Annotated in this window: 58 protein-coding genes, 4 tRNA genes and 1 rRNA gene; 7 read left to right on the forward strand and 56 right to left on the reverse strand. The window is 57.6% G+C overall.

All coding sequences use genetic code 11. The features are described from left to right. Positions 1 to 241: 241 nt before the first annotated feature. From ACIPQ1_RS24985 to ACIPQ1_RS25000, 4 genes are read left to right on the forward strand one after another with little or no spacing between them, the layout of a single operon-like run. Positions 242 to 1,168: a DUF72 domain-containing protein gene (locus tag ACIPQ1_RS24985; protein ID WP_411385772.1), complete on the forward strand. Its 927-nt coding sequence runs from the start codon at positions 242 to 244 to the stop codon at positions 1,166 to 1,168. After that, a complete protein-coding gene (locus tag ACIPQ1_RS24990) occupies positions 1,165 to 1,977 on the forward strand; it encodes an endonuclease/exonuclease/phosphatase family protein (protein ID WP_250962627.1) in 813 nt (270 codons plus the stop codon). The genes ACIPQ1_RS24985 and ACIPQ1_RS24990 overlap by 4 nt, the downstream gene beginning before the upstream one ends. Further along, positions 1,974 to 3,272: a cardiolipin synthase ClsB gene (gene clsB / locus ACIPQ1_RS24995; protein ID WP_186707707.1), complete on the forward strand. Its 1,299-nt coding sequence runs from the start codon at positions 1,974 to 1,976 to the stop codon at positions 3,270 to 3,272. Before ACIPQ1_RS24990 ends, clsB begins: the two co-directional genes overlap by 4 nt. Beyond that, entirely contained in the window at positions 3,259 to 4,266 is a 1,008-nt protein-coding gene (locus ACIPQ1_RS25000; RefSeq protein WP_207966116.1) for a lysylphosphatidylglycerol synthase domain-containing protein, read from the forward strand. Before clsB ends, ACIPQ1_RS25000 begins: the two co-directional genes overlap by 14 nt. Before the next feature lie 136 nt (positions 4,267 to 4,402). Here the strand turns inward: ACIPQ1_RS25000 and ACIPQ1_RS25005 are convergent, their stop codons facing one another. The 3 genes from ACIPQ1_RS25005 to ACIPQ1_RS25015 form a co-directional block, all read right to left on the reverse strand. After that, positions 4,403 to 5,161, reverse strand: coding sequence for an alpha/beta hydrolase family protein (locus ACIPQ1_RS25005; protein ID WP_250962630.1), 759 nt, complete (start codon positions 5,159 to 5,161; stop codon positions 4,403 to 4,405). Then, the gene (locus ACIPQ1_RS25010; protein WP_250962631.1) at positions 5,151 to 6,254 is read right to left on the reverse strand and encodes a DUF3182 family protein; all 1,104 of its coding nucleotides are present in this window, start codon (positions 6,252 to 6,254) and stop codon (positions 5,151 to 5,153) included. Before ACIPQ1_RS25010 ends, ACIPQ1_RS25005 begins: the two co-directional genes overlap by 11 nt. Before the next feature lie 335 nt (positions 6,255 to 6,589). Beyond that, positions 6,590 to 7,585, reverse strand: coding sequence for a GlxA family transcriptional regulator (locus ACIPQ1_RS25015; protein WP_446534975.1), 996 nt, complete (start codon positions 7,583 to 7,585; stop codon positions 6,590 to 6,592). A gap of 98 nt (positions 7,586 to 7,683) precedes the next feature. On the opposite strand from ACIPQ1_RS25015, the gene ACIPQ1_RS25020 reads away from it, so the two are divergent. Both ACIPQ1_RS25020 and ACIPQ1_RS25025 read left to right on the forward strand, forming a co-directional pair. Beyond that, the gene (locus ACIPQ1_RS25020; RefSeq protein WP_446534976.1) at positions 7,684 to 8,241 is read left to right on the forward strand and encodes a cysteine hydrolase family protein; all 558 of its coding nucleotides are present in this window, start codon (positions 7,684 to 7,686) and stop codon (positions 8,239 to 8,241) included. Positions 8,242 to 8,331: 90 nt separating this feature from the next. After that, entirely contained in the window at positions 8,332 to 8,949 is a 618-nt protein-coding gene (locus ACIPQ1_RS25025; protein WP_446534977.1) for a hypothetical protein, read from the forward strand. Between the two features lie 109 nt (positions 8,950 to 9,058). Here the strand turns inward: ACIPQ1_RS25025 and ACIPQ1_RS25030 are convergent, their stop codons facing one another. Together ACIPQ1_RS25030 and ACIPQ1_RS25035 are read right to left on the reverse strand one after the other, a co-directional pair. After that, positions 9,059 to 9,580, reverse strand: coding sequence for a single-stranded DNA-binding protein (locus ACIPQ1_RS25030; protein ID WP_003206078.1), 522 nt, complete (start codon positions 9,578 to 9,580; stop codon positions 9,059 to 9,061). A 9-nt stretch (positions 9,581 to 9,589) separates the two neighbouring features. Then, on the reverse strand, positions 9,590 to 10,987 hold the full coding sequence (locus ACIPQ1_RS25035) for an MFS transporter (protein WP_186707728.1): 1,398 nt from the start codon (positions 10,985 to 10,987) through the stop codon (positions 9,590 to 9,592). Positions 10,988 to 11,166: 179 nt separating this feature from the next. On the opposite strand from ACIPQ1_RS25035, the gene uvrA reads away from it, so the two are divergent. After that, a complete protein-coding gene (uvrA, locus tag ACIPQ1_RS25040) occupies positions 11,167 to 14,001 on the forward strand; it encodes an excinuclease ABC subunit UvrA (RefSeq protein WP_186729629.1) in 2,835 nt (944 codons plus the stop codon). 96 nt (positions 14,002 to 14,097) lie between these two features. Here the strand turns inward: uvrA and bfr are convergent, their stop codons facing one another. From bfr to rrf, 51 genes are all read right to left on the reverse strand, one after another. Beyond that, positions 14,098 to 14,562 (reverse strand): bacterioferritin, encoded by a 465-nt coding sequence (gene bfr / locus ACIPQ1_RS25045; protein WP_250962636.1) that lies wholly within the window; start codon positions 14,560 to 14,562, stop codon positions 14,098 to 14,100. A 158-nt stretch (positions 14,563 to 14,720) separates the two neighbouring features. After that, positions 14,721 to 16,169, reverse strand: a complete 1,449-nt coding sequence (locus ACIPQ1_RS25050) for a catalase (RefSeq protein ID WP_446534978.1) — start codon at positions 16,167 to 16,169, stop codon at positions 14,721 to 14,723. 223 nt (positions 16,170 to 16,392) lie between these two features. Then, on the reverse strand, positions 16,393 to 16,779 hold the full coding sequence (gene rplQ, locus ACIPQ1_RS25055; RefSeq protein ID WP_003186009.1) for a 50S ribosomal protein L17: 387 nt from the start codon (positions 16,777 to 16,779) through the stop codon (positions 16,393 to 16,395). Between the two features lie 42 nt (positions 16,780 to 16,821). Next, positions 16,822 to 17,823 carry a DNA-directed RNA polymerase subunit alpha gene (locus ACIPQ1_RS25060; protein ID WP_003186012.1) on the reverse strand — a complete coding sequence of 334 codons (1,002 nt, stop codon included), beginning with the start codon at positions 17,821 to 17,823 and terminating at the stop codon, positions 16,822 to 16,824. Positions 17,824 to 17,845: 22 nt separating this feature from the next. After that, the gene (rpsD, locus tag ACIPQ1_RS25065) at positions 17,846 to 18,466 is read right to left on the reverse strand and encodes a 30S ribosomal protein S4 (RefSeq protein WP_003176404.1); all 621 of its coding nucleotides are present in this window, start codon (positions 18,464 to 18,466) and stop codon (positions 17,846 to 17,848) included. An 18-nt stretch (positions 18,467 to 18,484) separates the two neighbouring features. Beyond that, positions 18,485 to 18,874 carry a 30S ribosomal protein S11 gene (gene rpsK, locus ACIPQ1_RS25070; RefSeq protein ID WP_002555466.1) on the reverse strand — a complete coding sequence of 130 codons (390 nt, stop codon included), beginning with the start codon at positions 18,872 to 18,874 and terminating at the stop codon, positions 18,485 to 18,487. 30 nt (positions 18,875 to 18,904) lie between these two features. Further along, positions 18,905 to 19,261: a 30S ribosomal protein S13 gene (rpsM, locus tag ACIPQ1_RS25075; RefSeq protein ID WP_003194635.1), complete on the reverse strand. Its 357-nt coding sequence runs from the start codon at positions 19,259 to 19,261 to the stop codon at positions 18,905 to 18,907. A 130-nt stretch (positions 19,262 to 19,391) separates the two neighbouring features. Next, positions 19,392 to 19,508 (reverse strand): 50S ribosomal protein L36, encoded by a 117-nt coding sequence (rpmJ, locus tag ACIPQ1_RS25080; protein WP_002555468.1) that lies wholly within the window; start codon positions 19,506 to 19,508, stop codon positions 19,392 to 19,394. A gap of 30 nt (positions 19,509 to 19,538) precedes the next feature. Continuing rightward, complete coding sequence (gene secY, locus ACIPQ1_RS25085) at positions 19,539 to 20,867, reverse strand: preprotein translocase subunit SecY (RefSeq protein ID WP_018612224.1); 1,329 nt, start codon at positions 20,865 to 20,867, stop codon at positions 19,539 to 19,541. Continuing rightward, positions 20,868 to 21,305, reverse strand: a complete 438-nt coding sequence (rplO, locus tag ACIPQ1_RS25090) for a 50S ribosomal protein L15 (protein WP_003186032.1) — start codon at positions 21,303 to 21,305, stop codon at positions 20,868 to 20,870. It abuts the gene before it with no gap. A 3-nt stretch (positions 21,306 to 21,308) separates the two neighbouring features. After that, entirely contained in the window at positions 21,309 to 21,485 is a 177-nt protein-coding gene (gene rpmD, locus ACIPQ1_RS25095) for a 50S ribosomal protein L30 (protein WP_003186033.1), read from the reverse strand. A 2-nt stretch (positions 21,486 to 21,487) separates the two neighbouring features. Further along, on the reverse strand, positions 21,488 to 21,988 hold the full coding sequence (gene rpsE, locus ACIPQ1_RS25100; RefSeq protein WP_003186035.1) for a 30S ribosomal protein S5: 501 nt from the start codon (positions 21,986 to 21,988) through the stop codon (positions 21,488 to 21,490). A gap of 3 nt (positions 21,989 to 21,991) precedes the next feature. Continuing rightward, a complete protein-coding gene (rplR, locus tag ACIPQ1_RS25105) occupies positions 21,992 to 22,342 on the reverse strand; it encodes a 50S ribosomal protein L18 (protein ID WP_003186037.1) in 351 nt (116 codons plus the stop codon). Positions 22,343 to 22,352: 10 nt separating this feature from the next. Then, on the reverse strand, positions 22,353 to 22,886 hold the full coding sequence (gene rplF / locus ACIPQ1_RS25110; RefSeq protein ID WP_003186039.1) for a 50S ribosomal protein L6: 534 nt from the start codon (positions 22,884 to 22,886) through the stop codon (positions 22,353 to 22,355). Between the two features lie 12 nt (positions 22,887 to 22,898). After that, positions 22,899 to 23,291 carry a 30S ribosomal protein S8 gene (gene rpsH, locus ACIPQ1_RS25115; protein WP_003186040.1) on the reverse strand — a complete coding sequence of 131 codons (393 nt, stop codon included), beginning with the start codon at positions 23,289 to 23,291 and terminating at the stop codon, positions 22,899 to 22,901. A 210-nt stretch (positions 23,292 to 23,501) separates the two neighbouring features. After that, positions 23,502 to 23,807, reverse strand: coding sequence for a 30S ribosomal protein S14 (rpsN, locus tag ACIPQ1_RS25120; RefSeq protein WP_003186042.1), 306 nt, complete (start codon positions 23,805 to 23,807; stop codon positions 23,502 to 23,504). 13 nt (positions 23,808 to 23,820) lie between these two features. Further along, positions 23,821 to 24,360, reverse strand: coding sequence for a 50S ribosomal protein L5 (rplE, locus tag ACIPQ1_RS25125; RefSeq protein ID WP_003186044.1), 540 nt, complete (start codon positions 24,358 to 24,360; stop codon positions 23,821 to 23,823). Between the two features lie 22 nt (positions 24,361 to 24,382). After that, the gene (gene rplX / locus ACIPQ1_RS25130; protein ID WP_186546713.1) at positions 24,383 to 24,697 is read right to left on the reverse strand and encodes a 50S ribosomal protein L24; all 315 of its coding nucleotides are present in this window, start codon (positions 24,695 to 24,697) and stop codon (positions 24,383 to 24,385) included. A gap of 11 nt (positions 24,698 to 24,708) precedes the next feature. Continuing rightward, the gene (gene rplN, locus ACIPQ1_RS25135; protein ID WP_002555479.1) at positions 24,709 to 25,077 is read right to left on the reverse strand and encodes a 50S ribosomal protein L14; all 369 of its coding nucleotides are present in this window, start codon (positions 25,075 to 25,077) and stop codon (positions 24,709 to 24,711) included. 23 nt (positions 25,078 to 25,100) lie between these two features. Then, on the reverse strand, positions 25,101 to 25,367 hold the full coding sequence (rpsQ, locus tag ACIPQ1_RS25140; protein WP_003176419.1) for a 30S ribosomal protein S17: 267 nt from the start codon (positions 25,365 to 25,367) through the stop codon (positions 25,101 to 25,103). A 2-nt stretch (positions 25,368 to 25,369) separates the two neighbouring features. Next, positions 25,370 to 25,561 (reverse strand): 50S ribosomal protein L29, encoded by a 192-nt coding sequence (gene rpmC, locus ACIPQ1_RS25145; RefSeq protein WP_002555481.1) that lies wholly within the window; start codon positions 25,559 to 25,561, stop codon positions 25,370 to 25,372. After that, positions 25,561 to 25,974, reverse strand: a complete 414-nt coding sequence (gene rplP / locus ACIPQ1_RS25150; RefSeq protein WP_003186052.1) for a 50S ribosomal protein L16 — start codon at positions 25,972 to 25,974, stop codon at positions 25,561 to 25,563. The genes rpmC and rplP overlap by 1 nt, the downstream gene beginning before the upstream one ends. A 12-nt stretch (positions 25,975 to 25,986) precedes the next feature. Next, positions 25,987 to 26,673, reverse strand: coding sequence for a 30S ribosomal protein S3 (gene rpsC / locus ACIPQ1_RS25155; RefSeq protein WP_003176422.1), 687 nt, complete (start codon positions 26,671 to 26,673; stop codon positions 25,987 to 25,989). A 13-nt stretch (positions 26,674 to 26,686) separates the two neighbouring features. Beyond that, positions 26,687 to 27,019: a 50S ribosomal protein L22 gene (gene rplV / locus ACIPQ1_RS25160; protein WP_003103908.1), complete on the reverse strand. Its 333-nt coding sequence runs from the start codon at positions 27,017 to 27,019 to the stop codon at positions 26,687 to 26,689. Between the two features lie 11 nt (positions 27,020 to 27,030). After that, positions 27,031 to 27,306: a 30S ribosomal protein S19 gene (rpsS, locus tag ACIPQ1_RS25165; protein WP_002555486.1), complete on the reverse strand. Its 276-nt coding sequence runs from the start codon at positions 27,304 to 27,306 to the stop codon at positions 27,031 to 27,033. 16 nt (positions 27,307 to 27,322) lie between these two features. Beyond that, on the reverse strand, positions 27,323 to 28,147 hold the full coding sequence (gene rplB, locus ACIPQ1_RS25170; protein ID WP_003186055.1) for a 50S ribosomal protein L2: 825 nt from the start codon (positions 28,145 to 28,147) through the stop codon (positions 27,323 to 27,325). 14 nt (positions 28,148 to 28,161) lie between these two features. After that, a complete protein-coding gene (rplW, locus tag ACIPQ1_RS25175) occupies positions 28,162 to 28,461 on the reverse strand; it encodes a 50S ribosomal protein L23 (RefSeq protein WP_002555488.1) in 300 nt (99 codons plus the stop codon). Next, the gene (gene rplD, locus ACIPQ1_RS25180; protein ID WP_003186057.1) at positions 28,458 to 29,060 is read right to left on the reverse strand and encodes a 50S ribosomal protein L4; all 603 of its coding nucleotides are present in this window, start codon (positions 29,058 to 29,060) and stop codon (positions 28,458 to 28,460) included. The genes rplW and rplD overlap by 4 nt, the downstream gene beginning before the upstream one ends. A 12-nt stretch (positions 29,061 to 29,072) precedes the next feature. Next, the gene (gene rplC / locus ACIPQ1_RS25185; protein ID WP_003186059.1) at positions 29,073 to 29,708 is read right to left on the reverse strand and encodes a 50S ribosomal protein L3; all 636 of its coding nucleotides are present in this window, start codon (positions 29,706 to 29,708) and stop codon (positions 29,073 to 29,075) included. 80 nt (positions 29,709 to 29,788) lie between these two features. After that, positions 29,789 to 30,100: a 30S ribosomal protein S10 gene (gene rpsJ, locus ACIPQ1_RS25190; protein ID WP_003186070.1), complete on the reverse strand. Its 312-nt coding sequence runs from the start codon at positions 30,098 to 30,100 to the stop codon at positions 29,789 to 29,791. Positions 30,101 to 30,256: 156 nt separating this feature from the next. Beyond that, a complete protein-coding gene (gene tuf, locus ACIPQ1_RS25195; RefSeq protein ID WP_003186071.1) occupies positions 30,257 to 31,450 on the reverse strand; it encodes an elongation factor Tu in 1,194 nt (397 codons plus the stop codon). A 30-nt stretch (positions 31,451 to 31,480) separates the two neighbouring features. Then, the gene (fusA, locus tag ACIPQ1_RS25200; protein WP_053125865.1) at positions 31,481 to 33,586 is read right to left on the reverse strand and encodes an elongation factor G; all 2,106 of its coding nucleotides are present in this window, start codon (positions 33,584 to 33,586) and stop codon (positions 31,481 to 31,483) included. 30 nt (positions 33,587 to 33,616) lie between these two features. Beyond that, a complete protein-coding gene (rpsG, locus tag ACIPQ1_RS25205; protein ID WP_003186074.1) occupies positions 33,617 to 34,087 on the reverse strand; it encodes a 30S ribosomal protein S7 in 471 nt (156 codons plus the stop codon). Between the two features lie 102 nt (positions 34,088 to 34,189). Then, entirely contained in the window at positions 34,190 to 34,561 is a 372-nt protein-coding gene (gene rpsL / locus ACIPQ1_RS25210; protein ID WP_003186084.1) for a 30S ribosomal protein S12, read from the reverse strand. Between the two features lie 216 nt (positions 34,562 to 34,777). Further along, the gene (gene rpoC / locus ACIPQ1_RS25215; RefSeq protein ID WP_047230482.1) at positions 34,778 to 38,977 is read right to left on the reverse strand and encodes a DNA-directed RNA polymerase subunit beta'; all 4,200 of its coding nucleotides are present in this window, start codon (positions 38,975 to 38,977) and stop codon (positions 34,778 to 34,780) included. Positions 38,978 to 39,041: 64 nt separating this feature from the next. Then, a complete protein-coding gene (gene rpoB, locus ACIPQ1_RS25220) occupies positions 39,042 to 43,115 on the reverse strand; it encodes a DNA-directed RNA polymerase subunit beta (protein WP_053125867.1) in 4,074 nt (1,357 codons plus the stop codon). A 220-nt stretch (positions 43,116 to 43,335) separates the two neighbouring features. Further along, the gene (gene rplL / locus ACIPQ1_RS25225; RefSeq protein ID WP_025215758.1) at positions 43,336 to 43,701 is read right to left on the reverse strand and encodes a 50S ribosomal protein L7/L12; all 366 of its coding nucleotides are present in this window, start codon (positions 43,699 to 43,701) and stop codon (positions 43,336 to 43,338) included. 78 nt (positions 43,702 to 43,779) lie between these two features. Then, positions 43,780 to 44,280: a 50S ribosomal protein L10 gene (gene rplJ / locus ACIPQ1_RS25230; protein WP_047230484.1), complete on the reverse strand. Its 501-nt coding sequence runs from the start codon at positions 44,278 to 44,280 to the stop codon at positions 43,780 to 43,782. Between the two features lie 198 nt (positions 44,281 to 44,478). Next, on the reverse strand, positions 44,479 to 45,174 hold the full coding sequence (gene rplA, locus ACIPQ1_RS25235; protein ID WP_003186095.1) for a 50S ribosomal protein L1: 696 nt from the start codon (positions 45,172 to 45,174) through the stop codon (positions 44,479 to 44,481). After that, on the reverse strand, positions 45,174 to 45,605 hold the full coding sequence (rplK, locus tag ACIPQ1_RS25240) for a 50S ribosomal protein L11 (RefSeq protein ID WP_003176435.1): 432 nt from the start codon (positions 45,603 to 45,605) through the stop codon (positions 45,174 to 45,176). Before rplK ends, rplA begins: the two co-directional genes overlap by 1 nt. A 117-nt stretch (positions 45,606 to 45,722) precedes the next feature. Then, complete coding sequence (gene nusG, locus ACIPQ1_RS25245) at positions 45,723 to 46,256, reverse strand: transcription termination/antitermination protein NusG (protein WP_003186097.1); 534 nt, start codon at positions 46,254 to 46,256, stop codon at positions 45,723 to 45,725. Positions 46,257 to 46,265: 9 nt separating this feature from the next. Continuing rightward, entirely contained in the window at positions 46,266 to 46,634 is a 369-nt protein-coding gene (gene secE, locus ACIPQ1_RS25250; protein ID WP_003206102.1) for a preprotein translocase subunit SecE, read from the reverse strand. 45 nt (positions 46,635 to 46,679) lie between these two features. Then, a tRNA-Trp gene (locus ACIPQ1_RS25255) sits at positions 46,680 to 46,755 on the reverse strand. Between the two features lie 53 nt (positions 46,756 to 46,808). After that, on the reverse strand, positions 46,809 to 48,002 hold the full coding sequence (tuf, locus tag ACIPQ1_RS25260) for an elongation factor Tu (protein WP_003186103.1): 1,194 nt from the start codon (positions 48,000 to 48,002) through the stop codon (positions 46,809 to 46,811). Positions 48,003 to 48,086: 84 nt separating this feature from the next. Next, positions 48,087 to 48,162: transfer RNA gene (locus tag ACIPQ1_RS25265), tRNA-Thr, on the reverse strand. Positions 48,163 to 48,188: 26 nt separating this feature from the next. Further along, a tRNA-Gly gene (locus tag ACIPQ1_RS25270) sits at positions 48,189 to 48,262 on the reverse strand. A 24-nt stretch (positions 48,263 to 48,286) separates the two neighbouring features. Continuing rightward, positions 48,287 to 48,371, reverse strand: a tRNA-Tyr gene (locus ACIPQ1_RS25275). A 142-nt stretch (positions 48,372 to 48,513) separates the two neighbouring features. Beyond that, the gene (locus tag ACIPQ1_RS25280) at positions 48,514 to 48,969 is read right to left on the reverse strand and encodes a hypothetical protein (protein WP_446534979.1); all 456 of its coding nucleotides are present in this window, start codon (positions 48,967 to 48,969) and stop codon (positions 48,514 to 48,516) included. A 7-nt stretch (positions 48,970 to 48,976) separates the two neighbouring features. Next, positions 48,977 to 49,726 carry a pantothenate kinase gene (locus ACIPQ1_RS25285; RefSeq protein WP_411385778.1) on the reverse strand — a complete coding sequence of 250 codons (750 nt, stop codon included), beginning with the start codon at positions 49,724 to 49,726 and terminating at the stop codon, positions 48,977 to 48,979. Continuing rightward, the gene (gene birA / locus ACIPQ1_RS25290; RefSeq protein ID WP_446534980.1) at positions 49,716 to 50,672 is read right to left on the reverse strand and encodes a bifunctional biotin--[acetyl-CoA-carboxylase] ligase/biotin operon repressor BirA; all 957 of its coding nucleotides are present in this window, start codon (positions 50,670 to 50,672) and stop codon (positions 49,716 to 49,718) included. Before birA ends, ACIPQ1_RS25285 begins: the two co-directional genes overlap by 11 nt. Before the next feature lie 133 nt (positions 50,673 to 50,805). Further along, positions 50,806 to 50,921 (reverse strand): 5S ribosomal RNA (rrf, locus tag ACIPQ1_RS25295). Positions 50,922 to 51,078 lie beyond the last annotated feature (157 nt).

The following is a 51,078-nucleotide window of genomic DNA, read 5'->3' on the forward strand; positions in this document are numbered from 1 at the left end:
GGCCGGCAAGTTCTCCCGGAAGATCAATACAACCCCTGTGGCGAGGGCGCTTGCTCCCGCTGGGGCGCGTAGCGGCCCTGTTTTTTTGGGGGCTGCTGCGCAGCCCAACGGGAGCAAGCTCCCTCGCCACAGAATCCGCGTCTCCCCTCTTCCGTCGGTAAGACCATCGAAACTTTCCAGCTCGCGCGGCGGTCATCAAAAGACACAGGCGGTACGAGGTCATTGGCACGGGGAGGGATACATGACGGCGATCCACATTGGTATTTCCGGCTGGCGCTACACGCCTTGGCGGGGGGATTTCTACCCCAAGGGGCTGACCCAGAAACGGGAATTGCAATTCGCCTCGCGAGCGGTCAACAGTATCGAAATCAATGGATCGTTCTACGCCCTGCAACGCCCCGAACGGTATGCCCAATGGTATGCCGAGACCCCACCCGGCTTCGTGTTCAGCGTCAAGGCCCCGCGTTTCATCACCCATATCAAACGCCTTCGAGACATCCACAAGCCTTTGGCCAACTTTTTCGCCTCCGGGGTGCTGGAGCTCAAGGAGAAACTGGGGGCGATCCTCTGGCAGTTCCCGCCCAGCTTCAAATTCGACCCGCAGCTGTTCGAGGACTTTCTCAAGCAACTGCCCCACGACACCGAAGGCGCCGCCGCCCTGGCCCGAGAGCACGAGCCGCGCCTGGACGGCCACGCCAGCACCGAGACGGATAAGAAACGCCCACTGCGCCACGCCGTGGAGATCCGCCACGAAAGCTTCATCGACCCGCACTTCGTCACGTTGCTCAAGCGCTACGACGTGGCCCTGGTGGTCGCCGACACCGCCGGTAAATGGCCCTATCGCGAAGACGTCACCAGCGATTTCGTCTACCTGCGCCTGCACGGCGCCGAGGAGCTGTACGCCAGCGGCTACACCGACGAGGCGTTGAAGCGCTGGGGTGACCGGATCGAGGCCTGGAGCCACGGCAAGCAGCCGAGCGATGCGCACCTGATCGACCCGGACAAGAAACCCCGGGCGCGCAAGAGCCGGGAAGTGTTCTGCTATTTCGACAACGACATCAAAGTCCGCGCGCCCTACGACGCACGTCATTTGCTGGAACGCTTCCATCTGGACAAGGACCTCGCCACCGCGCCCGGCGAGCGCCCGGCCGAAGGGGTGCTGCCATGAACCGTCCAGAACACAGCGAAGCGACCCACGAGCCGACTCAACAACGGCCCCACGATCTCGACCGGGTCAGCCGTTTCACCGTGCTGACGGTCAATACCCACAAGGGTTTCACCGCCCTGAACCGACGCTTCATCCTGCCGGAGCTGCGCGAAGCGGTGCGCAGTGTCTCCGCCGACGTGGTGTTCCTGCAGGAAGTCCACGGCACCCACGAGCACCATCCCCAGCGCTACAGCAACTGGCCGAGCATGCCGCAATACGAATTCCTCGCCGACACCCTCTGGCCGCAGTTCGCTTACGGACGCAATGCGGTATACCCGGCGGGCGATCACGGCAATGCGCTGCTGTCGAAATTCCAGATCATTCGCCACGAGAATCTCGACGTGTCCATCAGCGGCCACGAAAGCCGCGGCATGCTCCACAGCGTGCTGCGCCTGCCGGGCGGCGAAGGGCAGGAGGTGCATGCCATTTGCGTGCACCTGGGGTTGCGCGAAGGCCATCGCGTCGAGCAATTGAAACTGCTTTGCCAGCGCCTGAGCGAATTGCCGTCCGACGCCCCGGTGATTGTCGCCGGGGACTTCAACGACTGGCGCGGCAAGGCCAACGACCTGCTCGAACCCTGTGGCCTGCGGGAGGTGTTCGCCGAACAGTGGGGCAAACCGGCCCGCAGTTTCCCGGCACGCCTGCCGATCCTGCGCCTGGACCGCATCTACGTGCGCAACCTCAAGGCCCATCACGCCAAGGTATTGAATGTACGCCCCTGGTCGCACCTTTCCGACCACGCACCGCTGTCGGTGGAGATCGAATTATGAGCGCGACGATGAACAAGGCGACGGTGGAAAAGATCGAGGTGCCGCCGACCGAACGCAACCCGGCGCTGGCCGACATCGAATACGGCTGGCACGGCAACAACCGCGTCATCCTGCTGGAAAATGGCGAGGAGTATTTTCCACGGGTGTTCGAGGCGATTCGCCGTGCCCAGGAAGAAATCCTCCTTGAGACCTTCATTCTCTTCGAGGACAAGGTCGGCTGTGAACTGCGGGACCTGCTGGTGGATGCGGCCCGACGCGGCGTGCGGATCACCGTCAACCTCGACGGCTTCGGCTGCGGTGAGCTGACCACCGAGTTCCTGGCATCGTTGAGCGACGCCGGGGTGCGCTTGCAGATGTTCGACCCGGCGCCCCGGCACTTGGGGATCCGCACCAACTGGTTCCGCCGCCTGCACCGCAAGATCGTGGTGGTGGACGGAGTGATTGCGTTCATCGGCGGGATCAATTTTTCCGCCGACCACCTGGGGGATTTCGGCCCCGAGGCCAAGCAGGATTATTCCGTGGAGGTCAAAGGCCCGGCGGTGGTGGATATCCATCACTTCGCGCTGCTGCAGAGCGGCCGGCCCGCCCGGGCCAAGTATTGGTGGCAACGCCGCCGCAGCCGGCGCAACGAGCTGGCGTTCAGCGACCATGACGGCCAGGTGCGCCTGGTCTACCGGGACAACCACGAGCACCAGACCGACATCGAAGAGGTCTACCAACAAGTGCTGCGCAGCGCCAAACGGCGGGTGGTGATCGCCAATGCCTATTTTTTCCCCGGCTACCGGTTGCTGCGCGAGATCCGCAATGCCGCCCGGCGCGGGGTGGAGGTGCGGCTGATCCTGCAAGGGCAGCCGGACATGATGATCGCCAAGCTCGCGGCGCGGATGCTTTACGACTATCTGCTCAAGGCCGGCGTGACGATCTATGAATATTGCGAGCGGCCGCTGCACGGCAAGGTCGCCCTGGTGGATGAGGATTGGAGCACCGTCGGCTCGAGCAACCTCGACCCGTTGAGCCTGTCGCTGAACCTGGAAGCCAACGTGCTGATCCGCGACCGGGCGTTCAACCGCGAGCTGTTCGAGCGCCTCGATCACCTGAGCCGCGAACACTGCACCGCCATGCCCGAAAACCATGCGCCCCGGGGCCTGCTGTGGCGCATGACCATCGGTTTCATGGTGTTCCACTTTCTGCGTCATTTCCCGGCCTGGGCCGGCTGGTTGCCGGCTCACAAACCGCGTCTGAAACCTTTTTCGCCGCCAACGGCGGTCCGGAGCGAACCCCATGAACCACTCTGAAGCGCACACCGCGCCGAGGGATGCCCATGCGCCGGAACAGGCCAAGCCCAAATCCCGCTGGAGTCGCTGGAAACGCCCGCTGACCCTGGCGTTCTTCCTGCTGCTGATCGTGCTGTTCACGGCCTTGGCCCGGCGCATCGACTGGTCCGAAGTGTTTGCCACCCTGGCCGATTTCAAGGTACGCACCTTGATCATCGCCGCCGCGCTGACCATCACCAGTTTCATCACCTATGCCTGCTTCGACCTGATCGGCCGCACCTACATCCGCCAGAAACTCGGTTGGCGGCAGATCCTGCCGGTGGGAGTGATCAGCTACGCCTTCAACCTCAACCTCAGCGCCTGGGTCGGCGGCATCGCCATGCGTTACCGGCTGTATTCGCGACTGGGGGTCAGTAGCGGGAACATCGCCAAGATCCTCGGCCTGAGCCTGGCCACCAACTGGTTCGGCTACATGACCCTGGCCGGGGTGGTGTTCAGCAGCGGCCTGGTGACAATGCCGCCGGGCTGGAAACTCAGCAGCACTGCACTGCAAGGCGTGGGCGTGCTGTTATTGCTGGCAAGTGCCGGGTATCTGGCGGCCTGTCGGTTTTCCAAGCGTCGGGCCTGGACCGTGCGCGGCATGGAAATCAATCTGCCGTCGCCACGCATGGCGGTGCTGCAATTGGCCTTGGGCGCGCTGAACTGGTCGCTGATGGCAGCGGTGATCTTCACGTTGCTGCCCAGCAAACTGGATTACCCGGTGGTACTCGGGGTGTTACTGATCAGCAGCATTGCCGGGGTCATCACTCATATTCCGGCGGGGCTCGGGGTGTTGGAGGCGGTGTTCGTCGCCCTGCTGCAACACGAGGTGTCGCGGGGCAGCCTGCTGGCGGGGTTGATTGCCTACCGGGCGATCTACTTCATCCTGCCGTTGCTGATTACCGTGGTGATGTATTTGGTGATCGAAGCGAAGGCCAAGGCGTTGCGGGTAAAGCCGGGGCTCAAGCCCAAGTGATGGGTTGCCTGGCCTGGCCCCATCGCGAGCAAGCTCGCTCCCACAGGGGATTTGTAGCGTTCGAAAAATTGGGTTCGCACAGATCCATTGTGGGAGCGAGCTTGCTCGCGATGAGGCCCGCCCAGACACCAGATGTCTACCGCGCCTGAATAATGCTCAACCGCTCTCCCACCACCATTTCCGTGATCCAGTCCACCAGGATCGAGGTGTAAGCCTGTTGTGACACGGGGTCGCTCAAGGCATGGTCGGCGCCGTCGATGATCCGGTGCGTCAATGAATGGGTCTGCTGGCACGCCGCCCGATAACTCATGATCGTGGCATGGGGCACGTAGGTATCGGTCTCGGATTCCACCAGCAACACATCACCGGTGAACTGCGAACACGCCTGCAAGGCGCGATTGGTGCTGGCGTGCACCAAGGTGCTGCGGTAATCCAGCAGGTCGGTCTTGTCCAGGTCGCGCTTGGGGGTGTGCCACTGCTCGTCGCGGTACAGCGCTGGCACCCGCAGGGCCAGCCAGCGCACCGGACGCAGCGACGTCAGGATCGAGGCCAGGTAACCGCCATAACTGGTGCCCACCACGGCAATCGCCGAAGTGTCCAAGGCCGGATGGGCGAGCAAGCGGTCGTATGCCGCCAACAGATCCCGCAGGTTGTCCTCGCGAGTGACCCGGGACAAGGGAATCCCCGCCCCGCCGGTGTGCCCGCGCAAGTCGAAGGTCAGGCACACGCAACCGAGGCCGGCGATGCCTTTGGCCCGTTCCAGGTCCCGTTCCTGGCTGCCGCCCCAACCGTGTACAAACAACACGCCAGGGACCTTCGACTTGGGGCTGAGGAAGGTCCCGTTCATATGCTCGTCATCAATTGCAATCTGGATCGTTTCGCTTCTAGCCGTCATAGGATTGAACCGTTACGTATTTGAGTAGGAAATCACCATTTTCCGCCGCGCCGCGATAGACCTCCCTGGCACCGGTCGGCAGCGGTTGGTCGCGGTAGGTTTCCACCGAGGACACCCGCACCGCACTGGTTTCAGGCGCTTCGACGAACACCTGCAACGCCGCCAGCTCGGCACTGCTGGCCCCGCCCATACGCCAGGATTGTTCCAGCACGCCACCACGGGGCTGGCCGCCGGCATCCAGGCCTTGGGCGATGTCGTAGTTGCGTCGCGACGCAAAAAAGCTCGGGTAGGCCTGGTTGGCGGCGTCATCGAACACTTGTGCCAGGCGCACCGCCTCGCGCACATCGTCGGGCAGTTCGAGCCTGAGCAACTCTATATAGCCGCCTTGCACCACCAGCAGGTCCGACCCGCCATAAACCTCCAGCCCTTGGCTGTCGTGGGTCAGGTGCTGCACGCCGCAATAGCTCATGACCTTGCCGTTGATGAAGCTCTGGCCGACGCTCTGGGTCTTGACCTCGTTGAGGTGCTGTTCCAGCACCACCCCTTCGCGAAACAGCGCCTGGGCGTCAGGATCGGCAACGATTTCATCGAACTGCGCCAGGCTCTTGATCAGCCGTTGGCCACGCCCGGCACAGGCGTGGATCGGCTTGAGGCGGATCGGCCCGGTGTAGAGCAGATGTTCGGCGGCCGGACGCGCATCCTTGAGGGAAAAGACGGTCACACCGTCAAGCACCGCGCCACGGGTGAGCTTGGCAAACAGCGGCGACCAGCCTTTGGGCGCCACGGCGTCCTTATTCAACAGACCGTGGGTAATCGCCTTGGTGCAGATAAAATCGTGCTCGACGTACCCTCCCCACACATCATCCGGCCCCTTGATCCCCAGGCGCATCAAGGCTTCAGTACCGATCAGGGTTTGTGTGGGCAACAGATAAAGATCATGACCGGCCTGGGAATCCTGACGGTCGCCGCATTCCCATCCCAATATCTGTGCCAGCCACTGGGCCAGTGCACGGTTGGTCTCGACTTCATGACGCGGCGCTTGTGGATTGACCGAATAGGCCACGACCCGTTTGTTGCGATTGACTGATGTCATGCGGTGCCCTTTTTCCTGCGCTCGATGGCTTGAGGAAAGGGAAGGTGCAGAGATCAGGCCAACGGTGACATGAGCGGTGAGTGTCAGCCAAGCGGGCATATTGTGCGCGGTTGATAGCACCTGGCCTGTTTCATTCTGCACGACCCATGGCAGGCATCCCGCAAATTGCACGATGCCAGCCTGCAGTCACAGCCTCCAACCTGTGGCGAGGGAGCTTGCTCCCGCTGGGCTGCGCAGCAGCCCCAATATATTAACTGACACACCGCGCTGAGTTCCTTTGGGGGCGCTTCGCACCCCAGCGGGAGCAAGCTCCCTCGCCACAAAAAGGTTCAGCGTCAGGCTTTGGGAGTGCTCGATGGGCTCACTCCGAATCTCGCCCGGTAATCGCTCGGCGCCAACCCGGTGATTTTCCTGAACGTCGCACGAAAGGCGCTGGGGTCCTGGTAACCGACGGTCCAAGCGATGTGGTCGATAGTGCCATTGGTGAACTCCAGCATTTCACGGGCCTTGCCAACCCGCAGGTGCTGGCAGTATTCGGTGGGCTTGAGGCCGGTGGCGGCACGGAAGCGGCGCAGGAAGGTGCGCTCTTCCAGTCCGGCCCGTTCGGCCATCGTCCCGAGGGAAACCTCTACCGCGCCGTTGCCTTGCAACCAATGCTGGACCTTGAGAATCGCCCCGTCGCCATGGCCGAGGATGGGCGCGAAGTTACTGCCGCACTGGCTCGCGCTGTCGCTGTGTTCGATCACCAGGAACTGCGCCGTGCGCGTAGCGATGCTGGGCCCAAGCAGGCGGTCCACCAGGCGCAGCCCCAGTTCCGACCAGGCCATCAGCCCGGCGGTGGTGATCAGATCGCCGTCGTCGACGATGGGTTTGTCGGCGTTGAGCTTGATCTTCGGGTAACGGGCAGCGAAATTCTTGGCCGAGGTCCAATGAGTGGTGGCGCTGCGCCCGTCGAGCAAGCCGCTCTCGGCCAACAGGATCGAGCCGACACACACACCGCCGAGCACGGTGCCGCCCGCATGTCGTGCACGCAGCCAATCCATCAGCGGCGGCGTCGCCAGGCCTTCATCGAAACCGGCGATGGATGGCGGGATCAGCAACGCAACCAATGGGCCCACCGGACCGGTTTCGCTGTCGAAGACCCGCCGCGGCGCCTCGCCATTGTCGGTCTGCCAGTGACTGACCCGCAGCCGTGGCAATTGTGCACTGGCCTGCTCGGCCGCGATCCGCTGGGTCACGGCGAACAGATCGGTCAAGCCATGCACCGCCGCCATTTGCGCGCCGGGGTAGATGAGCACCCCAAGCTCGGCAACTGCCCTTTGCTGCGTCATTGTCAGTTTTCCCTCGCTTATTGTCGTTGCGGCCAATCCTCGACCCGGTGGTAAACGCCAATACTGGCGCCCTACCCAACCTGATCGAGGAAGCCCTCATGTCCAAGCAAGCGCTCATCGTAGTCGATATCCAGAACGACTACTTCCCCCAGGGAAAATGGCCACTGGTCGGTGCCGACGCCGCCGCCGATAACGCCGCGCGGCTGATCGAAGCCTTTCGCCAGGCCGGAAACAGCGTGGTGCACATCCGCCACGAATTCACCTCCGACGACGCGCCTTTCTTCACCCCAGGCTCCGAAGGCGCCCAGTTGCACCCCAAGGTGCTCAACCGCGCCGACGAACCGGTGGTCCTCAAGCACTTCGTCAATTCGTTTCGCGAAACCGAACTGCAAGCCCTCCTCGAACAGCATGGCGTCGAGCAACTGGTGGTGGTCGGCAGCATGAGCCACATGTGCGTCGATGGCATCGTGCGGGCGGCGGCGGACCTGGGTTACGGCGTCACGGTGATCCATGATGCCTGCGCGACCCTTGATCTGGAATTCAACGGCGTTGTGGTCCCGGCCGCCCACGTGCACGCGGCGTTCATGGCGGCGCTGGGGTTTGCTTATGCGAGTGTGGTGAGTACCGAGCAATTTTTGAGCGACAGCCAGGCGTAGGCGCAGCCATAAACAGCAAGCGAAAATGACTAGGCGTGTGCGAGTTGTTACGACGAGAATGGCCGGGTATTTCTCCCAAGAGCCAGCCGCATGAAACGCAAACGCCCGCCGCGCCTGGTCGAATCGCCCTTCCCGATCGCTACCTCAGCGCCACGGCACCCGCCCACGTGGGATTGCTCAAGCGACGTGTCCAGGCCGGGATTCCTGGGGACCATGATTTACGCTGCGGGGATGTTGCTGGCCCTGCCTGCCTACTGGCTGGCAGTGTTCACCCTGATGCTGTTCAAGGTCGAAGGCCTGTCGCCGATTCACAAGCAGATCATTATGGAACCGCTGGTTATCGCACTCATGTTCATCAGTGCGTTCGCGGCCGTCTGCGTGATCAAATGGCTGGCATCCGGACCCGAAGTCCTTGGCTTCTGCTTCGACGAACGCCAGCAACGCCTCACCTTCACCCAGCGTCGCCCTGCCCGGCAAACCACCGAAGAAAGCGTCCCCTACAGCGATATCCATTACATCAAGCCCTACACCTTGACCACTTTTGCCAACGTGAATCACTTTGATGTGGGCTACGTCGGGGCCGAAGGCAAGCCGATTGCGCTGCGGTTTCGGGTGGACATCACGGTGGAGGAAATGGCATTCCATGCCACGTGGTTGACGCAGTCGATAGGCGAAAGGATGCAGGAGCTCTTGGATCTGGATCTGTGAGCAAGACTGGGCCAGAACCCGCCTGCGCCGAATGAATAAAAAAGCCCCAAGCGCAGAGTGCGCTTGGGGCTTTTTTTCAAACTATTGGCTGAGCAATCTCAACCCGCAATCAGAACGGAATATCGTCATCAAAGCTGTCGAAATCCGGAGCCGGCTGCGGCGCGGCCTGTTGTGGGGCCGGGCGTTCGCGTTGTGGCTGTGGGGCCGACTGCGGACGAGGCGCCTGCTGGCGCGGGGCCGGGGCCGACTGCTGGTAGTTGTTGCCACCTTGCTGCTGGTCGCCCTGCGGACGGCCACCGAGCAATTGCATGGTGCCTTGCATGTCGACCACGATTTCGGTGGTGTAGCGCTTGATGCCGTCTTTTTCCCACTCGCGGGTCTGCAGCTTGCCTTCGATGTACACCTGCGAACCCTTGCGCAGGTATTCGCCGGCAATCTCGGCCACCTTGCCGAACATCGACACGCGGTGCCATTCGGTCTTCTCGACCTTCTGGCCGGTCTGCTTGTCGGTCCACTGTTCGCTGGTCGCCAGACTCAGGTTGGTCACGGCGTTGCCGTTCGGCAGGTAGCGAACTTCGGGATCCTGGCCGCAAGTACCGACCAATATGACTTTGTTAACCCCACGGGCCATAACGTTCTCCTAGGCTTCGCACGTAGTCGGGGCCGGGTTGTTCACCAGGCGCTCGAGCGTCGCGCGATCCAATAATTCGGTGTCCAGTTTGATGTATACGGCCGCCTCGTCGGCGACCACCACTGCATCGGTTACTCCAACGACGGCCTTCAGACGCTCGGTCAGGCCAGCCTCACGAATCGCCTCGGGCGATAAGGGCAAGCGCAGGCTCGTCACATAGGGAGGTTCGCGCATGGTAACAGCAAAGGCTAGCCAAAGTGCAGCCAGCGCGGCGCATCCTAGGAACACAACCGACAAACCGCCATGCTGGAACAACCAGCCGCCGAGGATCCCGCCCAACGCCGAGCCCAGGAACTGGCTGGTGGAGTAGACCCCCATCGCCGTGCCCTTGCCGCCCGCCGGTGAAACCTTGCTGATCAGCGACGGCAGCGATGCTTCCAGCAGATTGAACGCGGTGAAGAACACCACCGTGCCGATCACCAAGGCTCGCAAGCTATCGCCGAACTGCCAGAAGAATAGCTCAGTGAGCATCAGCGTCACGACGGCGCCGAGCAAAACTCGTTTCATTTTGCGTCGTTTCTCGCCATAGATGATGAAGGGAATCATGGCGAAGAACGAAATCACCAGCGCCGTCAGGTAGACCCACCAGTGCTGCTCCTTGGGCAGGCCGGCCTTCTCGACCAGTGCCAGCGGCAAGGCGACGAAGCTGGACATCAGCATGGCGTGGAGCACGAAGATGCCCAGGTCCAGGCGCAACAGGTCCGGGTGCTTGAGCGTCGGGATCAGTGCCTGGCGCGCCACCCCCGACTCGCGGTGCTGCAACGGCCCGGTGGCGCGCGGCACCATGAACGCCACGATCAGGATTCCCACCAGGGCCATGGCACCGGTCGCCAGGAACAGGCCCGACAAGCCAAAGGCACGGGTCAGCAAGGGGCCGACCACCATGGCCACGGCGAACGACAGACCGATGGTCATGCCGATCATGGCCATGGCCTTGGTGCGATGTTGTTCGCGGGTCAAATCTGACAGCAGCGCCATGACCGCCGCGGAAATAGCCCCGGCGCCCTGTAGGATGCGTCCAGCGATCACGCCCCAGATCGAGTCGGCATTGGCCGCCAGCACGCTGCCGAGGGCGAAGACGATCAGCCCCAGGTAGATGACCGGGCGCCGGCCGATGCGGTCGGAAATGATCCCGAACGGGATCTGGAAGATCGCCTGGGTCAGGCCATAGGCGCCGATCGCCAAGCCGATGAGGGCCGGCGTCGCGCCCGCCAGGTCCATGCCATAGGTCGCCAGCACCGGCAACACCATGAACATGCCCAGCATACGAAAGGCGAACACCAGGGCCAGGCCGCTCGCTGCGCGGGTCTCGCCGCGACTCATGCGTTCGCTGTGGGGATCTTGCATGGAAAAACCTCATGTGAACCGGCGGCGATTCTACCAGTCCCATCGATTGAGAGGGTATATGGCGACCGTTTGCCGCGCAGTCTTCATGTATGGCCGCAATCGCGCCCTCAATAGTGTGCATCCATCCAGTATTTGCCCGTATACTCCTACGTTTTCGACGCCCGCCGAGCGAGGCCACTTTGGACAAGATCCTGATTCGTGGGGCCCGTACCCACAACCTGAAGAACATCGACCTGACCCTGCCACGGGACAAGCTGATCGTCATCACCGGCCTGTCCGGATCCGGCAAGTCATCCCTGGCCTTCGACACGCTGTACGCTGAAGGCCAGCGCCGCTATGTCGAATCGCTGTCGGCCTACGCCCGGCAGTTCCTGTCGATGATGGAAAAACCCGACGTCGACACCATCGAAGGCCTGTCGCCGGCCATTTCCATCGAACAGAAGTCGACCTCCCATAACCCACGGTCGACGGTCGGCACCATCACCGAGATCTACGATTACCTGCGCTTGCTGTATGCGCGGGTCGGTATTCCTCGTTGCCCCGATCACGACATTCCCCTGGAAGCCCAGACCGTCAGCCAGATGGTCGACCTGGTGCTGGCCCAGCCGGAAGGCAGCAAGCTGATGTTGCTGGCGCCGGTGATTCGCGAGCGCAAGGGCGAACACCTGATGGTTTTCGAAGAGCTGCGCGCCCAGGGCTTCGTGCGGGCCCGGGTCAACGGCAAGCTGTGCGAACTGGACGAATTGCCGAAGCTGGATAAACAGAAGAAGCACTCGATCGATGTGGTGGTTGACCGCTTCAAGGTCCGCGCCGACTTGCAACAGCGCCTGGCCGAGTCCTTCGAGACCGCGCTGAAACTGGCCGACGGCATCGCCCTGGTCGCACCGATGGACGACGAACCCGGCGAAGAGATCATTTTCTCCGCACGCTTCGCCTGCCCGATCTGCGGCCATGCCATCAGCGAGCTGGAACCCAAGCTGTTCTCCTTCAACAACCCGGCCGGCGCCTGCCCGACCTGCGACGGCCTGGGGGTCAAGCAGTTCTTCGACACCAAGCGACTGGTCAATGGCGAACTGACCCTGGCCGAAGGGGCGATTCGCGGCTGGGACAGGCGCAACGTCTATTACTTCCAGATGCTCGGTTCGCTGGCGGCCCATTACAAGTTCAGCCTGGACAAGCCGTTCAACGAATTGCCCGCCGACCAGCAGAAATTCATCCTGCACGGCAGCGGCTCGCAGAACGTCGACTTCAAATACCTCAATGACCGCGGCGATATCGTCAAGCGCTCCCACCCCTTCGAAGGCATCGTGCCAAACCTGGAGCGCCGCTACCGCGAGACCGAATCGGCCAGCGTGCGCGAAGAACTGGCCAAGTTCCTCAGCACCCAGCCCTGCCCCGATTGCCGCGGTACCCGTTTGCGACGCGAAGCGCGGCATGTGTGGGTCGGCGAGAAAACCCTGCCGGCGGTGACCAACCTGCCCATTGGCGACGCCACCGATTACTTCGGCGGCTTGAAGCTCACCGGTCGTCGCGGCGAAATCGCCGACAAGATCCTCAAGGAAATCCGCGAGCGCCTGCAGTTCCTGGTGAACGTCGGCCTGGACTACCTGACCCTGGACCGCAGTGCCGACACCCTGTCCGGTGGCGAAGCCCAGCGTATCCGCCTCGCCAGCCAGATCGGCGCCGGCCTGGTGGGGGTGATGTACATCCTCGACGAGCCGTCCATCGGCTTGCACCAACGAGATAACGACCGGTTGCTCGGAACCCTGAAGCACCTGCGGGACATCGGTAACACGGTGATCGTGGTCGAGCACGACGAGGACGCCATCCGTTTGGCCGACTACGTGGTGGACATCGGCCCGGGTGCAGGCGTGCATGGCGGGCACATCGTCGCCCAGGGCACCGCCGCCGAAGTCATGGCGCACCCTGACTCGTTGACGGGCAAATACCTGTCGGGCCGGGTCAAGATCAAGGTCCCGGCCAAGCGCACGCCGCGCAACAAGAAGCTGTCGCTGACCCTCAAGGGGGCTCGCGGCAACAACCTGCGCAACGTCGACCTGGAAATCCCCATCGGCCTGCTGACCTGTGTCACTGGCGTGTCTGGCTCCGGCAAGTCGACGCTGATCAACAACACCTTGTTCCCCCTCAGCGCCACGGCCCTGAACGGCGCCACCACCCTGGAAGCGGCCGCCCACGACAGCATCAAGGGCCTGGAACACCTGGACAAGGTGGTCGACATCGACCAAAGCCCGATTGGCCGCACACCGCGCTCCAACCCGGCGACCTATACCGGGCTGTTCACCCCGATCCGCGAACTGTTCGCCGGCGTGCCGGAGTCCCGTTCACGGGGCTACGGCCCGGGGCGTTTCTCGTTCAACGTCAAGGGCGGGCGCTGCGAGGCCTGCCAGGGCGATGGCCTGATCAAGGTGGAAATGCACTTCCTCCCCGACATCTACGTGCCGTGCGACGTGTGCAAGAGCAAGCGCTACAACCGCGAAACCCTGGAGATCAAATACAAGGGCAAGAACATCCACGAAACCTTGGAGATGACTATCGAAGAGGCTCGGGCGTTCTTCGACGCGGTACCGGCCCTGGCGCGCAAGCTCCAGACCCTGATGGATGTAGGGCTTTCGTACATCAAGCTCGGGCAGTCGGCGACGACCTTGTCCGGCGGTGAAGCCCAGCGGGTCAAGTTGTCCCGCGAGCTGTCCAAGCGCGATACCGGCAAGACCTTGTACATCCTCGACGAGCCGACCACCGGCCTGCACTTCGCCGATATCCAGCAATTGCTCGACGTGCTGCACCGCCTTCGCGACCACGGCAACACCGTGGTGGTGATCGAACACAACCTGGACGTGATCAAGACCGCCGACTGGCTGGTGGACCTGGGGCCGGAAGGCGGTTCCAAAGGTGGCCAGATCATCGCCGTGGGGACGCCGGAACAAGTGGCCGAGATGAAGCAGTCCCACACGGGTTACTACCTCAAGCCGCTACTGGAGCGTGATCGGGACTGATTTCACCCCGGGCACGAAAAAGCCCCTGCCATCTCATCGATGGCAGGGGCTTTTTGTTTCCCCTGTGGGAGCGAGCTTGCTCCCACAAGGAATCCGTCAGAACTGCGATTGCAGGTAGTTCTCCAACCCGATCAGCTTGATCAACCCCAACTGCTTTTCCAGCCAGTAGGTGTGGTCTTCTTCGGTGTCGTTGAGCTGGACACGCAGGATTTCGCGAGTCACATAGTCGTTGTGCGTCTCGCAGAGTTCGATGCCTTTGCACAGCGCAGCGCGGACTTTGTATTCCAGGCGCAGGTCGGCGGCGAGCATGTCCGGTACGGTGGTCCCGACATCCAGGTCATCGGCACGCATGCGCGGTGTACCTTCGAGCATCAGGATCCGGCGCATCAGTGCATCGGCGTGCTGGGTCTCTTCTTCCATCTCGTGGTTGATACGTTCGTAGAGCTCGGTAAAACCCCAATCCTCGTACATCCGCGAATGGATGAAATATTGATCACGGGCTGCCAGCTCGCCGGTCAGCAACGTGTTGAGGTAATCGATTACGTCTGGGTGACCTTGCATCGCCCTACATCTCCACAAGCTTTTAAAGGTTGTAGTTTGAACCAAGCTGACCGCAAGGTCACTGCCTCAACGCAATAAAAGCGAAGAAAATCTGAGAAAACCAAGCTAAATAACGCAAAAACCGCCCTAATGAGGGCGGTTCTGCTTCTCGTTTAGACTTAGTTAAGCGCTACGCCCAACGCCTTCGCGATACCTTCTCCATAAGCAGTATCTGCTTTGTAGAAATGCTGCAGTTGACGGTCCACTACGTCCGCCGAGACACCGCCCATCGCGCCAGCGATATTATTGATCAGCAGGGCTTTCTGCTCATCGTTCATCAAGCGGAACAGCGCACCGGCATGGCTGTAGTAGTCGGTGTCTTCGCGATGGTCATAACGATCCGCCGCGCCACTGAGGGCCAGCGCCGGCTCCGCGTAACGCGGGGCCTGCTTCGGCGTCTCTACATAGCTGTTGGGCTCGTAGTTCGGTGCCGCCCCGCCATTGCTGCCAAACGCCATGGCGCCGTCGCGCTGGTAGGTGTTGACCGGACTACGTGGCGCATTCACCGGCAATTGCTGGTGATTGGTGCCCACACGGTAGCGGTGGGCATCGGCGTAGGCGAAGACACGGCCCTGCAGCATTCGATCCGGCGAGAGGCCAACCCCTGGCACCATGTTGCTCGGACCAAATGCCGCCTGCTCGACTTCAGCGAAGTAGTTCAGCGGGTTACGGTTGAGTTCGAGTTCGCCCACTTCGATCAACGGGAATTCTTTCTGCGACCAGGTCTTGGTCACGTCGAACGGGTTCTCGTAATGCGCCGCGGCCTGGTCCTCGCTCATGATCTGGATGCAGACGCGCCATTTCGGGAAGTCACCGCGCTCGATGGCCTCGAACAGGTCACGCTGGGCGTAATCCGGGTCGGTGCCCGCCAGGCGTGCCGCCTCTGCTGGCGCGAGGTTCCTGATGCCTTGCAAGGTCTTGTAGTGCCACTTCACCCAGTGCCGCTCACCCTGTGCATTGATCAGGCTGTAGGTATGGCTGCCGAAGCCGTGCATGTGGCGGTAGCCATCTGGAATACCGCGGTCAGAAAACAGGATGGTGACCTGGTGCAGCGCTTCAGGCGAATGCGACCAGAAATCCCACATCGCCTGGGCACTTTTCAGGTTGCTTTGCGGCAGACGCTTCTGGGTGTGGATGAAATCTGGAAACTTCAATGGATCACGGATGAAGAATACCGGCGTGTTGTTGCCGACGATGTCCCAGTTGCCTTCCTCGGTATAGAACTTCAAGGCGAAACCGCGCGGATCGCGTTCAGTGTCGGCCGAACCACGCTCGCCACCCACGGTGGAAAACCGCAGGAAGGTGGGCGTCTGCTTGCCGATCGACTCGAACAATTTGGCGCTGGTGTACTGGGTGATGTCCTGGGTGACGGTAAAGGTGCCGTAGGCGCCCGACCCTTTGGCATGCACACGACGCTCGGGGATGTTCTCGCGGTTGAAGTGAGCAAGCTTCTCGATCAAGTGAAAGTCGTCGAGCAGCAGCGGGCCGCGCGGACCGGCGGACCGAGAGTTCTGGTTATCGGCGACTGGAGCGCCGCTGGCGGTCGTAAGCGTTTTGATCTGGCTCATGCTCAATCTTCCTAGGTCGGTCTTCGAACTGCCGGCTAATCGGCTGGAAAGGAGTATCGATCATGTTAGTGACAGTATCCAAATTCATTAAATCATGGACATCGATAGTCATTATCTAAGACTGACCACTTGCCGATAGCCAAGCGAGACGAAACGGCCTACCGGCTTTTCTCCAGGCAACAAAAAACCGGGCACAAGGCCCGGTTTTTTGTATGTTGCCGACTTACTCAGCGGATACAGCTTCACCGCTGGTAGCACGATCAACCAACTCGACGTACGCCATAGGCGCGTTGTCGCCAGCGCGGAAACCGCACTTGAGGATGCGCAGGTAGCCACCCTCACGGGTAGCGTAACGCTTGCCCAGGTCGTTGAAGAGCTTACCAACGATAGCTTTCGAACGAGTACGGTCGAAAGCCAGACGGCGGTTAGCCAGGCTATCTGTCTTGGCCAGAGTGATCAGCGGCTCAGCAACGCGACGCAGTTCTTTGGCTTTCGGCAGTGTAGTTTTGATCAGCTCGTGCTCGAACAGCGACACCGCCATGTTTTGGAACATGGCCTTGCGGTGCGAGCTGGTGCGGCTCAGGTGACGACCACTTTTACGATGACGCATGGTTCATTCCTTACCAAACACAACGTTCGGTGATTACGACGATCAGGCAGTCGCCTTGTCGTCCTTCTTAAGACTTGCAGGCGGCCAGTTGTCGAGGCGCATGCCGAGGGACAGACCGCGGGAGGCCAGAACGTCCTTGATTTCAGTCAAGGATTTCTTGCCAAGGTTCGGAGTCTTCAACAGCTCTACTTCGGTACGCTGAATCAGGTCGCCGATGTAGTAGATGTTTTCCGCCTTAAGGCAGTTAGCCGAACGTACAGTCAGTTCCAGATCGTCAACCGGGCGAAGCAGGATCGGATCGATCTCGTCTTCCTGCTCGACAACCACTGGCTCACTGTCACCCTTGAGGTCGACGAACGCAGCCAACTGCTGTTGCAGGATGGTTGCAGCGCGGCGGATAGCCTCTTCAGGATCCAGGGTACCGTTGGTTTCCAGATCAATAACCAGCTTGTCCAGGTTGGTACGCTGTTCGACACGGGCGTTTTCCACCACGTATGCGATACGGCGAACCGGGCTGAACGAAGAGTCAAGCTGCAAGCGACCGATGCTGCGGCTTTCGTCTTCATCGCTCTGACGCGAGTCTGCCGGTTCATAACCACGACCACGAGCTACGGTGAGCTTCATGTTCAGGGCGCCGTTAGACGCCAGGTTAGCGATTACGTGATCGGGGTTAACGATCTCGACATCATGATCCAGCTGAATATCGGCAGCGGTAACCACCCCCGAACCCTTCTTCGACAAGGTCAGCGTAACTTCGTCACGACCGTGCAGCTTGATAGCCAGACCTTTAAGGTTCAACAGGATTTCAATTACGTCTTCCTGTACACCTTCGATGGCGCTGTACTCGTGGAGCACACCGTCAATCTCGGCCTCGACTACTGCACAGCCGGGCATTGAGGACAACAGGATGCGGCGCAGCGCGTTGCCCAGGGTGTGGCCGAAACCACGCTCGAGAGGCTCGAGCGTGATCTTGGCGCGGGTTGGACTGACAACCTGCACATCAATATGGCGGGGTGTCAGGAACTCATTTACCGAAATCTGCATGGATGCACCTATTTTCTAGCCCTTACTTGGAGTAGAGCTCGACAATCAGGCTTTCGTTGATGTCGGCGGACAGATCACTGCGAGCAGGAACGTTCTTGAAAACGCCCGACTTCTTCTCAGTGTCTACTTCTACCCATTCTACGCGGCCACGTTGGGCACACAGATCGAGAGCTTGGACAATGCGAAGTTGGTTCTTTGCTTTCTCGCGAACAGCAACCACGTCACCAGCACGAACCTGGTAGGACGGAACGTTTACGGTCTGACCGTTAACGCTGATCGACTTGTGCGATACCAGCTGACGGGATTCGGCACGAGTAGAACCGAAACCCATACGGTATACAACGTTGTCCAGACGGCATTCGAGCAGTTGCAACAGGTTTTCGCCGGTTGCGCCTTTCTTGCCAGCTGCTTCTTTGTAGTAGCCGCTGAATTGACGCTCGAGAACGCCGTAGATACGACGGACCTTCTGCTTTTCACGCAGTTGGGTGCCGTAGTCGGACTGGCGACCGCGGCGTTGGCCGTGGATACCAGGTGCTGCTTCAATGTTGCACTTCGATTCGATCGCGCGCACGCCGCTCTTCAGAAAAAGATCGGTGCCTTCGCGACGAGCGAGTTTGCATTTTGGACCAATGTAACGAGCCATTCTTTACAATCTCCTGGATTACACGCGGCGCTTCTTCGGCGGACGGCACCCGTTGTGCGGGATTGGCGTCACGTCGGTGATGCTGGCGATCTTGTAGCCACAGCCGTTCAAAGCGCGGACTGCGGATTCACGACCTGGACCTGGACCCTTGACGTTGACGTCGAGGTTTTTCAGGCCGTATTCCAGCGCAGCTTGACCAGCACGCTCAGCAGCTACTTGAGCAGCGAACGGGGTGGACTTGCGGGAACCGCGGAAACCCGAACCACCGGAGGTAGCCCAGGAAAGAGCGTTACCTTGACGGTCGGTAATGGTCACGATGGTGTTGTTAAAAGAAGCATGGATGTGGGCGATGCCATCAACCACTGTCTTTTTAACTTTTTTACGAGGACGAGCAGCAGGTTTTGCCATGATTAAATTCCTGTCGATTCGCTGGGGCGATTACTTGCGGATCGGCTTACGCGGACCTTTACGGGTACGCGCGTTGGTCTTGGTACGCTGACCGCGTACTGGCAGACCACGACGATGACGCAGACCGCGATAGCAACCGAGGTCCATCAAGCGCTTGATTTTCATGTTGATTTCGCGACGCAGGTCACCTTCAGTGGTGAACTTCGCCACTTCGCCACGCAGCTGTTCGATCTGCTCGTCGCTCAGATCTTTGATCTTTGCCGCTGGGTTGACCCCAGCCACTGCACAAATTTTCTGCGCAGTAGTGCGACCAACACCATAGATGTAGGTCAGCGAGATAACAGTATGCTTGTTATCTGGAATGTTGACGCCTGCAATACGGGCCATTCAGTGGGACTCCAATTGACAGCTACCTACGCCCCGGAAGCCAAGAAATAGGGCGCGAGATAATATCGCTGTAATAACAAATAATCAACCCGGCAGCGCACTAGCTGCCGGGCTTAAAGCACAATCACACTCAGCCTTGGCGCTGTTTGTGACGCGGTTCCGCGCTGCAAATTACCCGAACAACACCTTCGCGGCGAATAATCTTGCAGTTACGGCACAGCTTTTTCACCGATGCACGAACTTTCATCACCAACTCCTCGAACCTTATGGACGCTACTCAGCGCAACATGCCGCTGCCGTAGCCCTTCAGGTTGGCTTTCTTCATCAGGGATTCGTACTGGTGCGAAACGAGGTGCGATTGTACTTGGGACATGAAGTCCATCACAACCACGACCACGATCAGCAACGAGGTCCCGCCAAGGTAGAACGGTACGTTTGCCGCAACCACCAGGAACTGGGGAAGCAAGCAGACGGCCGTCATGTAAAGAGCACCGAACAAGGTCAAACGAGTCAGAACGCCATCAATGTAGCGCGCCGACTGCTCACCTGGACGGATGCCCGGAATAAAGGCACCGGACTTCTTCAGGTTTTCCGCTACGTCTTTCGGATTGAACATCAACGCCGTATAGAAGAAGCAGAAGAAAATAATCCCTGCACTAAACAGCAGAATATTCAACGGCTGACCAGGAGCGATCGACTGCGAGATGTCCTGCAACCAGCCCATACCTTCAGACTGGCCGAACCAGGCACCCAACGAAGCCGGGAACAGCAAGATGCTGCTCGCGAAAATAGCCGGGATAACGCCGGCCATGTTCACCTTCAACGGCAAGTGGCTGGTCTGCGCAGCAAACACCTTGCGGCCCTGCTGACGCTTGGCGTAGTGAACAGCAATACGACGCTGGCCACGCTCAATGAACACCACGAAACCGATAATCGCTACTGCCAGCAAACCGATGGCAACCAGGGCGAAGATGTTGATATCACCCTGACGCGCAGACTCGAAAGACTGCCCGATCGCTCTCGGAAGACCGGCGACGATACCTGCGAAGATCAACATCGAGATACCGTTGCCAACACCACGCTCAGTAATCTGCTCACCCAGCCACATCATGAACATCGCGCCCGCCACAAAAGTGGTTACCGCAACGAAATGGAAGCCAAAGTCACCAGTGAACGCTACGCCCTGCCCCGCCAAGCCGATGGACATGCCAACGGCCTGGACGAGAGCGAGGACGACAGTGAGGTAGCGGGTGTACTGGCTGATCTTGCGACGGCCAGCTTCACCTTCCTTCTTCAACTGCTCCAGCTGCGGGCTGACGGCGGACATCAGTTGCATGATGATCGATGCCGAAATGTACGGCATGATCCCCAGTGCAAAGATGCTCATCCGCTCCAGCGCGCCGCCGGAAAACATGTTGAACAAGCTAAGAATGGTCCCCTCATTCTGTCGAAACAGGTCCGCGAGTCGGTCCGGGTTGATACCTGGAACCGGGATGTGTGCGCCTATTCGGTAGACGATAATCGCCAGGAACAGAAAACGCAGACGAGCCCAGAGTTCAGACATACCGCCTTTGCCGAGCGCAGAGAGAGCACCTTGCTTAGCCATTTATTCCTCGAACTTGCCGCCAGCTGCTTCGATAGCCGCACGCGCACCTTTGGTGGCGCCGATTCCCTTTCCGATGGTGACAGCACGAGCAACTTCGCCCGACAGCATGATTTTCACACGCTGAACGTTCTGGTTGATCACGTTGGCATCCTTCAGGGACTGCACGGTGACGATGTCGCCGTCCACTTTGGCCAGCTCGGACAGACGCACTTCTGCGCGGTCCATGGCTTTCAGGGAAACGAAACCGAACTTCGGCAGGCGACGATGCAGCGGCTGTTGACCGCCTTCAAAGCCTGGAGCAATGGTGCCACCGGAGCGGGAGGTCTGACCTTTGTGGCCACGGCCACCGGTCTTGCCCAAACCACTACCGATACCACGGCCCGGACGATGCTTTTCGCGACGGGAACCCGGCGCTGGACTCAGATCATTGAGTTTCATCGATTAACCCTCGACACGCAGCATGTAGTAAGCCTTGTTGATCATCCCGCGATTCTCGGGAGTATCCAGGACTTCTACAGTGTGACCGATGCGACGCAGACCCAGACCCTTAACGCACAGTTTGTGGTTAGGGATGCGGCCGGTCATGCTTTTGATCAGCGTAACTTTTACGGTAGCCATGATCAGAAGATCTCCTTGACGCTTTTGCCACGCTTGGCGGCAATGGATTCAGGAGACTGCATTGCTTTCAAACCCTTGAAAGTGGCGTGAACCACGTTTACCGGGTTAGTCGAGCCGTAGCACTTGGCCAGAACGTTCTGAACGCCAGCAACTTCGAGGACAGCACGCATAGCGCCGCCAGCGATGATACCGGTACCTTCAGAAGCAGGCTGCATGTACACCTTCGAAGCGCCATGGGCGGACTTCATTGCGTACTGCAGAGTGGTGCCGTTCAGATCAACCTGGATCATGTTGCGGCGAGCAGCTTCCATTGCCTTCTGGATCGCAGCAGGCACTTCACGCGACTTGCCACGGCCGAAGCCAACACGGCCTTTACCATCACCCACTACGGTCAACGCAGTGAAAGTGAAGATACGGCCGCCTTTAACGGTTTTGGCTACGCGGTTAACTTGAACCAGCTTCTCGATGTAGCCTTCGTCGCGCTTTTGGTCGTTATTTGACATAACTTAGAACTCCAGCCCAGCTTCACGAGCAGCATCAGCCAGCGCCTTGACGCGGCCGTGGTACTTGAAGCCAGAGCGGTCGAAAGCCACCTGCGAGACGCCAGCGGCTTTAGCACGCGTAGCGACCAGCTGGCCAACCTTAGTGGCCGCGTCGATGTTGCCAGTGGCGCCATCACGCAGTTCTTTATCCAAAGTCGAGGCACTTGCCAGGACTTTGTTGCCGTCGGCCGAAATGACCTGGGCGTAGATGTGCTGCGACGAGCGGAACACGCAGAGACGCACGACTTCGAGTTCGTGCATTTTCAGGCGTGCTTTGCGAGCGCGACGCAGTCGAGTAACTTTTTTGTCGGTCATTTGCTATGCCCTACTTCTTCTTGGCTTCTTTACGACGGACGACTTCGTCCGCGTAGCGCACACCTTTGCCTTTGTACGGCTCTGGTGGACGGAAGTCGCGGATCTCGGCGGCCACTTGACCTACCAGCTGCTTGTCGATGCCCTTGATCAGGATATCGGTCTGGCTAGGAGTCTCAGCGGTGATGCCTTCCGGCAGTTCATAATCCACTGGATGCGAGAAGCCAAGAGCCAGGTTCAGCACTGTGCCTTTTGCTTGCGCTTTGTAACCAACACCGACCAGCTGGAGCTTGCGCTCGAAGCCTTGGCTTACGCCTTGGACCATGTTGTTTACCAACGCACGAGTGGTACCAGCCATTGCGCGAGTCTGTTGATCGCCATTGCGAGCAGCGAAACGCAGCTCACCAGCTTCTTCAACGATCTCGACGGACGAATGGATGTTCAGTTGCAGAGTGCCCTTGGCACCCTTCACCGAAAGCTGTTGGCCTGCGAATTTGACTTCGACACCGGCTGGCAGCTTAACGGGGTTCTTAGCGACGCGTGACATGCTTATCCCCCCTTAGAACACAGTGCAAAGAACTTCGCCGCCGACACCGGCAGCGCGCGCAGCACGATCCGTCATCACACCCTTGTTGGTGGAGACGATAGACACACCGAGACCGCCACGAACTTTTGGCAGATCATCGACGGACTTGTACTGACGCAGGCCTGGACGGCTAACGCGCTTCACTTCCTCGATGACCGGACGGCCTTCGAAGTACTTCAGCTCGATGGACAGCAGAGGCTTGATTTCGCTGCTGATCTGATAACCCGCAATGTAACCTTCGTCCTTCAGGACTTTGGCAACAGCTACCTTCAACGTGGAAGATGGCATGCTTACGACGGACTTTTCAGCCATCTGGGCATTACGGATACGAGTTAGCATGTCCGCTAACGGGTCCTGCATACTCATGGGCTAGACGCTCCTAATACACAAAAAATTAGCCTTTCGGCTAGTACGTGTCGCCGAGCGCATCCGTGCAATAAAAACACGGGCTCAGGCGAGCCGGGTATTCTAGACACACCCCACAAATGAATCAAGCCCCAATAGGGGCTTGATTCAAGTTCAAGGTCACCGGCGGTCAGGATCTTGCGACCTCGAACGCCGTGACTTTGACAGTGCTTACCAGCTGGCTTTGACCAGACCTGGAACGTCACCACGCATTGCAGCTTGACGCAACATGTTACGGCCAAGGCCGAACTTGCGGTACACGCCGTGCGGACGACCAGTCAGGCGGCAGCGGTTACGCATGCGCGAGGCGCTTGCGTCACGTGGCTGCTTCTGCAGGGCTACGGTAGCTTCCCAACGCGCTTCTGGACTTGCGTTCAGATCCACGATGATAGCTTTCAGCGCTGCACGCTTGGTGGCGTACTTGGCAACGGTGAGCTGACGCTTCAGCTCACGGTTCTTCATGCTCTTCTTGGCCATTTTCCTACTCCAATCAGTTGCGGAACGGGAATTTGAAAGCGCGCAGCAGTGCGCGACCTTCGTCATCCGTCCGAGCAGTGGTGGTCAGGGTAATGTCCAGACCGCGGAGAGCATCGATCTTGTCGTAATCGATTTCCGGGAAAATGATCTGCTCTTTAACGCCCATGCTGTAGTTGCCACGACCATCGAAGGACTTGGCATTCAGGCCGCGGAAGTCGCGAACCCGAGGCAGGGAGATCGACAGCAGACGATCCAGGAACTCGTACATACGCTCACGGCGCAGGGTCACTTTGACGCCGATCGGCCAACCTTCACGGACTTTAAAGCCAGCGATGGATTTCCGAGCGTAAGTCACGACGACTTTCTGACCGGTGATCTTTTCCAGGTCAGCAACAGCGTGCTCGATGACTTTTTTGTCGCCGATCGCTTCGCCCAGACCCATGTTCAGGGTGATTTTGGTAACGCGCGGAACTTCCATCACGTTCGAAAGCTTAAGTTCTTCCTTAAGTTTCGGTGCGATTTCCTTCCGGTAAATCTCTTTTAGTCGTGCCATGGTCTCATCTACCTAGCAGTGTTCAAGCATCAACCGCTTTTTGGGTCGACTTGAAGACACGAATTTTCTTGCCGTCTTCTACTTTGAAACCAACGCGGTCAGCCTTGTTGGTTTCGCCGTTGAAAATGGCGACGTTAGAAGCATCCAGCGGAGCTTCTTTTTCGACGATACCGCCCTGCACGCCCGACATCGGGTTAGGCTTGGTATGACGCTTGACCAGGTTCAGACCGCCAACAACCAAACGGTTGTTAGCGAGAACCTTAAGCACCTTACCGCGCTTACCTTTGTCTTTGCCGGCGATCACGATGATCTCGTCGTCACGACGAATCTTTTGCATGTCGGATCTCCTTACAGCACTTCTGGGGCGAGCGAGACGATCTTCATGAACTTCTCAGTACGAAGTTCACGCGTCACTGGCCCAAAGATACGGGTGCCGATCGGCTCTTGCTTGTTGTTCAACAGAACAGCAGCGTTGCCATCAAAGCGGATGATGGAGCCGTCAGCACGACGAACGCCATGGCGAGTGCGGACTACGACAGCAGTCATCACTTGGCCTTTTTTCACCTTACCGCGAGGAATTGCTTCCTTGACGGTAACCTTGATGATGTCACCGATACCAGCGTAACGACGATGGGAGCCACCCAGCACCTTGATGCACATAACACGGCGAGCGCCGCTGTTATCGGCCACATCGAGCATGGATTGAGTCTGAATCATATAATTTCTCCGACCCCTAGTCCTTAGACTTCCACAGCGCGTTCGAGAACATCAACCAGCGCCCAAGACTTGGTCTTGGCCAAAGGACGAGTTTCACGAATAGTGACTTTGTCGCCGATGTGGCACTGATTGGTTTCGTCGTGCGCGTGCAGCTTAGTCGAACGCTTAACGTATTTACCGTAGATCGGGTGCTTAACGCGACGCTCGATCAGAACGGTGATGGTTTTGTCCATCTTGTCGCTGACAACACGGCCAGTCAGCGTACGGACAGTTTTTTCGGCTTCAGCCATGATTACTTACCTGCCTGCTGGTTGAGCACAGTTTTCACGCGAGCGATGTCACGCTTAACTTGCGAGAGCAGATGAGACTGCCCCAACTGGCCAGTTGCTTTCTGCATACGCAGATTGAACTGGTCGCGCAGCAGGCCGAGCAGTTGCTCGTTCAGCTGCTGTGCTGATTTTTCACGAAGTTCATTCGCTTTCATCACATCACCGTCCGTTTAACAAAGGAGGTGGCGAGCGGCAGCTTTGCAGCAGCCAGGGCGAAAGCCTCACGCGCCAGCTCTTCAGAAACACCCTCGATTTCATACAGGACTTTGCCTGGCTGAATCTGGGCAACCCAGTACTCCACGTTACCCTTACCTTTACCCATCCGAACTTCGAGTGGCTTCTTGGTGACAGGCTTGTCCGGGAATACACGGATCCAGATCTTGCCGCCACGTTTTACGTGACGGGTCAGTGCACGACGCGCTGACTCGATCTGACGAGCGGTGAGACGACCACGAGCAACAGACTTCAGCGCGAACTCGCCGAAGCTGACTTTGCTACCGCGCAATGCCAGGCCACGGTTGTGGCCGGTCATCTGCTTGCGGAACTTCGTACGCTTTGGTTGCAACATTTGGCGTACCCCTTACTTAGCAGCTTTTTTACGAGGCGCTGGTGCTTGTGGTTTCAGTTCTTCTTGGCGACCACCAATTACTTCGCCTTTGAAGATCCAAACCTTTACACCGATCACACCGTAAGTGGTGTGAGCTTCGTAGTTGGCATAGTCGATGTCGGCACGCAGGGTGTGCAGTGGCACACGACCTTCGCGATACCATTCAGTACGTGCGATTTCAGCACCGCCGAGACGACCGCTCACTTGGATTTTGATGCCTTTGGCACCAATGCGCATTGCGTTCTGTACAGCGCGCTTCATAGCGCGACGGAACATGACGCGACGCTCCAGCTGCTGAGCTACGCTCTGCGCAACCAGCATACCGTCGAGCTCCGGCTTGCGGATCTCTTCGATATTGATGTGCACAGGCACACCCATTTGCTTGGTCAGGTCCTGACGCAGTTTCTCAACATCTTCACCTTTCTTCCCGATAACGATACCTGGACGAGCGGTGTGGATGGTGATACGTGCAGTCTGCGCCGGACGATGGATATCGATACGGCTTACGGACGCGCTTTTTAGTTTGTCTTGGAGATACTCACGCACCTTCAGATCAGCGAACAAGTAGTCCGCATAAGTCCGACCGTCTGCGTACCAGACGGAGGTGTGCTCCTTGACGATTCCCAGGCGAATGCCAATGGGATGTACTTTCTGACCCATCTCTTCGACTCCGTTACTTGTCAGCAACCTTGACAGTGATATGGCAAGACCGCTTGACGATGCGATCAGCACGGCCTTTGGCACGTGGCATGATGCGCTTCAGCGAACGCCCTTCGTTGACGAAAACGGTGCTGACCTTCAGGTCATCAACGTCTGCGCCTTCGTTATGCTCGGCGTTGGCTACGGCCGACTCCAGCACTTTCTTCATGATCTCGGCGGCTTTCTTACTGCTGAAAGCCAACAGGTTGAGCGCTTCGCCCACCTTCTTCCCGCGGATCTGGTCGGCGACCAAGCGGGCTTTCTGGGCGGAGATTCGAGCGCCCGACAACTTAGCGGCTACTTCCATTTCCTAACCCCTTAACGCTTGGCTTTCTTGTCTGCCACGTGCCCACGATAAGTGCGGGTACCGGCGAACTCGCCCAGTTTGTGGCCGACCATGTCTTCGTTAACGAGAACTGGGACGTGTTGACGACCGTTGTGTACTGCGATGGTCAGACCGACCATTTGTGGCAGGATCATCGAACGACGCGACCAGGTCTTAACTGGTTTGCGATCGTTCTTTTCCGCCGCCACTTCGATCTTCTTCAGTAGGTGAAGATCAATAAAAGGACCTTTTTTCAGAGAACGTGGCACTGTCGTATCCCTCTATTTACTTGCGACGACGGACGATCATTTTGTCGGTACGCTTATTACCACGAGTCTTCGCGCCCTTAGTCGGGAAGCCCCATGGCGATACCGGATGACGACCACCAGAGGTACGACCTTCACCACCACCATGTGGGTGGTCAACCGGGTTCATGGCAACACCACGAACGGTTGGGCGAACGCCACGCCAGCGCTTGGCACCAGCTTTACCCAACGAACGCAGGCTGTGCTCGGAGTTCGAGACTTCGCCCAGGGTCGCACGGCATTCAGCCAGTACTTTACGCATCTCACCAGAACGCAGACGCAGGGTCACGTAGACACCTTCACGAGCGATCAGCTGAGCCGAAGCACCAGCGGAACGAGCGATCTGTGCGCCTTTACCTGGCTTCAATTCGATGCCGTGTACGGTGCTACCAACTGGAATGTTACGCAGTTGCAGAGCGTTGCCCGGCTTGATCGGTGCCAGGGCACCTGCGATCAGCTGGTCGCCAGCGCTCACGCCTTTAGGGGCGATGATGTAGCGACGCTCGCCATCTGCGTACAGCAGCAGAGCGATGTGAGCAGTACGGTTTGGATCGTATTCGATACGCTCGACGGTGGCAGCGATGCCATCCTTGTCGTTGCGACGGAAGTCGACCAGACGATAATGCTGCTTATGACCACCACCGATGTGACGCGTGGTAATACGGCCATTGTTGTTACGACCACCAGACTTCGATTTTTTCTCGAGCAGCGGTGCGTGAGGAGCGCCTTTATGCAGCTCCTGGTTGACCACCTTGACCACAAAACGGCGGCCAGGGGAAGTCGGTTTGCATTTAACGATTGCCATGATGCACCCCTTCCTTACTCAGCACTGCTGCTGAAATCGAGATCTTGGCCTGGCTGAAGGGAGATAACTGCCTTCTTCCAGTCATTACGCTTGCCCAGACCGCGAGCAGTGCGCTTGCTTTTACCCAGTACGTTCAGGGTAGTCACGCGCTCTACTTTCACGCTGAACAGGCTTTCGACGGCCTTCTTGATTTCCAGCTTGGTTGCGTCAGTCGCAACCTTGAAAACGAACTGGCCTTTCTTGTCTGCCAGAACCGTAGCCTTCTCGGAAACGTGCGGGCCAAGCAGAACTTTAAATACGCGTTCCTGGTTCATCCCAGCAGCTCCTCGAATTTCTTCACGGCCGACACGGTGATCAACACCTTGTCGTATGCGATCAGACTGACCGGATCGGAACCTTGAACGTCACGAACATCGACGTGCGGCAGGTTGCGAGCAGCCAGGTACAGGTTCTGATCAACAGCGTCAGACACGATCAGGACGTCAGTCAGGCCCATGCCATTCAGCTTGTTCAGCAGATCTTTGGTTTTCGGTGCTTCAACAGCGAAGTCCTGAACCACGACCAGACGATCAGTACGCACCAGCTCAGCAAGGATGGAACGCATTGCTGCGCGATACATCTTCTTGTTCAGCTTTTGGGAGTGATCCTGAGGACGAGCTGCGAAAGTGGTACCGCCGCCACGCCAGATTGGGCTACGGATAGTACCGGCACGAGCACGGCCAGTACCTTTCTGACGCCATGGGCGCTTACCGCCACCAGAAACGTCGGAACGGGTCTTTTGCTGCTTGCTACCTTGACGGCCGCCAGCCATGTAGGCCACGACTGCTTGGTGAACCAGCGTCTCGTTGAATTCGCCGCCAAATGTCAGTTCGGAAACTTCGATCGCTTGAGCGTCATTTACATTTAATTGCATGTCAGCTTCCCCTTAACCGCGAGCCTTGGCTGCTGGACGTACAACCAAGTTGCCGCCAGTAGCGCCAGGAACAGCGCCCTTGACCAACAACAGATTGCGTTCAGCGTCCACGCGCACTACTTCGAGGGACTGCACGGTCACGCGCTCAGCGCCCATATGACCGGACATTTTTTTGCCCTTGAATACACGACCAGGAGTCTGGCACTGGCCGATAGAGCCTGGAACGCGGTGGGATACGGAGTTACCGTGGGTGTTATCTTGCCCGCGGAAGTTCCAACGCTTGATCGTACCCTGGAAGCCTTTACCCTTGGACTGACCGGTCACATCAACCAGTTGACCAGCGGCGAAGATTTCAGCGTTGATCAGATCGCCGGCCTGGTACTCGCCTTCTTCAAGGCGGAACTCCATTACGGTACGACCAGCGGCAACGTTCGCCTTGGCGAAGTGGCCAGCCTGAGCTGCTGTTACACGCGAAGCGCGACGCTCGCCGACAGTGACTTGCACTGCACGATAGCCATCGGTCTCTTCAGTTTTGAACTGGGTGACGCGATTCGGCTCGATCTCAATGACCGTGACCGGAATGGAGACACCTTCTTCGGTGAAAATACGGGTCATACCGCATTTACGACCGACTACACCAATAGTCATGTTGTAAACCTCATGAGTGTACGGGGCTTTCACCCGCTATGGCCGCCCATTTCAGAGCGTTACACGACTAAGACCGAGTCTTAGCCGAGGCTGATCTGCACTTCCACACCGGCCGCAAGATCGAGCTTCATAAGTGCATCAACGGTTTTATCCGTTGGCTGGACGATGTCCAGAACGCGCTTATGAGTACGGATCTCGTACTGGTCACGCGCGTCTTTGTTGACGTGCGGGGAGACCAGAACGGTGAACCGCTCTTTACGGGTAGGCAGTGGAATTGGACCACGCACTTGAGCACCAGTACGTTTCGCGGTTTCCACGATTTCCTGGGTGGATTGGTCGATCAGGCGATGGTCGAAAGCCTTCAACCTGATACGGATTTGCTGATTTTGCATTGGATTTCAGACTCCGGCTGCTATTCCCACCGAGCGCAATACGCCCGTTAAAAGGAGGCGCAATTCTATAGACGCCCCATATAGGTGTCAACCCAATAAAAAAGCCCCCGCTGGGCGGGGGCTTTCTCAACTCATCGAAGCTGACTCAAAAAGAGCTTACTCGATGATTTTGGCTACGACGCCAGCGCCGACGGTACGACCGCCTTCACGGATAGCGAAACGCAGACCGTCTTCCATTGCGATGGTCTTGATCAGGGTGACAACCATTTTGATGTTGTCGCCTGGCATTACCATTTCAACGCCTTCCGGCAGTTCGCAGTTACCGGTCACGTCAGTGGTCCGGAAGTAGAACTGTGGACGGTAGCCTTTGAAGAACGGAGTGTGACGACCGCCTTCTTCTTTGCTCAGAACGTACACTTCAGCTTCGAACTTGGTGTGCGGCTTGACCGAACCTGGCTTAACCAGAACCTGGCCACGCTCAACGTCGTCACGCTTGGTACCACGCAGCAGAACGCCGCAGTTCTCGCCAGCACGACCTTCGTCGAGCAGCTTACGGAACATTTCAACACCGGTGCAGGTGGTGACGGTGGTGTCACGCAGACCTACGATTTCCAGTGGATCCTGAACCTTGACGATACCGCGCTCGATACGACCAGTCACAACAGTACCGCGACCGGAGATCGAGAATACGTCTTCGATTGGCATCAGGAACGGCTTGTCGATAACACGAACTGGCTCTGGGATGTAGCTGTCCAGAGTTTCTACCAGACGCTTGACAGCGGTGGTACCCATTTCGTTGTCGTCCTGGCCGTTCAGAGCCATCAGAGCCGAACCGATGATGATTGGAGTGTCATCACCTGGGAAGTCGTAAGTGCTCAGCAGGTCGCGCACTTCCATCTCAACCAGTTCCAGCAGCTCAGCGTCGTCAACCATGTCAGCCTTGTTCAGGAAGACAACGATGTACGGAACGCCTACCTGACGGGACAGCAGGATGTGCTCACGAGTTTGCGGCATCGGACCATCAGCGGCCGAGCAAACCAGGATCGCGCCGTCCATCTGGGCAGCACCGGTGATCATGTTCTTCACGTAGTCAGCGTGACCTGGGCAGTCAACGTGAGCGTAGTGACGAATCGAAGAGTTGTACTCAACGTGCGCGGTGTTGATGGTGATACCACGAGCCTTTTCTTCCGGAGCGCTGTCGATTTTGTCGAAAGCAACAACGGCCGAACCGAAAACTTCGGAGCAGACGCGAGTCAGAGCAGCAGTCAGAGTGGTTTTACCGTGGTCAACGTGACCAATGGTGCCAACGTTGACGTGCGGTAGGGAACGATCAAATTTTTCTTTAGCCACGACAATTAACTCCTTGCCTAAAGGGCTGAATCAGCCTTGCTTTTTAGTAACAGTCTCGACGATATGCGACGGAGCTGTATTGTATTTTTTGAATTCCATAGAGTAGCTTGCGCGACCCTGAGACATGGAACGAACGTCGGTCGCGTAACCGAACATTTCACCCAACGGAACCTCGGCACGAATGACCTTGCCGGAAACCGTATCTTCCATACCCAGAATCATGCCACGACGACGGTTAAGGTCGCCCATGACATCACCCATGTAGTCTTCAGGCGTAACGACTTCTACTGCCATGATCGGCTCGAGCAACTCACCACCGCCCTTCTGGGCCAGTTGCTTGGTTGCCATGGAAGCAGCCACCTTGAACGCCATCTCGTTGGAGTCGACGTCGTGGTAAGAACCATCAAACACAGTTGCCTTCAGGCCGATCAGCGGATAACCGGCAACAACGCCGTTCTTCATCTGCTCTTCGATACCCTTCTGGATCGCCGGGATGTATTCCTTAGGAACCACACCACCTACGACTTCGTTCACGAATTGCAGACCTTCCTGACCTTCGTCAGCCGGTGCAAAACGAATCCAGCAGTGACCGAACTGGCCACGACCGCCGGACTGGCGAACGAACTTGCCTTCGATTTCACAGTTCTTCGTGATGCGCTCACGATAGGAAACCTGAGGCTTACCGATGTTGGCTTCGACGTTGAACTCACGGCGCATCCGGTCAACCAGGATGTCCAGGTGCAACTCGCCCATGCCGGAGATGATCGTTTGACCAGTCTCTTCATCAGTCTTGACGCGGAAAGACGGGTCTTCCTGAGCGAGCTTGCCCAGAGCGATACCCATTTTTTCCTGGTCGTCCTTGGTCTTAGGCTCAACGGCAACCGAAATAACCGGCTCCGGGAAGTCCATGCGAACCAGGATGATTGGCTTGTCAGCGTTGCACAAGGTTTCACCGGTGGTGACGTCCTTCATGCCGATCAAGGCCGCGATGTCGCCAGCGCGTACTTCCTTGATTTCTTCACGGGCGTTTGCGTGCATTTGCACCATACGACCCACGCGCTCTTTCTTGCCTTTTACCGAGTTGATCACGCCGTCGCCGGAGGCCAACACGCCCGAGTAAACTCGAACAAAGGTCAAGGTACCCACGAATGGGTCGGTAGCGATCTTGAACGCCAAAGCCGCGAAAGGCTCGTCATCACTTGCGTGACGCTCCATTTCCTCTTCCTCGTTATCCGGGTTGGAACCCTTGATAGCAGGAATGTCGGTTGGAGCAGGCAGGAAGTCGATAACGGCGTCGAGAACCAGGGGAACACCCTTGTTCTTGAAGGAAGAACCGCAAACAGCCAGAACGATCTCACCAGCGATGGTACGCTGACGCAGAGCGGCCTTGATTTCCTCGTTGGTGAGCTCTTCACCCTCAAGGTACTTGTTCATCAGCTCTTCATTGGCTTCGGCCGCAGCCTCAACCATGTTGCCGCGCCACTTCTCGGCTTCTTCCAGCAATTCAGCAGGAATGTCCTTGCGAACAGGAACCATGCCCTTGTCGGAATCGTTCCAGTAGACAGCTTGCATGTTGATCAGATCGATCTGACCCTGGAAGTTGTCTTCGGAACCGATAGCCAACTGGATCGGCACCGGAGTGTGACCCAGACGCTGCTTGATCTGAGCGATCACGCGCAGGAAGTTGGCACCAGCACGGTCCATCTTGTTTACGTAAACAAGACGTGGAACGCCGTATTTGTTGGCCTGACGCCATACGGTTTCCGACTGAGGCTCAACACCCGAAGTACCACAGAACACAACGACGGCGCCGTCGAGTACACGCAGGGAACGCTCAACTTCAATGGTGAAGTCTACGTGGCCTGGGGTATCGATAACGTTGAAGCGGTGCTCGTGCGGGTACTGCTTCTCGGAACCTTTCCAGAAGGCGGTGATAGCAGCAGAAGTAATGGTAATACCACGCTCCTGCTCCTGCACCATCCAGTCTGTGGTCGCGGCGCCATCATGCACCTCGCCCATTTTGTGACTTTTGCCGGTGTAAAAAAGGACGCGCTCGGTGGTGGTGGTTTTACCAGCATCCACGTGAGCAACGATACCGATGTTACGGTAGCGGTTAATCGGTGTAGTACGAGCCATAAAGCCCTCGCAAATTGAGTGACGCTAAAATTAGAAGCGGTAGTGCGAGAAAGCCTTGTTGGCTTCAGCCATACGGTGCACGTCTTCACGCTTCTTAACTGCAGCACCTTTACCTTCAGCAGCGTCCAACAGTTCACCAGCCAAACGCAGGGCCATGGACTTCTCACCGCGCTTGCGAGCGAAGTCTACCAGCCAGCGCATTGCCAGGGCGTTACGACGGGACGGACGAACTTCGACCGGAACCTGGTAAGTAGCACCGCCTACACGGCGCGACTTCACTTCGACCAGCGGAGCGATGGCGTCGAGAGCTTTCTCGAAGATTTCCAGGGGATCGCTGTTCTTGCGTTCCTTAACTTTGTCCAGTGCGCCATAAACGATACGCTCGGCCACGGCTTTCTTGCCGCTTTCCATTACGTGGTTCATGAACTTGGCGAGAATCTGGCTTCCGTATTTCGGATCGTCCAGAATCTCACGTTTGGCTGCTACGCGACGTCTTGGCATTGATAAGCCCTCAAACGGTCTTCAGGTTAGCCCGGGACAGCAGATGCGTGCCCGACCTTACTCTTATCGACTCAATAAAATTAAAAACTGCAAAACGGCCGATTATTTCGGACGCTTGGTACCGTACTTCGAACGACCTTGGTTACGACCTTTGACGCCGGAAGTATCCAAAGAGCCGCGAACGGTGTGGTAACGAACACCTGGCAAGTCTTTTACACGACCGCCGCGGATCAGGACCACGCTGTGCTCTTGCAGGTTGTGGCCTTCACCGCCGATGTACGAGGAAACCTCGAAACCGTTGGTCAGACGCACACGGCATACTTTACGCAGTGCCGAGTTAGGTTTTTTCGGCGTGGTGGTATACACACGGGTGCATACGCCACGACGTTGCGGGCAGTTCTGCAGCGCAGGCACGTCGGATTTCTCGACGATACGCTTACGCGGCTGACGTACCAGCTGGTTGATAGTTGCCATCTACTAGCTCCACTGTTGTCTTGCGACGCTATTGTCTTACAAGAAAAGCAAAATGGCAGGAACGAATTCCCGCCAAATTTAGGGGATCAAGAGTCTAAAGAGGATCTTGCCCCCAGTCAAGGCAAGGCCCCGACCTCCCCGTCCGCCGGATCTCGACAATTTGTCTCGATCCGCCGAACGGGGCGACCAGGGCCAGGCACTCAATTACCGCAGAACTCAGTTACCACTCGAGTTCAGCGCTTCGGTCAGTGCAGCTTCCACTTCACTGGCGCTTACGCGCAACGGTTTGTCAGCATCACGACGACGCTTGCGCTCGCTGTGATAGGCCAAGCCGGTACCGGCCGGGATCAGACGACCCACGACCACGTTTTCTTTCAGGCCGCGCAGGTAGTCGCGCTTGCCGGTTACCGCCGCTTCGGTCAGTACGCGGGTGGTTTCCTGGAAGGAAGCCGCCGAGATGAACGATTCGGTGGACAACGACGCCTTGGTGATACCCAGCAGCACGCGAGTGAACTTGGAGACGAACTTGTCTTCGGTCGCCAGGCGCTCGTTTTCCACCAGTACGTGAGTCAGTTCCATCTGGTCGCCCTTGATGAAACTCGAGTCGCCGGATTCAGCGATCTCGACCTTACGCAGCATCTGACGCAGGATGGTCTCGATGTGCTTGTCGTTGATCTTCACGCCTTGCAGACGGTAAACGTCCTGGATCTCGTTCACGATGTACTTGGCCAGCGCACTCACACCCAGCAGACGCAGGATGTCGTGTGGATCGCTCGGGCCGTCCGAGATAACTTCGCCGCGATTTACCTGTTCGCCTTCGAAGACGTTCAGGTGACGCCACTTCGGAATCAGCTCTTCGTACGGATCGCTACCGTCGTTCGGAGTAATGACCAGACGGCGCTTGCCCTTGGTCTCTTTACCGAACGCGATGGTGCCGCTGACTTCAGCCAGAATCGAGGCTTCTTTCGGACGACGAGCTTCGAACAAGTCGGCAACACGCGGCAGACCACCGGTGATGTCGCGGGTTTTCGAAGTTTCCTGCGGGATACGAGCGATTACGTCACCGATCGCGATCCGCGCACCGTCCGCAACACCGACCAGGGCGTTGGCTGGCAGGAAGTACTGAGCGATTACGTCAGTGCCTGGCAGCAACAGGTCCTTGCCGTTGTCATCGACCATCTTCACAGCAGGACGGATGTCCTTGCCGGCAGCTGGACGATCTTTTGCATCAAGTACTTCAATGTTGGTCATACCGGTCAATTCGTCGGTCTGACGCTTGATCGTGATGCCTTCTTCCATGCCCACGTAGGTCACGGTACCTTTCATCTCGGTGACGATCGGGTGAGTGTGCGGATCCCACTTGGCCACGATGGCACCAGCGTCGACCTTGTCGCCTTCCTTCACCGAAATCACAGCACCGTACGGCAGCTTGTAACGCTCACGCTCACGACCGAAGTCATCAGCGATGGCCAGCTCACCGGAACGGGACACAGCCACCAGGTGACCGTCGACACGCTCTACGTGCTTGAGGTTGTGCAGACGGACGGTACCGCCATTCTTCACCTGGACGCTGTCGGCCGCGGAGGTCCGGCTTGCCGCACCACCGATGTGGAACGTACGCATCGTCAGCTGGGTACCCGGCTCACCGATGGACTGGGCAGCGATAACGCCGACCGCTTCACCGATGTTCACCTGGTGACCACGAGCCAGGTCGCGACCGTAGCACTTGGCGCAGATGCCGTAGCGGGTTTCGCAGCTGATCGGCGAACGTACGATCACTTCGTCGATGCTGTTGAGTTCGATGAACTCGACCCACTTCTCGTCAACCAAGGTGCCAGCAGGAACGATGACGTCCTCGGTACCCGGCTTGAATACGTCACGGGCGATGACACGACCCAATACGCGCTCACCCAATGGCTCTACTACGTCACCGCCTTCAATGTGCGGCGTCATGACCAGGCCATGTTCGGTGCCGCAATCGATCTCGGTCACGACCAGATCCTGGGCAACGTCTACCAGACGACGAGTCAGGTAACCGGAGTTCGCCGTTTTCAACGCGGTATCCGCAAGACCCTTACGAGCACCGTGAGTGGAGATGAAGTACTGGAGTACGCTCAAGCCTTCACGGAAGTTCGCGGTAATCGGGGTCTCGATGATGGAACCGTCCGGCTTGGCCATCAGGCCACGCATACCGGCGAGCTGACGGATCTGCGCAGCAGAACCCCGTGCGCCCGAGTCGGCCATCATGTACATCGAGTTGAAGGATTCCTGGTCGACTTCGTTGCCGTGACGGTCGATGACTTTCTCTTTCGAGAGGTTGGCCATCATCGCCTTGGAAACTTCGTCGTTCGCCTTGGACCAGAGGTCGATCACCTTGTTGTACTTCTCGCCCTGGGTTACCAGGCCGGAGGCGTACTGACTTTCGATCTCTTTCACTTCTTCGGTGGCAGCACCGATGATGCGGGCTTTTTCATCCGGGATAACGAAGTCGTTAACGCCGATGGAAACGCCGGAAATGGTCGAATAGGCAAAACCGGTGTACATCAACTGGTCAGCGAAGATCACGGTCTCTTTCAGACCCACCACGCGGTAGCACTGGTTGATCAGCTTGGAGATCGCCTTTTTCTTCATCGGCAGGTTGACGACGTCGAAGGACAAGCCTTTTGGCACAACCTGGAACAACAGCGCACGGCCGACGGTAGTGTCGACGATACGAGTGTTGGTCACGCTGCCGCCGTCACGATCGTTCACGGTTTCGTTGATCCGCACCTTGACCTTGGCATGCAGTGCGGCTTCGCCGGCACGGAACACACGGTCAACTTCCTGCAGATCCGCGAACACACGACCTTCGCCCTTGGCGTTGATCGCTTCACGCGTCATGTAGTACAGACCCAATACAACGTCCTGCGACGGAACGATGATTGGCTCACCGTTGGCTGGCGACAGGATGTTGTTGGTCGACATCATCAACGCGCGCGCTTCGAGCTGGGCTTCCAGCGTCAGCGGTACGTGCACGGCCATCTGGTCGCCGTCGAAGTCGGCGTTGTACGCAGCACAGACCAGCGGGTGCAGCTGGATAGCCTTACCTTCGATCAGTACCGGTTCAAACGCCTGGATGCCCAGACGGTGAAGGGTCGGTGCACGGTTGAGCAGCACTGGGTGTTCGCGAATCACTTCAGCGAGAACGTCCCAGACCTCTGGCAGCTCGCGCTCGACCATTTTCTTGGCCGCTTTGATGGTGGTCGCCAGACCACGCATTTCCAGCTTGCCGAAAATGAACGGCTTGAACAGCTCCAAGGCCATTTTCTTAGGCAGACCGCACTGGTGCAGACGCAGGGTCGGGCCTACGGTAATTACCGAACGACCGGAGTAGTCAACACGCTTACCGAGCAAGTTCTGACGGAAACGACCCTGCTTACCCTTGATCATGTCAGCCAGGGATTTCAGAGGACGCTTGTTGGAACCGGTAATAGCGCGGCCACGACGACCGTTGTCGAGCAGTGCGTCGACCGCTTCCTGCAACATACGCTTTTCGTTGCGCACGATGATGTCCGGAGCGGACAGATCGAGCAGGCGCTTCAAGCGGTTGTTACGGTTGATCACTCGACGATACAGATCGTTGAGGTCGGAAGTCGCGAAACGACCGCCATCGAGCGGAACCAGCGGACGCAGGTCTGGCGGCAGAACCGGCAGAACGGTCAGCACCATCCACTCTGGCAGGTTGCCGGAACCCTGGAAGGCTTCCATCAACTTCAGACGCTTGGACAGCTTCTTGATCTTGGTTTCGGAGTTGGTTTGCGGAATTTCTTCGCGCAGACGGCCAATCTCGTGCTCCAGGTCGATAGCGTGCAGCAGTTCGCGGACAGCTTCGGCACCCATGCGGGCATCGAAATCGTCACCGAACTCTTCCAGCGCTTCGAAGTACTGCTCGTCGTTGAGCAGCTGACCTTTTTCAAGAGTGGTCATGCCTGGATCGATAACGACATAGCTCTCGAAGTAGAGAACACGCTCGATATCACGCAGGGTCATGTCCATCAGCAAGCCGATACGGGACGGCAGCGATTTCAGGAACCAGATGTGGGCAACCGGCGAGGCCAGTTCGATGTGCGCCATGCGCTCACGACGAACTTTTGCCAGCGCGACTTCAACGCCGCACTTCTCGCAGATCACACCGCGGTGCTTCAAGCGCTTGTACTTACCGCACAGGCACTCGTAATCCTTGACCGGGCCAAAGATCTTGGCGCAGAACAGGCCGTCACGCTCAGGTTTGAACGTACGGTAGTTGATGGTTTCCGGCTTTTTAACTTCACCGAACGACCACGAACGGATCATCTCAGGCGAGGCCAATCCAATACGGATGGCGTCGAACTCTTCGACTTGACCCTGGTTTTTCAGCAAATTCAGTAGGTCTTTCAAGGCCTTTCCTCCTGGCGGAGCAGAGAGCGGGCAAAACAGCCCCGCTCTCGATTCGCGTCACGTGTTATTCGGTTTCCAGATCGATATCGATGCCGAGGGAACGAATTTCCTTGATCAACACGTTGAAAGACTCGGGCATGCCCGGCTCCATACGGTGATCGCCGTCCACGATGTTTTTGTACATCTTGGTCCGGCCGTTCACATCGTCCGACTTCACTGTGAGCATTTCTTGCAGAGTGTATGCAGCACCGTACGCTTCCAGTGCCCAGACCTCCATCTCCCCGAAACGCTGACCACCGAACTGCGCCTTACCACCCAGCGGCTGCTGGGTAACCAGGCTGTAAGAACCGGTAGAACGAGCGTGCATCTTGTCGTCTACCAAGTGGTTCAGCTTCAGCATGTACATGTAGCCAACGGTAACCGGGCGCTCGAACTTGTTGCCGGTACGGCCGTCGAACAACTGCATCTGGCCGCTTTCCGGCAGGTCTGCCAGCTTCAGCATGGCCTTGATTTCGCTTTCCTTGGCACCGTCGAACACCGGAGTAGCCATTGGAACGCCGCCGCGCAGGTTCTTCGCCAGATCCAGGATTTCCTGGTCGGAGAAGGTGTCCAGCTCTTCGTTGCGACCGCCGATCTCGTTGTAGATCTCGTGCAGGAACTTACGCAGGTCAGCGACCTTGCGCTGCTCTTCGATCATACGGTTGATCTTCTCGCCCAAGCCCTTGGCCGCGAGGCCCAGGTGGGTTTCAAGGATCTGACCAACGTTCATACGCGAAGGTACGCCCAACGGGTTGAGGACCACATCGACCGGGGTGCCATTGGCATCGTGCGGCATGTCTTCAACCGGCATGATCACGGAGACCACACCCTTGTTACCGTGACGACCGGCCATCTTGTCGCCCGGCTGGATGCGGCGACGGATTGCCAGGTAAACCTTGACGATTTTCAGCACGCCTGGAGCCAGGTCATCGCCCTGCTGCAGTTTGCGCTTCTTGTCTTCGAACTTGTCGTCCAGCAGACGGCGGCGATCAACGATGTAGGCCTGGGCCTTCTCGAGCTGCTCGTTCAGAGCATCTTCAGCCATGCGCAGTTTGAACCACTGGCCATGCTCAAGACCGTCGAGGACTTCGTCGGTGATTTCCTGACCTTTCTTCAGGCCGGCGCCGCCTTCAGCCTTGTGGCCTACCAGGGCGGAGCGCAGACGTTCGAAAGTCGCGCCTTCGACAATACGGAACTCTTCGTTCAGGTCCTTGCGGATCTCGTCGAGCTGAGTCTTCTCGATGGACAGTGCACGAGCATCACGCTCAACGCCGTCGCGGGTGAAGACCTGTACGTCGATGACGGTACCCTTGGTGCCGGTAGGCACGCGCAGGGAGGTGTCTTTAACGTCGCTGGCTTTTTCACCGAAGATGGCACGCAGCAGTTTTTCTTCCGGAGTCAGCTGGGTCTCGCCTTTCGGAGTGACCTTGCCCACCAGGATGTCGCCTGCGCCTACTTCGGCACCTACATAAACGATACCGGCTTCGTCCAGCTTGTTCAGTGCAGCTTCACCCACGTTCGGGATGTCCGCAGTGATTTCCTCTGGGCCAAGCTTGGTGTCACGGGCCACACAGGTCAGTTCCTGGATGTGGATCGTGGTGAAGCGATCTTCCTGAACCACACGCTCGGACAGGCAGATGGAGTCTTCGAAGTTGAAGCCGTTCCATGCCATGAACGCGATGCGCATGTTCTGGCCCAACGCCAGTTCACCCATATCGGTGGATGGACCGTCGGCCATGATGTCGCTGCGCTGAACCCGATCACCCTTGCTCACCAGCGGACGCTGGTTGATGCAGGTGTTCTGGTTGGAGCGGGTGTATTTGGTCAGGTTGTAGATGTCGACACCGGCTTCGCCAGTTTCAACTTCGTCATCGGCAACACGAACCACGATACGGCTGGCGTCGACGGAGTCGATCACGCCGCCACGACGAGCCACGACGCAAACGCCGGAGTCACGGGCTACGTTACGCTCCATGCCGGTACCGACCAGCGGCTTATCGGCACGCAGGGTGGGTACAGCTTGACGCTGCATGTTCGAACCCATCAACGCACGGTTGGCGTCGTCGTGCTCGAGGAACGGGATCAGCGACGCTGCAACCGACACAACCTGCTTCGGCGATACGTCCATCAAGGTGACGTCTTCCGGCGCCTTGACGGTGAACTCGTTCAAGTGACGAACCGCTACCAGCTCGTCGATCAGAACTTTCTTGTCGTTCATCGTGGCCGAAGCCTGGGCGATCACGTGATCAGCTTCTTCGATGGCGGACAGGAACACGATCTCGTCGGTGACCAGGGCATCTTTCACCACGCGGTACGGGCTTTCGAGGAAGCCGTACTGGTTGGTGCGCGCATAGGCAGCCAGGGAGTTGATCAGACCGATGTTCGGACCTTCCGGCGTTTCGATCGGGCATACACGACCGTAGTGCGTCGGGTGTACGTCACGAACTTCGAAGCCTGCACGCTCACGAGTCAGACCGCCTGGGCCGAGTGCGGAGACACGACGCTTGTGGGTGATCTCGGACAGCGGGTTGTTCTGGTCCATGAACTGGGACAGCTGGCTAGAACCGAAGAACTCCTTCACCGCCGCAGCCACAGGCTTGGCGTTGATCAGGTCTTGCGGCATCAGGCCTTCGCTTTCAGCCATCGACAGGCGTTCCTTGACCGCACGCTCTACGCGCACCAGGCCAACACGGAACTGGTTCTCGGCCATCTCGCCTACGCAGCGAACACGACGGTTACCCAGGTGGTCGATATCATCGACGATGCCTTTGCCGTTACGGATGTCGACCAGGGTCTTGAGGACCGCGACGATGTCGTCCTTGTTCAGTACACCCGAACCTTCGATCTCGGTACGACCGATACGACGGTTGAACTTCATCCGGCCGACCGCAGACAGGTCATAGCGCTCAGGGCTGAAGAACAGGTTGTTGAACAGGGTCTCGGCGGCATCCTTGGTTGGCGGCTCGCCAGGACGCATCATGCGATAGATCTCGACCAGGGCTTCCAGCTGGTTGCCGGTGGAGTCGATCTTCAGCGTGTCGGAAATGAACGGACCACAGTCGATGTCGTTGGTATACAGCGTCTCGATGCGAACGACCTGGGCCTTGGCGATTTTCGCCAGGATCTCGGTGTTCAGCTCGGTGTTGCACTCTGCCAGGATTTCGCCGGTGGCCGGATGCACGATGACCTTGGCCGTGGTGCGACCCAGGACGTAGTCCAGAGGCACTTGCAGCTCTTTGATCCCGGCTTTTTCCAACTGGTTGATGTGGCGAGCGGTGATACGACGACCCTGCTCGACAATAACCTTGCCTTTGTCATCCTGGATATCGAGGACAGCGATTTCACCGCGCAGGCGCTGAGGCACCAGTTCCAGGCTGAGGTTTTCACCTTGCACGTGGAAAACGTTGGTGGTGTAGAACGCGTCCAGCACTTCTTCAGTGGTATAGCCGAGCGCACGCAGCAGTACCGATGCAGGCAGCTTGCGACGACGGTCGATACGCACGAACACGCAGTCTTTCGGGTCGAATTCGAAGTCCAACCACGAACCGCGGTAAGGAATGATGCGCGCGGAGTAAAGCAGTTTGCCGGAGCTGTGCGTCTTGCCACGGTCGTGGTCGAAGAACACGCCCGGAGAACGGTGCAGCTGGGAAACGATTACACGCTCGGTACCGTTGATTACGAAGGTACCGTTTTCAGTCATCAGGGGGATTTCACCCATGTAGACTTCTTGCTCTTTGATGTCCTTGATCGCTTTGTTCGACGATTCTTTGTCGAAAATGATCAGGCGCACTTTTACCCGCAAAGGTACGGCGTAAGTCACACCGCGCAATACGCATTCTTTGACATCAAATGCCGGTTCGCCCAGGCGATAACCGACGTACTCCAGCGCAGCATTGCCGGAGTAGCTGATGATCGGGAAAACGGATTTGAAGGCCGCATGCAGGCCCACGTCGCGGAACTGATCTTTAGTCGCTCCCGCTTGCAAGAATTCACGATACGAATCCAGCTGGATGGCCAGGAGGTACGGCACATCCATGACGTCCGGCAACTTGCTAAAGTCCTTGCGGATACGTTTTTTCTCAGTATATGAGTAAGCCATCAGCGTTCCCCAGCTTGGTCACCTGCTTGTTTGGCCCCTCCCGACGGGAGCAGCCAGAAAATCGTGCAAACCCCATGGTTTGCGCCACCACATCGGGTGGTTACAGCTCGCGATCAGCACCGACCCAGTCGGCTGCCAATAACGGAAAAAGGCCGGTGGCAAGAGCCACCAGCCATCAGCCTGTCGCTTAACGCTCGGGCTGGAGACGCAAAGTCGATGCTTACTTCAGCTCGACTTTAGCGCCTGCTTCTTCCAGAGTGGCCTTGGCTTTGTCAGCTGCGTCTTTCGATACAGCTTCCAGAACCATGGCAGGAGCGCCGTCAACTACAGCCTTGGCTTCTTTCAGGCCCAGACCGGTCAGTTCACGTACTGCCTTGATCACGTTTACTTTCTTCTCGCCAGCTTCGGTCAGCATGACGTTGAATTCGGTTTGCTCTTCAACAACGGCGGCAGCAGCAGCTGGACCAGCGGAAGCAGCGGCAGCGGAAACGCCGAATTTTTCTTCGAAAGCTTTGATCAGCTCAACAACCTGCAGAACCGACATTTCAGCTACGGCGTTGAGGATATCGTCTTGGGAGATAGACATTACTGTATTTCCTGAATTGGGGGACGGCCTACGCGGCCATCGAAATAAACAAAAAAGCGCGAGAGAAAGTGCTCAGCCTTAGGCTGCGGCAGCTTCTTTTTGCTCGCGAACTGCAGCCAGGGTACGAGCCAGCTTGCTGGTGGCGCCTTGAATCACGCTCATCAGCTGCGAAATGGCTTCGTCGCGGGTCGGCAGTGTTGCCAGTACATCGATCTGATTAGCTGCGAGGAACTTGCCCTCGAACGCAGCTGCCTTGATCTCGAACTTGTCCTGACCCTTGGCGAATTCCTTGAACAAACGGGCAGCAGCGCCTGGATGATCTTTGGAGAACGCGATCAGGGTCGGGCCGGTGAACACGTCGTTGAGAACACTGTATTCAGTGTCAGCAACAGCGCGCTTGAGCAGGGTGTTACGTACGACACGTACGTAAACGCCAGCTTCACGGGCCTCTTTACGGAGTCCGGTCATTGCGCCTACTGTTACGCCACGGGCATCAGCCACGACAGCGGACAGAGCGACTTTGGCAGCCTCGTTGACTTCAGCGACGATGGCCTTCTTGTCTTCGAGATTAATTGCCACGGGTTTAACTCCTGCTTGTTACCGTTTCATTCGATCGAAACCGAATGTCGTTTTGGTGTCTGATTCGGTAAGGAACCGGGAGCACCATCTGCGTAGGCTTGTGGTTTAAGACTTGCGTCGCCTACGGTCTTGGACAGCCCCCGCCAGGCAGGGACCCCAATTTTGTGGTTGGCGCGATTGCTCGTGCCAACCTGAGTCTTACGCGTCGAGCGAGCTCTGATCGATGACCAGACCTGGGCCCATAGTGGTGCTCAGGGTAACGCGCTTGACGTAGATACCTTTCGAAGAAGCTGGCTTGATACGCTTCAGATCAGCGATCAGGGCTTCAACGTTTTCCTTCAGCTTGACGGCGTCGAAGCCGATCTTGCCAACGGAAGTGTGGATGATGCCGTTTTTGTCGGTGCGATAACGAACCTGACCAGCCTTGGCGTTTTTAACCGCGGTGGCTACGTCTGGCGTTACGGTGCCGACTTTAGGGTTAGGCATCAGACCACGTGGACCGAGGATCTGACCCAACTGACCTACAACACGCATGGCATCCGGAGATGCGATCACTACGTCATAGTTCAGGTCGCCGCCCTTCATTTCAGCAGCCAGGTCGTCCATGCCTACGCGATCAGCGCCAGCGGCCAGAGCAGCTTCAGCTGCTGGGCCCTGGGTGAACACGGCAACACGAACGGTCTTGCCAGTGCCGTGTGGCAGCACGGTTGCGCTACGAACGACCTGGTCGGATTTACGTGGGTCAACACCCAGGTTCACAGCAACGTCGAACGACTCGCTGAACTTGACAGTCGACAGCTCAGCCAGCAGAGCGGCGGCGTCTACAAAGTTGTAGGCCTTGCCTGCTTCGATTTTGCCGGCGATAGCCTTTTGACGCTTGGTCAGCTTAGCCATTACACACCCTCCACGTTAAGGCCCATGCTACGAGCAGAACCGGCGATAGTACGCACGGCTGCATCCATATCAGCTGCAGTCAGATCCGCGTTTTTGGTTTTCGCGATTTCTTCCAGCTGAGCACGGGTAACGGTGCCAACCTTAACGGTGTTTGGACGAGCGGAACCGCTGGTCAAACCTGCAGCCTTCTTCAGCAGAACCGAAGCCGGGGTGCTTTTTGTTTCGAAAGTGAAGCTACGGTCGCTGTAGACAGTGATGATCACTGGAGTCGGCAGACCTGGCTCAAGACCCTGAGTACGGGCGTTGAAAGCCTTGCAGAACTCCATGATGTTCACGCCGTGCTGACCCAGGGCAGGACCAACAGGTGGGCTTGGGTTAGCCTGAGCGGCCTTCACTTGCAGCTTGATGTAAGCGGTAATTTTCTTGGCCATGAGGCACTCCAATTACGGGTTCGAACGCCTCGAAAGGCTCCCCGGTTACTTGCGCGTTTATCCCAGTGACGACAAAACCCCACAGCCTAGGGCTGCGGGGTTGGGATGCCTGTTCAATCAGACCTTTTCGACCTGGCTGAACTCTAGCTCTACCGGAGTAGAGCGACCGAAAATGAGCACTGCCACTTGGATCCGGCTCTTTTCGTAGTTAACTTCTTCAACCGTGCCATTGAAATCAGCGAATGGACCGTCGGTGACACGTACAACCTCACCCGGCTCAAACAGCGTTTTCGGCTTCGGCTTGTCGCTACCATCAGCGACACGACGCAGAATCGCTTCTGCCTCTTTATCCGTGATCGGCGCAGGCTTGTCGGCGGTACCGCCAATGAAGCCCATCACCCGAGGGGTATCCTTGACCAAGTGCCAAGTCCCTTCGTTCATGTCCATCTGTACCAGCACGTAGCCCGGAAAGAACTTACGTTCACTTTTGCGCTTCTGGCCATTGCGCATTTCAACCACTTCTTCAGTGGGGACCAGAATCTCGCCGAAGCCATCTTCCATGCCAGCCAGCTTTACGCGCTCTACCAGCGAGCGCATGACATGCTTCTCGTAACCCGAGTAAGCATGCACAACGTACCAACGCTTAGCCACGGGACACCCTTAGCCAACAATCAAGGAAACAAGCCAGCCGAGCAGGGAATCAAGCCCCCACAACAGCAACGCCATTACCAGAACAACAGCCACAACAATCAACGTGGTCTGCGTGGTTTCTTGGCGAGTCGGCCATACGACTTTACGAATCTCGGTGCGAGCTTCCTTAGCGAGTACAAAGAAAGACTTGCCCTTGGCTGTCTGCAGGCCTACAAAGGCAGCTACAGCAGCAATGGCGAGCAATGCTAGTACGCGGTACAGGATCGGCGAAGCAGAATAATACTGATTGCCAACAACGCCAATAACCACCAAAGCGACTACCACTAGCCACTTGAGCAGATCGAAGCGAGAGCCTTGAGCTTCAGCTTTAGGAGTCATCTATGAAGATCCTGTGAAAAGAAAGCCAGACACACCAAGTGAATCTGGCAGGTCAGGAGGGAATCGAACCCCCAACCTACGGTTTTGGAGACCGTCGCTCTGCCAATTGAGCTACTGACCTAAAACAAAATCAGGCCGACCATTATGCCGGCCCGAAAAAGACATTACAACTGTTTACTCGATGACTTTGGCTACGACGCCAGCGCCGACGGTACGACCGCCTTCACGGATAGCGAAACGCAGACCGTCTTCCATCGCGATGGTCTTGATCAGGGTAACAGTCATCTGAATGTTGTCACCTGGCATTACCATTTCAACGCCTTCTGGCAGCTCGCAGTTACCAGTCACGTCAGTTGTACGGAAGTAGAACTGTGGACGGTAGCCCTTGAAGAACGGAGTATGCCGGCCGCCTTCTTCCTTGCTCAGAACGTAGACTTCTGCAGTGAACTTGGTGTGCGGCTTGACGGTGCCTGGCTTGACCAGAACCTGGCCACGCTCAACGTCGTCACGCTTGGTGCCGCGCAGCAGTACACCACAGTTCTCACCGGCACGACCTTCGTCGAGCAGCTTGCGGAACATTTCAACGCCAGTACAGGTCGTTTTCTGAGTGTCGCGCAGACCGACAATCTCAACTTCTTCCTGGATACGAACAATGCCACGCTCAACACGACCAGTCACAACAGTACCGCGACCGGAGATCGAGAACACGTCTTCGATTGGCATCAGGAACGGCTTGTCGATAGCACGCTCTGGCTCTGGGATGTAGCTATCCAGAGTTTCCACCAGCTTCTTGACAGCAGTGGTGCCCATTTCGTTGTCGTCTTGGCCATTCAGAGCCATCAGAGCCGAACCGATGATGATTGGAGTGTCATCACCTGGGAAGTCGTAAGTGCTCAGCAGGTCGCGCACTTCCATCTCAACCAGTTCCAGCAGCTCAGCGTCGTCAACCATGTCAGCCTTGTTCAGGAAGACAACGATGTACGGAACGCCTACCTGACGGGACAGCAGGATGTGCTCACGGGTTTGCGGCATCGGACCATCAGCGGCCGAGCAAACCAGGATCGCGCCATCCATCTGGGCAGCACCGGTGATCATGTTTTTTACGTAGTCGGCGTGACCTGGGCAGTCAACGTGTGCGTAGTGACGCACGGCCGAATCGTATTCAACGTGAGCGGTGTTGATGGTGATACCGCGAGCTTTCTCTTCCGGGGCGCTGTCGATCTTGTCGAAGTCAACCTTGGCCGAACCGAAAACTTCGGAGCAGACGCGGGTCAGAGCAGCGGTCAGCGTGGTCTTACCGTGGTCAACGTGACCAATGGTACCGACGTTGACGTGCGGCTTATTACGTTCGAACTTTTCCTTAGCCATCGAAATCACCCCTAGGAGAAGAATTTAGCGAGTCACACAAGCCATTAAAACAAAGGCAGATATTTGCATATCTGCCTTGTTATATGGAGCTCTTGAGCGGATTTGAACCGCTGACCTCACCCTTACCAAGGGTGTGCTCTACCAACTGAGCTACAAGAGCGAAACACTTTGCACAACCTGCAAACTTGGAGCGGGTAGCGGGAATCGAACCCGCATCATCAGCTTGGAAGGCTGAGGTTCTACCACTAAACTATACCCGCGGAGCTTGCAGCTCACGCTAAAAATGGTGGAGGGGGAAGGATTCGAACCTTCGAAGTCGTAGACGTCAGATTTACAGTCTGATCCCTTTGGCCGCTCGGGAACCCCTCCTAAGCGAGCCGGCATTCTATATCATGCCAGCCTTCTGTCAAGCATTTTCTCATTAAAAACCTGAGGTTAGCTGCGTTGACGTCGCTTCGTACCGCTTACCTTTAAAGGTCTTCGCTGCGAAGCGGGCGCCATTCTATGCAAACTACCCTGCGGGTGCAACCCCCTCGCACGGCATTATTTTATGTTTTAACTCATTGAATTCTTTAGAAAGGTTTTGAAGCAGCGTTTCATTCACCTTTCCCGCGCTTTCCTGGGAAACCTGAACCCAGAACCCTCCACCCTCAGGAGCGCTCTGAGAGCCCGACGCCACGAAGCGACCCAGGACACTCGAAGCCGCCAAACGCTGCTCCAACTGCCTGGCCAGCTCCGGACGGGAAAAACCACCCAGGTAGACACAGGTTTTGGCTATCTCACCGGACTTGGCTGAATCGCGCCTGACAAGGGCATCCGCCGTTTCGCTCAAGAGATGGATATCCTGTTGCGAACCGCGATACAAACTCAGCGGCGTGACATCCTTGGCGCGAAGCGGAGCCTCCTGCTGATGCCAGATGTAATAAAAGACATTCAAAACCAGCAATAACAGTAACAGCCACCGCATAAAGACCTCAAGACAAAGGGCAGGCCATCGCCAAGCCAACAAAAACCAGGTCAGGCACCACCCTGGCATCTGGAACGACCCCGGAAACCAGATTGGCATCTCCTCCTGTAAGAAACACCACGAATTCCTTTCCCCAATATTGCCGCGCCAATTCAAGCTGAGTCAGGACGAACCCCCTGAGCATCAGCATACAACCGCGCTCAACCGCCTCGACAGTCGCACGACCTGGAGCGAGACTCTCATGGGCTCGCTCGGCCGCTATATCGTCATAGCGAATTTTTCGTGTGTGGGTACGCAATTGATTACGCATTAGCGGCATGCCAGGACAAATGAATCCGCCGAGATGCTCGCCATCCGCCGCCACGAAATCAGCAGTAACAGCAGTACCAAAATCAAGGACCAGGCACGCCCCCGAAGCGAGATGAAAACCGCCGAGCAAGGCCAGCCACCGATCGAGGCCTAGCCGTTCGTAATCCTCGTAGCCGTTTTTCACACCTGCCATTTCCCGGGCGGGCACAGCACGAACCACCGACACCCCGAACAGGTCAACCAGCGAAGCGACCAATGAGTCCGTCTCCGCCAAGGTCCTGACGCTAACAAGACGACACTTTCTGAGCTGGAATTTCCCTCCATCACTCAGGCTCGCCAGCAGATCGTCGTCACAGCTGACCACGCCCCCCTCGACCGGCGTTATCCCGTCAGCACGAAGAACACGCCATTTGATAAAGCTGTTGCCGCAGTCAAGCTCAAGAATCATCACGCAACCTCAAACTGAGCTCACCACCGCTAAAGTTCTTTTCCACACCATCTACCTTCAAACGCAGCGCACCCTGGTGATCAATGCCCAGCACAATGCCGTCAATTTTATTAACACCTGCAATCAGAGATACAGCTCGGCCTTGCCAAAGGTGGTACTGCTCCCATTCCGACTGGATCGCAGTAAACCCCGATGCATGATGACGCTCCAGATACTGCTGTAGCTTCGCACCCAATCGCGCCACCAGCTCATTCCGATCGAAATCCCTGCCCGCCTCAAGGCACATGGACGTCCACTGCTGATCGACCTCATCAGTTGCTTGCATGTTCACATTAACCCCTACGCCCAGGACGACATGGCAAACATCAGCAGGATCTCCAACCAATTCAAGCAGAATGCCCGCAATCTTTTTCTCACCCACCAGGACATCATTGGGCCATTTCAGTCCTGCCCCCGCGATGCCCATGTCGCGCAAGACATGCATGACAGCGAGCCCGACAACCAGACTCAGACCTTCAATTTGTCGCATGCCGCCGTCAATGCGTAACACCAGGCTGTGATAGAGATTTTCAGCAAAGGGACTGACCCACTTACGACCACGACGACCGCGCCCCGCTATCTGTCGCTCGGCCAAAACCAAGAACGGTGCTGCTCCGCCACGTTCAATGCAACGCAGCGCCTCGGCGTTAGTGGAGTCGATAGAGTCAAATATATGGACAGGCCACTCAGGAAGGCCTTTTGCGCGGATTTCTGCCGCATCCAAAAGCAATAGGGGCTTCGCCAATTGATACCCCCTACCTCGAACTTTATGCACAGACAATCCTAAATCCGCCTCCAAGTGCTGTAGCTGCTTCCATACAGCACTGCGACTGATACCCAGTGCAACACCCAGCGCCTGCCCCGAATGAAAGCGGCCATCCTTCAGAAGTTTTAGCAACGTGAGCATGCGGACTGCGCCCTGATAATGAGGCCCGCATGATAGCCATGCGCAAGACGGTTGCATAGAAACAGAAAATGACTTTCCTGCGGGCAAAACAAAACCCCTACCTGCATCAGCAGATAGGGGTTTCGGAATTTAATCTTGACGATGACCTACTCTCACATGGGGAAACCCCACACTACCATCGGCGATGCATCGTTTCACTGCTGAGTTCGGGATGGGATCAGGTGGTTCCAATGCTCTATGGTCGTCAAGAAATTCGGGTACCGAGTCGTGGCCTGTTGGCCGCGCTTCAGCAAATTGGGTATGTGATAGCGTCGGTGTTTTGTGAGATTCGAACTTTCGGTTCGTTTCGTCTTCACACACCGCAATCTGGTGCTCTTTCGAGTCAGCAAATTGCTTGGGTGTTATA

The organism is Pseudomonas sp. LARHCG127, assembly GCF_052871455.1.

Bases quoted from the DNA above. Each gene is read 5' to 3' on its own strand.
- ACIPQ1_RS25030 (WP_003206078.1), bottom strand. From the start codon at position 9,580: ATGGCCCGTGGGGTTAACAAAGTCATATTGGTCGGTACTTGCGGCCAG.
- rplQ (WP_003186009.1), bottom strand. From the start codon at position 16,779: ATGCGTCATCGTAAAAGTGGTCGTCACCTGAGCCGCACCAGCTCGCAC.
- bfr (WP_250962636.1), bottom strand. From the start codon at position 14,562: ATGCAAGGTCACCCAGACGTAATCGATTACCTCAACACGTTGCTGACC.
- rpsD (WP_003176404.1), bottom strand. From the start codon at position 18,466: ATGGCTCGTTACATTGGTCCAAAATGCAAACTCGCTCGTCGCGAAGGC.
- rplO (WP_003186032.1), bottom strand. From the start codon at position 21,305: ATGAAACTCAATGATCTGAGTCCAGCGCCGGGTTCCCGTCGCGAAAAG.
- rpsG (WP_003186074.1), bottom strand. From the start codon at position 34,087: ATGCCAAGACGTCGCGTAGCAGCCAAACGTGAGATTCTGGACGATCCG.
- rplR (WP_003186037.1), bottom strand. From the start codon at position 22,342: ATGACCGACAAAAAAGTTACTCGACTGCGTCGCGCTCGCAAAGCACGC.
- rplE (WP_003186044.1), bottom strand. From the start codon at position 24,360: ATGGCACGACTAAAAGAGATTTACCGGAAGGAAATCGCACCGAAACTT.
- rpoB (WP_053125867.1), bottom strand. From the start codon at position 43,115: ATGGCTTACTCATATACTGAGAAAAAACGTATCCGCAAGGACTTTAGC.
- rplA (WP_003186095.1), bottom strand. From the start codon at position 45,174: ATGGCTAAGCTGACCAAGCGTCAAAAGGCTATCGCCGGCAAAATCGAA.
- rpsL (WP_003186084.1), bottom strand. From the start codon at position 34,561: ATGGCAACTATCAACCAGCTGGTACGTCAGCCGCGTAAGCGTATCGTC.
- rpmD (WP_003186033.1), bottom strand. From the start codon at position 21,485: ATGGCTACCGTAAAAGTTACGCTGATCAAAAGCATGACCGGCCGCATC.
- rplX (WP_186546713.1), bottom strand. From the start codon at position 24,697: ATGCAAAAGATTCGTCGTGACGACGAGATCATCGTGATCGCCGGCAAA.
- ACIPQ1_RS25060 (WP_003186012.1), bottom strand. From the start codon at position 17,823: ATGCAGATTTCGGTAAATGAGTTCCTGACACCCCGCCATATTGATGTG.
- ACIPQ1_RS24990 (WP_250962627.1), top strand. From the start codon at position 1,165: ATGAACCGTCCAGAACACAGCGAAGCGACCCACGAGCCGACTCAACAA.
- secE (WP_003206102.1), bottom strand. From the start codon at position 46,634: ATGACTCCTAAAGCTGAAGCTCAAGGCTCTCGCTTCGATCTGCTCAAG.
- rplD (WP_003186057.1), bottom strand. From the start codon at position 29,060: ATGCAATTAAATGTAAATGACGCTCAAGCGATCGAAGTTTCCGAACTG.
- rplB (WP_003186055.1), bottom strand. From the start codon at position 28,147: ATGGCAATCGTTAAATGCAAACCGACTTCCCCTGGCCGCCGTTTTGTG.
- rpsE (WP_003186035.1), bottom strand. From the start codon at position 21,988: ATGTCAAATAACGACCAAAAGCGCGACGAAGGCTACATCGAGAAGCTG.
- ACIPQ1_RS24985 (WP_411385772.1), top strand. From the start codon at position 242: ATGACGGCGATCCACATTGGTATTTCCGGCTGGCGCTACACGCCTTGG.
- rpsQ (WP_003176419.1), bottom strand. From the start codon at position 25,367: ATGGCTGAAGCCGAAAAAACTGTCCGTACGCTGACTGGCCGTGTTGTC.
- rplP (WP_003186052.1), bottom strand. From the start codon at position 25,974: ATGTTGCAACCAAAGCGTACGAAGTTCCGCAAGCAGATGACCGGCCAC.
- rplF (WP_003186039.1), bottom strand. From the start codon at position 22,886: ATGTCACGCGTCGCTAAGAACCCCGTTAAGCTGCCAGCCGGTGTCGAA.
- tuf (WP_003186103.1), bottom strand. From the start codon at position 48,002: ATGGCTAAGGAAAAGTTCGAACGTAATAAGCCGCACGTCAACGTCGGT.
- ACIPQ1_RS25015 (WP_446534975.1), bottom strand. From the start codon at position 7,585: ATGACGCAGCAAAGGGCAGTTGCCGAGCTTGGGGTGCTCATCTACCCC.
- rplL (WP_025215758.1), bottom strand. From the start codon at position 43,701: ATGTCTATCTCCCAAGACGATATCCTCAACGCCGTAGCTGAAATGTCG.
- rpsC (WP_003176422.1), bottom strand. From the start codon at position 26,673: ATGGGTCAGAAAGTACATCCCATTGGCATTCGCCTGGGAATCGTCAAG.
- ACIPQ1_RS25050 (WP_446534978.1), bottom strand. From the start codon at position 16,169: ATGAGCCAGATCAAAACGCTTACGACCGCCAGCGGCGCTCCAGTCGCC.
- ACIPQ1_RS25005 (WP_250962630.1), bottom strand. From the start codon at position 5,161: ATGACGGCTAGAAGCGAAACGATCCAGATTGCAATTGATGACGAGCAT.
- rplW (WP_002555488.1), bottom strand. From the start codon at position 28,461: ATGAACCAGGAACGCGTATTTAAAGTTCTGCTTGGCCCGCACGTTTCC.
- ACIPQ1_RS25025 (WP_446534977.1), top strand. From the start codon at position 8,332: ATGAAACGCAAACGCCCGCCGCGCCTGGTCGAATCGCCCTTCCCGATC.
- rpmC (WP_002555481.1), bottom strand. From the start codon at position 25,561: ATGAAAGCGAATGAACTTCGTGAAAAATCAGCACAGCAGCTGAACGAG.
- ACIPQ1_RS25000 (WP_207966116.1), top strand. From the start codon at position 3,259: ATGAACCACTCTGAAGCGCACACCGCGCCGAGGGATGCCCATGCGCCG.
- rplK (WP_003176435.1), bottom strand. From the start codon at position 45,605: ATGGCCAAGAAAATTACCGCTTACATCAAGCTGCAAGTGAAGGCCGCT.
- ACIPQ1_RS25280 (WP_446534979.1), bottom strand. From the start codon at position 48,969: ATGCGGTGGCTGTTACTGTTATTGCTGGTTTTGAATGTCTTTTATTAC.
- ACIPQ1_RS25285 (WP_411385778.1), bottom strand. From the start codon at position 49,726: ATGATTCTTGAGCTTGACTGCGGCAACAGCTTTATCAAATGGCGTGTT.
- clsB (WP_186707707.1), top strand. From the start codon at position 1,974: ATGAGCGCGACGATGAACAAGGCGACGGTGGAAAAGATCGAGGTGCCG.
- rpsK (WP_002555466.1), bottom strand. From the start codon at position 18,874: ATGGCAAAACCTGCTGCTCGTCCTCGTAAAAAAGTTAAAAAGACAGTG.
- rplC (WP_003186059.1), bottom strand. From the start codon at position 29,708: ATGACTATTGGTGTAGTCGGTCGTAAATGCGGTATGACCCGTATTTTC.
- rpsH (WP_003186040.1), bottom strand. From the start codon at position 23,291: ATGAGTATGCAGGACCCGTTAGCGGACATGCTAACTCGTATCCGTAAT.
- ACIPQ1_RS25035 (WP_186707728.1), bottom strand. From the start codon at position 10,987: ATGCAAGATCCCCACAGCGAACGCATGAGTCGCGGCGAGACCCGCGCA.
- ACIPQ1_RS25020 (WP_446534976.1), top strand. From the start codon at position 7,684: ATGTCCAAGCAAGCGCTCATCGTAGTCGATATCCAGAACGACTACTTC.
- rplV (WP_003103908.1), bottom strand. From the start codon at position 27,019: ATGGAAGTAGCCGCTAAGTTGTCGGGCGCTCGAATCTCCGCCCAGAAA.
- rpsJ (WP_003186070.1), bottom strand. From the start codon at position 30,100: ATGCAAAATCAGCAAATCCGTATCAGGTTGAAGGCTTTCGACCATCGC.
- secY (WP_018612224.1), bottom strand. From the start codon at position 20,867: ATGGCTAAGCAAGGTGCTCTCTCTGCGCTCGGCAAAGGCGGTATGTCT.
- rpsN (WP_003186042.1), bottom strand. From the start codon at position 23,807: ATGGCCAAGAAGAGCATGAAGAACCGTGAGCTGAAGCGTCAGCTCACC.
- rpmJ (WP_002555468.1), bottom strand. From the start codon at position 19,508: ATGAAAGTTCGTGCATCGGTGAAAAAGCTGTGCCGTAACTGCAAGATT.
- fusA (WP_053125865.1), bottom strand. From the start codon at position 33,586: ATGGCTCGTACTACACCGATTAACCGCTACCGTAACATCGGTATCGTT.
- rpsM (WP_003194635.1), bottom strand. From the start codon at position 19,261: ATGGCCCGTATTGCAGGCGTCAACATTCCAGATAACAAGCATACTGTT.
- ACIPQ1_RS25010 (WP_250962631.1), bottom strand. From the start codon at position 6,254: ATGACATCAGTCAATCGCAACAAACGGGTCGTGGCCTATTCGGTCAAT.
- rplN (WP_002555479.1), bottom strand. From the start codon at position 25,077: ATGATTCAGACTCAATCCATGCTCGATGTGGCCGATAACAGCGGCGCT.
- birA (WP_446534980.1), bottom strand. From the start codon at position 50,672: ATGCTCACGTTGCTAAAACTTCTGAAGGATGGCCGCTTTCATTCGGGG.